General features: G+C 65.1%; 51 protein-coding genes, 1 tRNA gene and 1 riboswitch (1 of these 53 only partly in view). Of the genes, 20 read left to right on the top strand and 32 right to left on the bottom strand.

The window, feature by feature from the left end:
* Both yghU and dnaE read right to left on the bottom strand, forming a co-directional pair.
* Positions 1-154 carry the 5' end (the start) of a glutathione-dependent disulfide-bond oxidoreductase gene (yghU, locus tag PAF18_RS02200; protein ID WP_271117013.1) on the bottom strand. It extends 719 nt beyond the left edge of the window, so only the first 154 of its 873 coding nucleotides appear in the window; the start codon lies at positions 152-154; the stop codon falls past the left edge of the window.
* Between the two features lie 93 nt (positions 155-247).
* Complete coding sequence (gene dnaE / locus PAF18_RS02195; protein ID WP_271117012.1) at positions 248-3,712, bottom strand: DNA polymerase III subunit alpha; 3,465 nt, start codon at positions 3,710-3,712, stop codon at positions 248-250.
* Between the two features lie 91 nt (positions 3,713-3,803).
* Here dnaE and PAF18_RS02190 point away from each other — a divergent pair, with 91 nt between their 5' ends.
* From PAF18_RS02190 to PAF18_RS02170, 5 genes are read left to right on the top strand one after another with little or no spacing between them, the layout of a single operon-like run.
* Positions 3,804-5,330: an ABC transporter ATP-binding protein gene (locus PAF18_RS02190; RefSeq protein WP_271117011.1), complete on the top strand. Its 1,527-nt coding sequence runs from the start codon at positions 3,804-3,806 to the stop codon at positions 5,328-5,330.
* The gene (locus PAF18_RS02185) at positions 5,317-6,393 is read left to right on the top strand and encodes an ABC transporter permease (protein ID WP_271117010.1); all 1,077 of its coding nucleotides are present in this window, start codon (positions 5,317-5,319) and stop codon (positions 6,391-6,393) included. Before PAF18_RS02190 ends, PAF18_RS02185 begins: the two co-directional genes overlap by 14 nt.
* Positions 6,390-6,785, top strand: a complete 396-nt coding sequence (locus PAF18_RS02180; protein ID WP_271117009.1) for a hypothetical protein — start codon at positions 6,390-6,392, stop codon at positions 6,783-6,785. Before PAF18_RS02185 ends, PAF18_RS02180 begins: the two co-directional genes overlap by 4 nt.
* On the top strand, positions 6,782-7,654 hold the full coding sequence (locus PAF18_RS02175) for an ABC transporter permease (protein ID WP_271117008.1): 873 nt from the start codon (positions 6,782-6,784) through the stop codon (positions 7,652-7,654). The genes PAF18_RS02180 and PAF18_RS02175 overlap by 4 nt, the downstream gene beginning before the upstream one ends.
* Before the next feature lie 38 nt (positions 7,655-7,692).
* Positions 7,693-8,772, top strand: coding sequence for a BMP family ABC transporter substrate-binding protein (locus PAF18_RS02170; protein ID WP_271117007.1), 1,080 nt, complete (start codon positions 7,693-7,695; stop codon positions 8,770-8,772).
* Positions 8,773-8,844: 72 nt separating this feature from the next.
* On the opposite strand, the gene betI is transcribed toward PAF18_RS02170, so the two are convergent.
* Entirely contained in the window at positions 8,845-9,423 is a 579-nt protein-coding gene (gene betI, locus PAF18_RS02165) for a transcriptional regulator BetI (protein ID WP_271117006.1), read from the bottom strand.
* Positions 9,424-9,504: 81 nt separating this feature from the next.
* Here betI and choX point away from each other — a divergent pair, with 81 nt between their 5' ends.
* Genes choX through choV form a run of 3 tightly spaced genes read left to right on the top strand, consistent with a single transcriptional unit; the run spans position 9,505 to position 12,300 of the window.
* Positions 9,505-10,449: a choline ABC transporter substrate-binding protein gene (choX, locus tag PAF18_RS02160; RefSeq protein ID WP_271117005.1), complete on the top strand. Its 945-nt coding sequence runs from the start codon at positions 9,505-9,507 to the stop codon at positions 10,447-10,449.
* Between the two features lie 7 nt (positions 10,450-10,456).
* On the top strand, positions 10,457-11,305 hold the full coding sequence (gene choW, locus PAF18_RS02155) for a choline ABC transporter permease subunit (protein ID WP_271117004.1): 849 nt from the start codon (positions 10,457-10,459) through the stop codon (positions 11,303-11,305).
* Positions 11,302-12,300 (top strand): choline ABC transporter ATP-binding protein, encoded by a 999-nt coding sequence (choV, locus tag PAF18_RS02150; protein WP_271117003.1) that lies wholly within the window; start codon positions 11,302-11,304, stop codon positions 12,298-12,300. The genes choW and choV overlap by 4 nt, the downstream gene beginning before the upstream one ends.
* Positions 12,301-12,304: 4 nt before the next feature.
* On the opposite strand, the gene PAF18_RS02145 is transcribed toward choV, so the two are convergent.
* Both PAF18_RS02145 and PAF18_RS02140 read right to left on the bottom strand, forming a co-directional pair.
* Positions 12,305-13,201 carry a DMT family transporter gene (locus PAF18_RS02145; protein ID WP_271117002.1) on the bottom strand — a complete coding sequence of 299 codons (897 nt, stop codon included), beginning with the start codon at positions 13,199-13,201 and terminating at the stop codon, positions 12,305-12,307.
* 3 nt (positions 13,202-13,204) lie between these two features.
* Positions 13,205-13,801 (bottom strand): LysE/ArgO family amino acid transporter, encoded by a 597-nt coding sequence (locus tag PAF18_RS02140; protein ID WP_271117001.1) that lies wholly within the window; start codon positions 13,799-13,801, stop codon positions 13,205-13,207.
* An 86-nt stretch (positions 13,802-13,887) separates the two neighbouring features.
* Between PAF18_RS02140 and PAF18_RS02135 the strand changes: the two genes are divergently transcribed.
* On the top strand, positions 13,888-14,766 hold the full coding sequence (locus tag PAF18_RS02135; protein WP_271118033.1) for a LysR family transcriptional regulator ArgP: 879 nt from the start codon (positions 13,888-13,890) through the stop codon (positions 14,764-14,766).
* Here PAF18_RS02135 and PAF18_RS02130 read toward each other — a convergent pair whose 3' ends face one another.
* Positions 14,767-15,510 (bottom strand): YebC/PmpR family DNA-binding transcriptional regulator, encoded by a 744-nt coding sequence (locus tag PAF18_RS02130; RefSeq protein WP_271117000.1) that lies wholly within the window; start codon positions 15,508-15,510, stop codon positions 14,767-14,769.
* Between the two features lie 154 nt (positions 15,511-15,664).
* On the opposite strand from PAF18_RS02130, the gene PAF18_RS02125 reads away from it, so the two are divergent.
* Positions 15,665-17,449: an SLC13 family permease gene (locus PAF18_RS02125; protein WP_271116999.1), complete on the top strand. Its 1,785-nt coding sequence runs from the start codon at positions 15,665-15,667 to the stop codon at positions 17,447-17,449.
* Positions 17,450-17,470: 21 nt separating this feature from the next.
* Here the strand turns inward: PAF18_RS02125 and PAF18_RS02120 are convergent, their stop codons facing one another.
* The 3 genes from PAF18_RS02120 to PAF18_RS02110 form a co-directional block, all read right to left on the bottom strand.
* Positions 17,471-17,845, bottom strand: a complete 375-nt coding sequence (locus PAF18_RS02120) for a hypothetical protein (RefSeq protein ID WP_271116998.1) — start codon at positions 17,843-17,845, stop codon at positions 17,471-17,473.
* An 11-nt stretch (positions 17,846-17,856) separates the two neighbouring features.
* Positions 17,857-19,635, bottom strand: coding sequence for an SLC13 family permease (locus PAF18_RS02115; protein ID WP_271116997.1), 1,779 nt, complete (start codon positions 19,633-19,635; stop codon positions 17,857-17,859).
* Between the two features lie 96 nt (positions 19,636-19,731).
* Positions 19,732-20,553 (bottom strand): TIGR00282 family metallophosphoesterase, encoded by an 822-nt coding sequence (locus PAF18_RS02110; RefSeq protein ID WP_271116996.1) that lies wholly within the window; start codon positions 20,551-20,553, stop codon positions 19,732-19,734.
* 161 nt (positions 20,554-20,714) lie between these two features.
* On the opposite strand from PAF18_RS02110, the gene PAF18_RS02105 reads away from it, so the two are divergent.
* On the top strand, positions 20,715-22,031 hold the full coding sequence (locus tag PAF18_RS02105; RefSeq protein ID WP_271116995.1) for a methyl-accepting chemotaxis protein: 1,317 nt from the start codon (positions 20,715-20,717) through the stop codon (positions 22,029-22,031).
* 123 nt (positions 22,032-22,154) lie between these two features.
* Here PAF18_RS02105 and PAF18_RS02100 read toward each other — a convergent pair whose 3' ends face one another.
* Genes PAF18_RS02100 through PAF18_RS02090 form a run of 3 tightly spaced genes read right to left on the bottom strand, consistent with a single transcriptional unit; the run spans position 22,155 to position 26,987 of the window.
* Positions 22,155-24,275, bottom strand: coding sequence for a S8/S53 family peptidase (locus PAF18_RS02100; RefSeq protein WP_271116994.1), 2,121 nt, complete (start codon positions 24,273-24,275; stop codon positions 22,155-22,157).
* Positions 24,272-25,381: a phosphatase PAP2 family protein gene (locus PAF18_RS02095; RefSeq protein ID WP_271116993.1), complete on the bottom strand. Its 1,110-nt coding sequence runs from the start codon at positions 25,379-25,381 to the stop codon at positions 24,272-24,274. Before PAF18_RS02095 ends, PAF18_RS02100 begins: the two co-directional genes overlap by 4 nt.
* Positions 25,382-25,400: 19 nt before the next feature.
* The gene (locus tag PAF18_RS02090; protein WP_271116992.1) at positions 25,401-26,987 is read right to left on the bottom strand and encodes a hypothetical protein; all 1,587 of its coding nucleotides are present in this window, start codon (positions 26,985-26,987) and stop codon (positions 25,401-25,403) included.
* 190 nt (positions 26,988-27,177) lie between these two features.
* On the opposite strand from PAF18_RS02090, the gene PAF18_RS02085 reads away from it, so the two are divergent.
* On the top strand, positions 27,178-27,402 hold the full coding sequence (locus PAF18_RS02085) for a hypothetical protein (protein ID WP_271116991.1): 225 nt from the start codon (positions 27,178-27,180) through the stop codon (positions 27,400-27,402).
* A gap of 477 nt (positions 27,403-27,879) precedes the next feature.
* Here PAF18_RS02085 and PAF18_RS02080 read toward each other — a convergent pair whose 3' ends face one another.
* From PAF18_RS02080 to PAF18_RS02050, 7 genes are all read right to left on the bottom strand, one after another.
* Positions 27,880-28,794, bottom strand: a complete 915-nt coding sequence (locus PAF18_RS02080; RefSeq protein ID WP_271116990.1) for a LysR substrate-binding domain-containing protein — start codon at positions 28,792-28,794, stop codon at positions 27,880-27,882.
* An 80-nt stretch (positions 28,795-28,874) separates the two neighbouring features.
* Entirely contained in the window at positions 28,875-30,080 is a 1,206-nt protein-coding gene (locus PAF18_RS02075; RefSeq protein ID WP_271116989.1) for an NAD(P)/FAD-dependent oxidoreductase, read from the bottom strand.
* A complete protein-coding gene (locus tag PAF18_RS02070; protein WP_271116988.1) occupies positions 30,080-30,898 on the bottom strand; it encodes an NAD-dependent epimerase/dehydratase family protein in 819 nt (272 codons plus the stop codon). The genes PAF18_RS02075 and PAF18_RS02070 overlap by 1 nt, the downstream gene beginning before the upstream one ends.
* Positions 30,899-31,016: 118 nt before the next feature.
* Positions 31,017-32,636, bottom strand: coding sequence for a hydantoinase B/oxoprolinase family protein (locus tag PAF18_RS02065; RefSeq protein ID WP_271116987.1), 1,620 nt, complete (start codon positions 32,634-32,636; stop codon positions 31,017-31,019).
* The gene (locus tag PAF18_RS02060) at positions 32,633-34,717 is read right to left on the bottom strand and encodes a hydantoinase/oxoprolinase family protein (protein WP_271116986.1); all 2,085 of its coding nucleotides are present in this window, start codon (positions 34,715-34,717) and stop codon (positions 32,633-32,635) included. The genes PAF18_RS02065 and PAF18_RS02060 overlap by 4 nt, the downstream gene beginning before the upstream one ends.
* On the bottom strand, positions 34,714-36,381 hold the full coding sequence (locus tag PAF18_RS02055) for a thiamine pyrophosphate-dependent enzyme (protein WP_271116985.1): 1,668 nt from the start codon (positions 36,379-36,381) through the stop codon (positions 34,714-34,716). Before PAF18_RS02055 ends, PAF18_RS02060 begins: the two co-directional genes overlap by 4 nt.
* Before the next feature lie 173 nt (positions 36,382-36,554).
* A tRNA-Ala gene (locus PAF18_RS02050) sits at positions 36,555-36,630 on the bottom strand.
* 111 nt (positions 36,631-36,741) lie between these two features.
* Between PAF18_RS02050 and PAF18_RS02045 the strand changes: the two genes are divergently transcribed.
* Positions 36,742-37,944: an NAD(P)/FAD-dependent oxidoreductase gene (locus PAF18_RS02045; RefSeq protein WP_271116984.1), complete on the top strand. Its 1,203-nt coding sequence runs from the start codon at positions 36,742-36,744 to the stop codon at positions 37,942-37,944.
* Complete coding sequence (gene rsmD, locus PAF18_RS02040; protein WP_271116983.1) at positions 37,941-38,501, top strand: 16S rRNA (guanine(966)-N(2))-methyltransferase RsmD; 561 nt, start codon at positions 37,941-37,943, stop codon at positions 38,499-38,501. Before PAF18_RS02045 ends, rsmD begins: the two co-directional genes overlap by 4 nt.
* Before the next feature lie 131 nt (positions 38,502-38,632).
* On the opposite strand, the gene dapD is transcribed toward rsmD, so the two are convergent.
* Positions 38,633-39,493, bottom strand: coding sequence for a 2,3,4,5-tetrahydropyridine-2,6-dicarboxylate N-succinyltransferase (dapD, locus tag PAF18_RS02035; protein ID WP_271116982.1), 861 nt, complete (start codon positions 39,491-39,493; stop codon positions 38,633-38,635).
* 95 nt (positions 39,494-39,588) lie between these two features.
* Here dapD and PAF18_RS02030 point away from each other — a divergent pair, with 95 nt between their 5' ends.
* On the top strand, positions 39,589-40,419 hold the full coding sequence (locus tag PAF18_RS02030) for an LOG family protein (protein WP_271116981.1): 831 nt from the start codon (positions 39,589-39,591) through the stop codon (positions 40,417-40,419).
* A 54-nt stretch (positions 40,420-40,473) separates the two neighbouring features.
* Here PAF18_RS02030 and PAF18_RS02025 read toward each other — a convergent pair whose 3' ends face one another.
* From PAF18_RS02025 to argC, 5 genes are read right to left on the bottom strand one after another with little or no spacing between them, the layout of a single operon-like run.
* A complete protein-coding gene (locus PAF18_RS02025) occupies positions 40,474-40,971 on the bottom strand; it encodes an RNA pyrophosphohydrolase (RefSeq protein ID WP_271116980.1) in 498 nt (165 codons plus the stop codon).
* On the bottom strand, positions 40,968-42,461 hold the full coding sequence (locus tag PAF18_RS02020) for a S41 family peptidase (protein WP_271116979.1): 1,494 nt from the start codon (positions 42,459-42,461) through the stop codon (positions 40,968-40,970). Before PAF18_RS02020 ends, PAF18_RS02025 begins: the two co-directional genes overlap by 4 nt.
* Positions 42,458-43,663, bottom strand: a complete 1,206-nt coding sequence (locus PAF18_RS02015) for a murein hydrolase activator EnvC family protein (protein ID WP_271116978.1) — start codon at positions 43,661-43,663, stop codon at positions 42,458-42,460. Before PAF18_RS02015 ends, PAF18_RS02020 begins: the two co-directional genes overlap by 4 nt.
* A complete protein-coding gene (gpmI, locus tag PAF18_RS02010; protein WP_271116977.1) occupies positions 43,663-45,186 on the bottom strand; it encodes a 2,3-bisphosphoglycerate-independent phosphoglycerate mutase in 1,524 nt (507 codons plus the stop codon). Before gpmI ends, PAF18_RS02015 begins: the two co-directional genes overlap by 1 nt.
* Positions 45,183-46,100: an N-acetyl-gamma-glutamyl-phosphate reductase gene (gene argC, locus PAF18_RS02005; RefSeq protein WP_271116976.1), complete on the bottom strand. Its 918-nt coding sequence runs from the start codon at positions 46,098-46,100 to the stop codon at positions 45,183-45,185. The genes gpmI and argC overlap by 4 nt, the downstream gene beginning before the upstream one ends.
* Before the next feature lie 128 nt (positions 46,101-46,228).
* On the opposite strand from argC, the gene fzlA reads away from it, so the two are divergent.
* A complete protein-coding gene (gene fzlA / locus PAF18_RS02000) occupies positions 46,229-46,951 on the top strand; it encodes an FtsZ-binding protein FzlA (RefSeq protein WP_271116975.1) in 723 nt (240 codons plus the stop codon).
* A gap of 43 nt (positions 46,952-46,994) precedes the next feature.
* On the opposite strand, the gene aroC is transcribed toward fzlA, so the two are convergent.
* Both aroC and PAF18_RS01990 read right to left on the bottom strand, forming a co-directional pair.
* On the bottom strand, positions 46,995-48,095 hold the full coding sequence (gene aroC / locus PAF18_RS01995; RefSeq protein ID WP_271116974.1) for a chorismate synthase: 1,101 nt from the start codon (positions 48,093-48,095) through the stop codon (positions 46,995-46,997).
* A gap of 68 nt (positions 48,096-48,163) precedes the next feature.
* Entirely contained in the window at positions 48,164-48,688 is a 525-nt protein-coding gene (locus PAF18_RS01990) for an inorganic diphosphatase (protein WP_271116973.1), read from the bottom strand.
* A gap of 80 nt (positions 48,689-48,768) precedes the next feature.
* Positions 48,769-48,866: riboswitch (TPP riboswitch) on the top strand.
* A 30-nt stretch (positions 48,867-48,896) separates the two neighbouring features.
* Here PAF18_RS01990 and PAF18_RS01985 point away from each other — a divergent pair.
* From PAF18_RS01985 to PAF18_RS01975, 3 genes are read left to right on the top strand one after another with little or no spacing between them, the layout of a single operon-like run.
* Positions 48,897-49,871 carry a thiamine ABC transporter substrate-binding protein gene (locus PAF18_RS01985; protein ID WP_434802235.1) on the top strand — a complete coding sequence of 325 codons (975 nt, stop codon included), beginning with the start codon at positions 48,897-48,899 and terminating at the stop codon, positions 49,869-49,871.
* Positions 49,847-51,394: a thiamine/thiamine pyrophosphate ABC transporter permease ThiP gene (locus tag PAF18_RS01980; RefSeq protein ID WP_271116972.1), complete on the top strand. Its 1,548-nt coding sequence runs from the start codon at positions 49,847-49,849 to the stop codon at positions 51,392-51,394. The genes PAF18_RS01985 and PAF18_RS01980 overlap by 25 nt, the downstream gene beginning before the upstream one ends.
* On the top strand, positions 51,381-52,073 hold the full coding sequence (locus PAF18_RS01975) for a thiamine ABC transporter ATP-binding protein (protein WP_271116971.1): 693 nt from the start codon (positions 51,381-51,383) through the stop codon (positions 52,071-52,073). The genes PAF18_RS01980 and PAF18_RS01975 overlap by 14 nt, the downstream gene beginning before the upstream one ends.
* On the opposite strand, the gene PAF18_RS01970 is transcribed toward PAF18_RS01975, so the two are convergent.
* The 4 genes from PAF18_RS01970 to PAF18_RS01955 all read right to left on the bottom strand — a co-directional run bounded on the left by PAF18_RS01970 (position 52,070) and on the right by PAF18_RS01955 (position 53,925).
* Entirely contained in the window at positions 52,070-52,405 is a 336-nt protein-coding gene (locus PAF18_RS01970; RefSeq protein ID WP_271118172.1) for a DUF2794 domain-containing protein, read from the bottom strand. The genes PAF18_RS01975 and PAF18_RS01970 overlap by 4 nt on opposite strands.
* Positions 52,406-52,498: 93 nt before the next feature.
* Positions 52,499-52,786 (bottom strand): I78 family peptidase inhibitor, encoded by a 288-nt coding sequence (locus PAF18_RS01965; protein ID WP_271116970.1) that lies wholly within the window; start codon positions 52,784-52,786, stop codon positions 52,499-52,501.
* Entirely contained in the window at positions 52,786-53,133 is a 348-nt protein-coding gene (locus PAF18_RS01960; RefSeq protein WP_271116969.1) for an I78 family peptidase inhibitor, read from the bottom strand. Before PAF18_RS01960 ends, PAF18_RS01965 begins: the two co-directional genes overlap by 1 nt.
* A gap of 141 nt (positions 53,134-53,274) precedes the next feature.
* Positions 53,275-53,925: a TetR/AcrR family transcriptional regulator gene (locus tag PAF18_RS01955; RefSeq protein WP_271116968.1), complete on the bottom strand. Its 651-nt coding sequence runs from the start codon at positions 53,923-53,925 to the stop codon at positions 53,275-53,277.
* A 148-nt stretch (positions 53,926-54,073) separates the two neighbouring features.
* On the opposite strand from PAF18_RS01955, the gene PAF18_RS01950 reads away from it, so the two are divergent.
* The gene (locus tag PAF18_RS01950; RefSeq protein WP_271116967.1) at positions 54,074-55,501 is read left to right on the top strand and encodes a Glu/Leu/Phe/Val family dehydrogenase; all 1,428 of its coding nucleotides are present in this window, start codon (positions 54,074-54,076) and stop codon (positions 55,499-55,501) included.
* Positions 55,502-55,686: 185 nt separating this feature from the next.
* On the opposite strand, the gene PAF18_RS01945 is transcribed toward PAF18_RS01950, so the two are convergent.
* Positions 55,687-56,421 (bottom strand): cytochrome c1, encoded by a 735-nt coding sequence (locus tag PAF18_RS01945; protein WP_434802268.1) that lies wholly within the window; start codon positions 56,419-56,421, stop codon positions 55,687-55,689.
* Positions 56,422-56,736: the final 315 nt, after the last annotated feature.

Genomic DNA, 56,736 nt, shown 5'->3' with positions numbered 1-56,736 from the left:
GCGTCGCCAGCGAGTAAAGCTGGATCGGGTGCTTGCCGACCGGGCTTTCCGCGTCATGGGTGGCACCGGCGGTGGGTCGGTTGGTGCTGGCAAATTTGCCGCCATTGCCGGGTTCCCATGTCCAGACTTTCGGAGGGGTATAATCGTCGCTCATTTCTGGTCCTGATGCTGAATTACGGTTCTGCCACGAAGCTGTGGCGTTGTGATCGGGAATTCAACCGGCAGCGCTGTGGAACGTTCCGCGCCGCTATTGTTCGATGACCTCCAGCACGCCCGGCACGACGCGCAGATGCTGGCGCGCCGCGGGGCTGACCGGCGCGCGGTCCGACAGCTGGATGTCGTATTCCTCATCGCCTTCATGCACGCGCAGGATCAGCTTGCCGCGACGCCCCCGCTCGCCGTCGAGATTGTCAAGAACGCCCTGTAGTCCCTTGAAGTCACAATCATTCGCAACCTCGATAACCAGCTCGGCGGGACCGACATTGGCAATCGCCTCTTCCAGCGGCACGACCGAACGCGCGAGCATCTTGACCTCTTCGCCCTGCGGCTCGACCTGCACCTGCATGACCACGTTCTTGCCGGGTTCGAGATGCGCGTGGCAGGCTTCGAGGACGTCCGAGAACACCACCGCCTCATAAAGACCCGTCGGGTCCGAGGCGCCGATGAAGGCGAAACGGTTTCCCTTGGCCGACTTCTTTTCCTGCCGCGAGGACACGGTTCCGGCGATATAGGTGACCAGCGGGCCGGATGCGGCCGCGGCGCGGATTTCGGCCAATGTGGACACCTCGATCCGGCGCAGTGCAGGCAGGTAATCGTCGATCGGGTGGCCCGACAGGTAGAAGCCGATGGCCTGATGTTCCTGCCCCAGCCTCTCGGAAGGAAGCCAGACCTGCGCCAGCACCGGACGCGGAGGCGGCAGATCCTCGCCCCCGCCGAACAGCGAGGACTGGCTGGAGGCGGCCTGATCGTGGCTGGCGCCCGAGAACGCCACCAGCCCGTCGAGACTGGCCATCATCCGGGCGCGGTTGTCGTCGAGCGTGTCGAAAGCCCCGGCCCGCGCCATCATCTCAAGAGCGCGCTTGCCGATGCGGCGCAGATCGACGCGGCGGGCGAAATCGACCATATCGGCGAAGGGTGTCTCGCCGCGCGTGGTCTCGATGGCCCGCATCGCCTCGACGCCGACGCCCTTCAGCGCGCCGAGCGCATAGTGGATACGGCCCTCTTTGACGGTGAAGGTCGCGCCGGACCGGTTCACGCAAGGCGGCACCACCTCGATCCCCATCCGGTCGAGCTCTCGCTTGTAGACGCTCAGCTTTTCCGTGAGATGGATGTCGCAATTCATCACCCCGGCCATGAACTCGACAGGGTGGTTCGCCTTCAGCCAGGCGGTCTGATAGCTGACCACGGCATAAGCTGCGGCGTGTGATTTGTTGAAGCCGTAATTTGCGAATTTTTCCAGAAGGTCAAAGACTTCGCCGGCCTTCTTCTCGTCGACGCCGTTTTCGACGCTGCCTTTGATGAATTTCGGGCGCTCCTTGGCCATTTCCTCGGCGATCTTCTTCCCCATGGCGCGACGCAGCAGGTCGGCTCCGCCAAGCGAATAGCCGGCCATGACCTGCGCGATCTGCATCACCTGTTCCTGATAGACGATGATGCCCTGCGTCTCTTCAAGGATGTGGTCGATCAGCGGGTGGATGGATTGCAGCTCACGCTGGCCGTTCTTCACCTCGCAATAGGTCGGGATATTCTCCATCGGGCCGGGACGATACAGCGCCACCAGCGCCACGATATCCTCGATACAGGTCGGTTTCATGCGCCGCAGCGCATCCATCATGCCCGAGCTTTCAACCTGGAACACGGCCACGGTGCGGGCGGATGCGAACAGATCATAGCTGGGTTTGTCGTCCAGCGGGATCGCGTTGATCTGGTTTTCCGCGCCTTCCGGCGGGTCGTATAGCTTACGACCGTCTGCGGCGACATGCAGGGGCCGCCCGCCGCCATTGATGAGGTCAACCGCGTTCTGAATGACGGTCAGGGTTTTCAGGCCCAGAAAGTCGAACTTCACCAGCCCGGCCTGTTCGACCCATTTCATGTTGAACTGCGTCGCAGGCATGTCCGAACCCGGATCGCGATAAAGCGGCACCAGCTGATCCAGCGGCCTGTCGCCGATCACGACGCCCGCCGCATGGGTCGAGGCGTTGCGATACAGACCCTCGACCTTCTCGGCATAGTCCAGAAGGCGGGCCACGACCTCCTCGCTGTCGCGGGCTTCGCGCAGGCGCGGCTCGTCGGTGATGGCCTTGGTGACAGAAACCGGCTTCACGCCCTCGACCGGGATCATCTTCGACAGCCTGTCCACCTGACCGAATGGCAGTTGCAGCACACGGCCGACATCGCGCACGGCGGCCTTGGACAGAAGCGCGCCGAAGGTGATGATCTGACCGACCTTCTCGTGGCCGTATTTTTCCTGCACATAGCGGATCACCTCTTCCCGCCGATCCATGCAGAAATCGATGTCGAAATCGGGCATCGAGACCCGTTCCGGGTTCAGGAAGCGTTCGAAGAGAAGCGAATAGCGCAGCGGGTCCAGATCGGTGATGGTCAGCGCATAGGCCACCAGCGACCCCGCACCGGAGCCCCGGCCCGGTCCGACCGGAATATCGTGATCCTTGGCCCATTTGATGAAGTCGGCGACAATCAGGAAATAGCCCGGAAAGCCCATCTGCTCGATGATGCCCAGTTCGAAGTCGAGCCGCTCGTGATATTTCTCGACGCTGACCGCATGGGGGATGAGCTGCAGCCGCTCCTCCAGCCCTTTCTTTGCCTGACGGCGCAGCTCTTCGACCTCGTCATCGGCGAAACGTGGCAGGATCGGTGCGTGGCGGCTGACCGCAAATGCACAACGCCGGGCGATCTCGACGGTATTCTCGATCGCCTCGGGCAGATCGGCGAACAGCAGCGCCATTTCCTCGGCGCTCTTGAAATCATGATTTGGCGTAAGGCGGCGGCGCGGCTGGGACTGGTCGACATAGGCACGTTCTGAGATGCAGATCAGCGCGTCATGCGCCTCATACATATCGGGTTTCGGGAAATAGACGTCATTCGTCGCAACCAGAGGAATCTCCAGCATATAGGCGAGTTTGACGAAGCTGTCCTCGGTCGCGGTCTCGGCAGCCATCAGCCGGCCGGAGTCGTCCTTGTGGCGCGTTAGCTCGACATAAATCCGGTCGCCGAACGCATCCTTGAGACGGCGCATCAGCCCTTCGGCCCCGGCGGCGTCGCCCGACTGGATCAGCTTGCCCACGGCGCCCTCTGCCCCACCGGTCAGCAGGATCAGCCCTTCCGCATGCGCCGTCAGATCCTCTTCGGTGATGTGCCACGGGTCCGGCCCCTTTCGCAGATACATCGCCGAAGACAGCGTCATCAGATTCAGCCAGCCCTGCCGGTTCTGCGCCAGAGCCACCACCGCACCGTAATGCTCGCCGATCCGCATCGTCCACTGACAGCCGATGATCGGCTGGATGCCCTGCTCCATCGCCTTCACGCTGAATTCCAGCCCGGCGAACATGGCATTCGTGTCGGTCAGCGCCACCGCCGGCATGCCGGCTTTTTCGGCGAGGGCGATCAGCTTCTTGACCGGCACCGCGCCTTCCAGCAGCGAATGTTCGGAATGGGTGCGGAGATGGATGAATCGGGGCAGATTTTCGACCATATGTTGAAACTATTTCTCGTTTTGGCCAAGCGCAATCGTGGCGCCCTGTGATAACTGTGTTAATTGGACGGAGGAACGACAGGGAATAGAGTTGAGCGATAACGCCATTTTCCGCGCCGAGGGTCTGAGCAAGACATATCCCGGCGTGAAAGCCAATGACAACATCACATTCGCCGTGAGAGAGGGCGATATCCACGCGCTGCTCGGCGAAAACGGCGCCGGCAAATCCACGCTGGTCAAGACGATCTATGGGCTGGTGCGGGCGGATGAGGGCCGGATGTGGCTGGCCGGGACGCCCTTCGCCCCGGCTGATCCCAACGCGGCGCGGGCCGCCGGGGTGGGCATGGTGTTCCAGCATTTCAGCCTGTTCGACGCCATGAGCGTGGCCGAGAATATCGCGCTTGGGCTCGACGCTCCGCCGAAGCGCCGCGAACTGGCCGAACGGATTGCCTCGCTCAGCCAGGATTACGGCCTTCCGCTGAACCCGCATCGCCGCGTGGCGGATCTTTCGGCGGGAGAGCGGCAGCGGGTGGAGATCATCCGCGCCCTGCTCGGCCATCCCCGGCTTCTCATCATGGACGAACCCACCAGCGTGCTGACCCCGCAAGAGGCCGAAATCCTTTTTGCGACCTTGCGCAAGCTGGCCGATGGCGGCACCTCGATCCTCTATATCAGCCACAAGCTGGACGAAATCCGCAGCCATTGCGACCGGGCCACCATACTGCGCGGCGGGCGCGTGGTGGACAGCTGCAATCCCCGCGACCATTCCGCGCGCGAGCTGGCGGCGATGATGGTCGGCGGCGAGATGCGCGAGATCGACCGCAGCGGGCGTAACCCCGGCGCGCTGCTGCTACGGGTCAGCGATCTCAGCCTGGCGCCGCTCTCGATCGACGGGGCTTCGCTGAAATCCGTGTCGCTGGAACTGCATGAGGGCGAGGTTCTCGCCGTGGGCGGCGTGGCCGGGAACGGTCAGGAAGAGCTGCTTTCAGCGCTGTCGGGCGAGATCCGGACACCCGCCGGCACGGTCTCGCTCAAGGGCGACGACATGTCGGCGCTCGGCCCCGTGGCACGGCGCCGCGCCGGGCTGCTCGCGGCACCCGAGGATCGGCTTGGCCATGCGGCGGTGCCGGGGTTTTCGCTGACAGAGAACGCGCTGCTGACCGCCGCCCCGCGGCAGGATCTGGCGCCGGGTGGGATGATCCGGCGCGGCGCCGCGCGCGGCTTCACCGAAGCGGTGATCGCTGAATTCGACGTGCGCACGCCGGGGCCGGACACCGCGGCCTCGGCACTGTCGGGCGGCAATCTTCAGAAATTCGTCATCGGGCGCGAGGTGATGCAGAACCCGAGTGTTCTCGTGGTCAATCAGCCGACATGGGGTGTCGATGCGGGCGCGGCCTCGTCGATTCGCCAGGCGCTGCTGAACCTCGCCGCGGGTGGCGCGGGCGTGATCGTCATCAGCCAGGATCTCGACGAGTTGCTGGAACTTGGCGACCGCTTCTGTGCACTGAACGAGGGGCGGCTGTCCGATCCGCGCCCGACGGAGGGGCTCAGCCTCGAGGAAATCGGGCTGATGCTGGGCGGCGCGCACGGGATGGAGGCCGCGCATGTGGCAGCTTGAACCGCGCAGCAACCCGCCGCTGGCCTGGCAATTCGCCACCCCGGTGCTGGCCGTTCTGGCGACAATGATCACCGGCGGGATCCTGTTCGGCTTCATGGGCTATGACCCGTTCGGCGCGATCAGGACCATCTTCTGGGACCCGCTTTTCGGCGCTTCGGCCAGCTATTCGCGCCCGCAACTTCTGGTCAAGGCCGGACCGCTGATCCTGATCGCGGCCGGGCTCGCCGTCGGGTTCCGCGCCGGGATCTGGAATATCGGCGCCGAGGGGCAATACATCATCGGCGGCATCACCGGCGCCGCGGTAGCGCTGGCGACCTATCCGTCAGACGGGTGGTGGATCTTCCCCGTCATGATCCTTGCAGGCGCCGCCGGAGGCTGGGCCTGGGGAATGATCCCGGCTCTGTTGCGCAACTGGTTCGGCGCTTCCGAGATCCTCGTCTCGCTGATGCTAGTCTATGTCGCCGAGAAAACAGCCGCATGGATGGCCTTCGGCCCGATGCGCAACCCGGAAGGTTTCGGCATGCCCGGATCGCGCAATCTCGCGCAGTATCCCGCCGCCTCCAACCCCGAACTCATTCCCGGCACCGGCATCCACTGGGGCGTCATCACTGCGATGCTGGCCGTGCTGGCGGTCTGGGTGCTGATGTCGCGCCATCTTCGCGGCCTCCAGATTCGCGCCGCCGGAGAGGCACCGCGCGCGGCCCGGTTCGGCGGGGTCCGTCCCGGCGCGCTTGTGGCGTTCTGCCTTGGCTTGTCGGGCGCGTTCGCCGGAATGGCCGGGCTGTTCGAGGCGGCCGGACCGGCGGGCCAGATCACCGACGGGTTCGGATCGGGCTATGGGTTCACCGCGATCATCGTGGCGTTTCTGGGCCGGCTGCACCCGGTGGGCATCGTGCTGGCCGGGCTATTGATGGCGCTGACCTATATCGGCGGCGACATCGCGCAGATGGTGATGCAGCTGCCCTTCGCGACGGTGCAGGTCTTCCAGGGAATGCTGCTGTTCTACCTGCTGGGCTTCGACCTGCTGACCCGCTATCGCATCCGTCGGAGGATCACTGCATGACCGAGCCGACACCGCCCGCCGGACCGCCCTCGCCGCTGAGCTTCATCGGCGCGGTTCTCCAGGGTATGTTCATCGGGGTTTTGCCTGGTTTCCTTGTCATGTTCGTCGTCACGCTTTCCTGGGGTGGGGCCCTAATAATGCTGGGCTTCATTCTGGTCGGCTCGGCGATCCAGTTCCTGTTCCAGGAATTGGTCATCGTCTGGCCGTTCCGCGGCCTCCGCGCGATATGGCGGCGATTCAGCCCGCGGGAGGACAGGCCCGAGCCACCGCCACCGCCGCCGCCGAGCACGCCGCGTCATCCGATCCTGACCATCGGGTTTATCTGCGGGGTGGTGCTGATGACGTTGATAATGCTCTACGGATCGCTTGACTACGCCGGGGGTGCGGCATGATCGACCTTACCGTACTTGTCGTGATGATCCTCTCTGCCGCGACGCCGCTTCTGTTCGCGGCACTTGGCGAGCTGATCGTCGAGCGCTCGGGCGTGCTGAATCTCGGTGTCGAGGGTATGATGATCGCCGGCGCGCTTGCCGGTTTCGCCGCTGCGGATGCCACCGGCAACCCCTTGCTGGGCTTTGCCGTGGCAGCACTTGGCGGGGCGGCGCTGTCGCTGATCTTCGGCGTGCTGACCCAGTTCCTTCTGACCAACCATGTCGCCACCGGGCTGGCGCTGACCCTGTTCGGGCTGGGGCTGACGGCGCTGTTCGGCAAGCCATACGAAGGGGTCAAGGCGCCCTCGATGGCAATGGGCCCGTTCGGGCTGCACTGGATTGCCTGGGCGGGGATCGTTGCCGTACCGCTGATCTGGTGGTTCCTGAACCGCTCGCGCGCGGGGCTGATCCTGCGCGGTGTGGGCGAGAACCATCATGCAGCCCATGCGCTCGGCCACAAGGTGCGGCTGGTGCGGCTGGCGGCGATCAGCTTTGGCGGGGCTATGGCCGGGATCGGCGGGGCCTATATTTCCATCGCCACGGTGCTGCAATGGACCGAGGGCATGACGGCGGGCGCGGGCTGGATCGCGCTGGCGCTGGTGGTGTTCTCGGGCTGGCGGGCCTTCGGCGTCCTGGCCGGGGCCTGGCTGTTCGGCGGCGTCACTGTCTCGCAGCTGCGCATGCAGGCGGCGGGGATCGACGTGCCGGTGCAGCTTCTGGCCATGGCGCCCTACATCGCCACCATCGTCGCGCTCGTCGTGATTTCAGCCCGGCGCAAGGGCAGCGCCGCGCCGGGCTCGCTTGGAAAGATATTCCATGCAACAAGCTGAACCATAACCAAGACTGCCAAACCAACAGGAGACTTCACATGCTGCGCAGAACCTTTCTTGCCACCACCGTCGCGCTCACCGCGCTTGCCGCCGCACCGGCATTTGCCCAGGATGACGAGCCGCTGAAGGTCGGCTTTATCTATGTCGGCCCGGTCGGCGATGGCGGCTGGACCTATCAGCACGATCAAGGCCGCCTTGCTCTGGAAGAGGAATATGGCGACCGGATCGAGACCACCTATATCGAAAGCGTCCCGGAAGGTGCCGATGCCGAGCGCGCCATCACACAGCTTGCCCTCGCCGGAAATGACATCATCTTCACCACCAGCTTCGGCTTCATGGATGCGACCATCGCCGTCGCCGAGAAGTTCCCCGACATCAAGTTCGAGCACGCCACCGGCTATAAGCGCGCCGAGAACGTCGCCACCTATGACGCGCGCTTCTATGAAGGCCGGGCGGTGATGGGGACCATTGCCGGGATGATGACCGAATCGAACACCATCGGCTATATCGGGTCATTCCCGATCCCCGAGGTGATTCAGGGCATCAACTCCAGCTTCATCCACGCCCGCAAGGTGAACCCCGATGTCGAAATGAAGGTGGTCTGGGCCTATAGCTGGTTCGATCCCGCCAAAGAGGCCGACGCCGCCGCGGCGCTTCTGGCCGAGGGCGTGGACGTGATCCTTCAACATACCGATTCGACCGCTCCGCTTGCCAAGGCGCAAGAGGCGGGGGCCATCGGCTTTGGCCAGGCCAGCGATATGTCCGCCTTCAAGCCCTCGCCGCGGGTGTCTTCGATCATCGACAACTGGGCGCCCTATTATATCGAGCGGGTCGGCCAGGTGATGGACGGCACCTGGGAATCGAAAGGCACCTGGGCGGGGATTGCCGGCGGCGAGGTCGAGATCGGCGAGATCACCGAGGCCGTTCCGGACGAGGTCCGCGAGGCGGCTCTGGCCATGAAGGACAGTATCGCCTCGGGCGAATACCATCCGTTCACCGGGCCGCTGAACAAGGCCGATGGCAGCGAATGGCTGGCCGAGGGTGAGACCGCGAGTGACGAAGAGCTGTCGCAGATGAATTTCTACGTCGAAGGCATCGACGCGGAAATTCCGCAGTAATCCGGACCAGACAAGCAAAGCCGGGGCGCTTCCCAGCCCCGGCTTTTTCATGCGCAAGCGTCGCAGGCCGCTTCAGATTTCAGCGGCGTCCAGCACTGAAAGAAGATGGCGACGCGGCAGTTCCAGAAGATCGCGCGGCGCCAGATCGGACAGCGCCTGCCTGAGATAAACGCCGTCGATCAGCGCGCCCAACGTCTCTGCTTCCGCTTGCGCCTGCGCGCCGATCAGCGGTCGCAGATCCGCCAGCAGATTCGAGCGGAGCCGCCGGTGATAGACCCTCAGCAGCCGGGCCGCCGGGCCGCCCTGTTGCGCGAGAACATAGAAATTCAGCCATGCGGCAACGGTGGCGCTGTCGAAATGCTCGGGCCCGAGGCTCGCATCCAAAAGCGCCAGCAGCCGCGCGCGCGGGCCCTCCGCCTTCTTCCTCGCCTCGCGCACCGCCTGTGCATAGCGGCGCAGAACCTCGCGCATGGCCGACAGGAACATCTGGTCTTTCGACCCAAAATAGTGATGGGCGAGCGCCGGGGACATGCCCGCCTCGCGGGCGATATCCGCGACGGTCACATCAAGCGTGCCGGATCGCGCAATCGTTTCGATTGCGGCGTTGATTAATTCGGTCTTTCGGGTAGTCTGCCGGGCACGCCTACGCATCCGCGCACCTCGCGGTCGGTTTGCACCTTCCTAACCCGGCTTGATTGACTGGTCAATCAATAAAATTTTCGAGGAGATAACATGACCCGTTTCGCCGCCCTGACCCTCAGCGCCGCCTTCGCCCTGCCGCTCGCCCTTCCGGCTGCCGCGCAGGAACCCGATTCCTGTCAGCAGGTCTCTTTTTCCGATGTGGGCTGGACCGACATCACCGCCACCACCGCGGTCGCCACGACGATTCTCGACGCGCTCGGCTATGAAACCGAAACCAAGGTCTTGTCCCTGCCGGTGACCTTCACCGCGCTTTCCACCGACGATGTGGACGTGTTCCTCGGGCTGTGGATGCCGACGATGGAGGCGGATATCGCCCCCTACCGCGAATCAGAGACGGTGGACATCGTGCGGACCAACCTCACCGGCGCGAAATACACCCTCGCCACCAACGCCGCCGGGGCCGAGCTGGGGATCACCGATTTCGCCAGCATCGCAGAGCATCAGAACGCGCTCGACGGTAAAATCTACGGGATCGAGCCAGGCAATGACGGCAACCGACTGCTGATCGAGATGGTGGCCGAGGACGAATTCGGGCTCGGCACCTTCGAAATCGTGGAATCCTCGGAACAGGGTATGCTGGCACAGGTCTCACGCGAGACGAAGGCGGGCAACCCGGTCGTGTTCCTCGGCTGGGAGCCGCATCCGATGAACAGCGAATACGAGCTGACCTATCTCGAGGGCGGCGACGATATTTTCGGGCCGAATCTGGGTGGCGCCGAGGTGCGGACCACCACCCGCGCGGGATTCGTCGAGGAATGCGCGAATCTCGGTCAGTTCCTCAACAATCTCGAATTCACCCTCGGGATGGAGAACGAGATCATGGGAGCGATCCTCAACGATGGTGCGCAGCCGCGCGATGCGGCGATGGAATGGCTGAAGGCCAATCCCGATGCGGCAACTATCTGGCTGGACGGCGTGACCGCACAGGATGGGCGCGATGCCGTCGAGGTGCTGACGGCGGCTCTGGAAGGCTGATCCGGACTTGGAACGGCTGACCGAGCTTGTCACCGGGCGCAAGATTCCCATCGGCGACGGCGCCGAATGGGTCTTCGACTGGCTGACCACCCATGCGGGCGCGTTCTTCAACGCGCTCGCCACGGCAATGCAGGCAATGATCGACGCGATCCTGTTCGTGCTGACGGCGCCGCATCCTTTTGCCGTGATCGCGGTGTTCATGGCTCTGGCCTATGCGCTGCAACGCCGGGTGCTGATCTCGGTCGGGATCGGGGCGGGGTTCCTGTTCATTCTCAATCAGGGCTATTGGGAAGAAACCATGCAATCCCTGACACTGGTCCTGGCCGCCTGCGTGGTCTGCATGGGGCTCGGCGTGCCCGCTGGCATCGCGCTGGCCCACCGGCCCCGGCTTTACGCCTGGGTCAGGCCATTGCTGGATCTGATGCAGACCCTGCCCACCTTCGTCTATCTGATCCCGGCCATCGTGTTTTTCGGAATCGGCATGGTGCCCGGCCTGATCGCGACGGTGATTTTCGTGCTGCCCGCCCCGATCCGCTTGACCCAGCTTGGCATCTCTTCGACCCCGGCGGCGCTGCGCGAGGCTGCGGTCGCCTTTGGCGCCACGCCGCGCCAGCTTCTCTGGAAGGTCGAGATGCCCAGCGCCCTGCCCCAGATCATGACCGGGCTGAACCAGACCATCATGCTGTCCCTGTCGATGGTGGTGATCGCGGCGCTCGTCGGCGCCTCGGGGCTTGGCGTGCCGGTGGTCCGGGCGCTGAACAGCGTGAACACCGCGCTCGGCTTCGAATCGGGACTGGTAATCGTGGTGGTGGCGATCATGCTGGACCGGCTGCTGCGCTTCCGGAGGAAATCGTGAACGCCATAGAATTCGAAAATTGCTCGGTAATCTTCGGCGACCGACCCGCACGCGCGCTGGAACTGGCCGATGACGCAAGAGACCGCGCCGAGATCGAGGCGGAAACCGGCCATGTGCTTGGCGTGCATGACGCGACGCTCTCGGTCGATGAGGGCGAGATCGTCGTGCTGATGGGGCTGTCCGGGTCGGGAAAGTCCACCCTGCTGCGCGCGGTGAACGGGCTGAACCCGGTGGCGCGCGGCGATGTCCGGGTGCGGATGGGCGATGCGATGGTGTCCGTCCCGCAGGCCTCGCGCAACACATTGCGCAAGCTGCGGCTGAACCATGTCTCGATGGTGTTCCAGCAATTCGGCCTGCTGCCCTGGCGCAGCGTGGCGCATAATGTCGGGCTGGGAATGGAGCTGGCCGGCACCGCGCGGGCCGAGCGCGAGCGCCGTGTTTCGGCTCAGCTTGTCAATGTGGGGCTGGACGGCTGGGCCGACCGCCCGGTCGGAGAGCTGTCCGGCGGCATGCAGCAGCGCGTCGGGCTGGCCCGCGCCTTTGCCACCGAGGCACCGATCCTGCTCATGGACGAGCCCTTCAGCGCGCTCGACCCGCTGATCCGCACGCGGCTTCAGGATGAGCTGCTGGCGCTGCAGCGCCAGACTGGCCGTAGCATTCTCTTTGTCAGCCACGACCTCGACGAGGCGTTCAAGCTCGGCAACCGCATCGCGCTGATGGAGGGCGGGCGGATCGTGCAGACCGGCACCGCGCGAGAGATCATCGCCAGCCCGGCCAGTGATTATGTCGCGGATTTCGTCGCGCATATGAACCCGCTGGATGTGCTGACCGCCGGCGACCTGGCGACGGACGGCACGGCAGAGGGCAGCGCCCTGCCCGCCGACCTGCCGTTGAAGCAGGTGCTCGCGGCGCTTGCGGACAGCGCGGCGCGGCCGGTCTCTGGGGGCGGGGTGGTCCAACGCGCGGATGTGCTGAGACGGCTTTCCGGGTCCTGAGGGATCAGTGGTGACCGTCGGGCAGATGATGCGTTCTGCTCCGCAGCCGCGCCTCGCGCCAGGTGATATAGCTGATCGCCGCAATCATCATGGCGCCACCAAGGATCACCATCGGGTCCAGAGGCTCGGCGAACAGCACCACGCCGACGACGCTTGCCCAGATCAGCTGCAGAAAGGTAACCGGCTGCGTCACCGCCATCGGCGCCACGGCAAAGGCCCGGGTCATCGTGTAATGACCCGCAGTCGCAAAGACGGCGACGAGTGCCAGCCCGCCGATCTGCGCCAGGCTCGGCGGGACCCAGACGGCAATGGCCACCGGCGCGAGCATGACGGCAACCGTCACCGACATCATGACGACCACCAGCTCGGCCGAGACGCCCTGCGCCAGCCGCCGCGCCACCAGATAGGATGATCCCAGCGCCACGGCGGCAGAAACCTGGGCAAGATGGCCGAGTTCAAGCGCCCGCATTCCCGGGCGCAGCACCACGAGCGCGCCGACCAGCGCGGCGGCAATGGCCAGCCCGCGCCGCCACGAGATCCTCTCGCCCAGCAAAAGCGCCGCGCCAAGCGTGGCGACGATGGGGTTGAGAAAGCCGATCGCTGTGACCTCCGCAATCGGGATCCGCGTCATGGCGAAGAACCACAGCACCACGCCGATCGTGTGCAGCGCGCCGCGCAGCACAAAGAGCTTGTAGAGCGGTCGCGGGATGCTGGTCCGCAGGATGCGTGGCAGCAGCGGCGACAGCAGGATCAGTCCGAAGAGAAAGCGGAGAAATGCCGACTGCGCCGGAGGCAGTCCCTGACCGAAATATTTGACGAGGACATTGACCCCGACGAACAGGACCCCGGTCAGCACCATCCAGCCGACCCCGATCAGGTCGCTCCGCTGTTCGTCGTCCACGCATCATCCCCATATCAGCCTTAAGGCGATAGACCACATCACCGAGGCGATTGCCAGATCAAGGACTTGCCAGGCACGCGGCCTCGCGAAGATAGGCCCGAGCAATCTTGCACCATAGCCAAGCGCGAAAAAGAACAGGATCGAGCCGGTGATCGCGCCCGCGGCAAAGCTCTGCTTGTCGGTGAAATCCGCCGAGATCGCACCGAGCAGAACCACCGTGTCCAGATAGACATGCGGATTGGCCCAGGTGATCGCGGCGACGGTCGCCATGGTGGGCCAGAAGCGCTGCGCCGCGCCGGCCGCCCGCAGCGCGTCGCCGCCGCGCCAGGCCGAAAGCAGCGCCCGCGCGCCATAGACCAACAGGAATGCCGCCCCGCCCCAGCGCATCACCTCGTTGAACCACGGCGCCAGCCGGGTCAGCCGGGCCGCACCATAGACGCCGAGCGTGACAAGGATCGCATCCGAAACCGCGCAGAACAGGCAGACCGCGAAGACATGGCTGCGCAGCAGACCCTGGCGCAGCACAAAGGCGTTCTGCGCACCGATGGCCACGATCAGCGACAGCCCTGTACCCATTCCGGCGAAATAAGTGTTCAGCATCGTTTTGCTCCGTCTTGCCGCGCTGTCTTGCCATCACGCCGCGAATAACGGAAATTGATTATCTCGATATGGGATTAGTATTGCTTATGATCGACTATCCTGCCCTTGCCGCACTGGCCGAAGTCACGCGGCGCGGTTCCTTCGAGGCCGCCGCCCACGCGCTCGGCATCACCCAGCCGGCGGTGTCGCAGCGTATCAAGACGCTCGAGGCAAGGGTCGGTCAGGTTCTGCTGGATCGCGGACCTCCGATCACTCCGACTTCCGCGGGGCAGCGGCTGGTGGCGCATCTCGATCAGGTGCGACTGCTGGAAACCGGGCTTGGTGACGGCATTGGCGGGGCCAGCAAGCAGGCGGTTCTGCGCATCGCCGTCAATGCGGACAGCCTGGCGACATGGGCCGTCGCAGCACTGCCCGAGGCGCCGGGCCTGCTCGATCTGGTGATCGACGATCAGGATCATGCCGAAACCTGGCTGCGCTCCGGTCAGGTGAGCGCGGCCATCACCGCGCAGCGCGGCCCGGTCGCCGGCTGCGACAGCCATGGGCTGGGCGCGATGGATTATATCGCCGTTGCCACGCCAGAGTTTTTCGCACGGCATTTCAGAGAGGGTGTCACGCCCGACACGCTGCGGCGCGCACCGGCGATCACGTTCAACAGCAAGGATGGATTGCAGGATTTATGGGTTCGGCGGCATATCGGCGGCAGGATCGCGCTGCCGACCCATCTGATACCGAGTTCCGAGGCCTTCGCACAGGCGGCGAGATTGGGCATGGGCTGGGGAATGAACCCCGAAACCCTCATCCGCGACGATCTGCGCGCCGGGCGGCTGATCCCGCTTCTGCCAGATGCGGCGCTGCCTGTCGCGCTTTACTGGCAGGTGGCGCGGATCATGGCGCCGTCGCTGTCCCCGCTGACCCAGGCGATCCGGCGAAAGGCGGCGGCGGCGCTGCGGCCGCTGCCGCGCTGATCAGAGCTGCGCGGCGATCTCGTCCGAGAGGTCGAAATTGCCGGTGACGTTCTGCACGTCGTCATCGTCTTCCAGCGTCTCAATCAGCTTCATCAGCTTCTGCGCGGTCTCCATGTCGGTGACCTCGGTCGGCGCCTGCGGCTTCCAGATCAGCTTGGCGGTCTCGGATTCGCCCAGTGCTGCTTCAAGTGCGGTCGAGACATCATTCAGATCGGTGTCGGCGCAATAGATCCAGTGGCCTTCCTCGTCGGATTCGACATCATCGGCCCCGGCCTCGATCGCGGCCATCATCACCGTGTCGGCATCGCCTGCCTCGGCGGAATACTTGATCTCACCCACCCGGTCGAACATGAAGCTGACGCTGCCGCTCTGGCCCAGATCGCCGCCATTCTTGCTGAAGGTCGAGCGCACATTGGAGGCGGTGCGGTTGCGGTTGTCGGTCATCGCCTCGACGATGATGGCGACGCCGTTCGGGCCATAGCCTTCGTAGCGGATTTCATCGTAATTCTCGGCGTCGCCGCCCTGGGATTTCTTGATGGCGCGGTCGATCACATCCTTGGGGACCGAGTTCGACTTGGCCTCTTTCACCGCCAGCCGCAGCCGCGGGTTCTTTTCGGGATCGGGATCGCCCATCTTCGCGGCGACGGTGATTTCCTTCGCCAGCTTGGAAAACAGTTTCGAGCGGATGGCGTCCTGGCGACCCTTGCGGTGCTGGATATTCGCCCATTTTGAATGGCCTGCCATGATCGGTCGTCCTTCGAGGTCAGCAATAATCGGGTATCGCGCGCTTGTAATCCAGCAAGGGTGCGGATCGCAAGAGAGCCGGGCGCAGCGATGGGTTTTACCATTGCCGGGCCAATCGGTAAGCTGAGCGCGGCAACGAGGGGGCAACCGCGCCATGACCTTCCCGCAGATCACGCTGTTCTCGATTTTCGGCGCCGTCATGGTGCTGATGTTTATCGGCAAGTGGCGTCATGACCTCGTCGCCTTTGCCGGGCTGATGGCCGGGGTGATTCTGGGCGTCGTGCCCGGAGATCAGGCCTTCAGCGGCTTCGGGCACCCGGCCACGATGGTCGTCGCGCTGATCCTGATCGCCACGGCGGGGCTGATGCGGTCGGGCGCGGTGGCGGCTCTGACCCGGCTGGTTGTGGCCGAGAACCGCCCGGTCAGCCTGCATATCGCGATCATGTCGGGGATTGGCGGGTTCCTGTCGGGCTTCATGAACAATATCGCCGCGCTGGCAATCCTGATGCCCATCGACATGCAGGTGGCGCGGCGCGCCGGACGGGCGGTCGGACTGACGCTGATGCCGCTTGCCTTTGCAACCATTCTCGGCGGCATGCTGACGCTGATCGGCACGCCACCCAATCTGATCGTGTCGGGCTTCCGCCAGGACGTGCTGGGCGAGCCTTATCGCATGTTCCAGTTCATGCCCGTCGGCGGCGCGGTGGCCCTGGCCGGGATCGCCTTCATCGCGCTGATCGGCTGGCGCCTGATCCCCCTGCGCGCCGATGCCAGCGCCGAGAGCAGCCAGCGGCTGCGTCATCGCCGCTATCAGGTCGAGCTGGTCGTCACGGAGGAAAGCAGCCTCGCGGGGCACAGCCTTGCCGAGCTGGAAGAGGCCGCCGCCAAGGTCGAGATCCGGATCACCGGGCTGAGCCAGCATCATCACGCGGTCGAACTCGACGACAAGACGACCCTGCTCGCCGCCGGTGACGTCATCACCATGCGCGCCCCGGCCGAGGTGCTGGACGAATTCCGCTCGGGCCAGAAACTCGCCTATCCCGACGGCCGGTCCGAGGCGCGCGCCCGTCCGCGCCGGGACGAGCATGAGACGCTGGTCGAATGTCTCGTGCCGGTCGGCGCCAGCATCGTTGGCAAGACCGTGCAAAGCGTCGGGCTCATAAACCGTCACGACACCGTTTTGATGGGGCTGCGTCGGCGCGGGCGGATCATCTCGGCAAGCCTGCGCAACGCGCCGATCGAGGCCGGGGATCTGATGCTGCTGCTTGTCCCGGACAGCCAGCTGGAGATCGTGACCGACACGCTCGGCGTGCTGCCGCTTGAGGGCGGCGGGCGCATGGTGATGCGCGAATGGCAGATGGCGCTGACGCTCGGGCTGTTTATCGGTGCCGTGCTTCTGACCAGTCTCGGGCTGGTAACGATGCCCATCGCGCTCGGCTGCGTCGTGGTCGCCTATGTGCTGTTCGGGGTGCTGTCGATCAACGAGATCTACGACCATATCGACTGGTCGGTGGTCGTGCTTCTGGGGTCGATGATCCCGCTCGGGCTGGCTCTGGACGAAACCGGGGGAACGGCGCTGATCGCGGGCGGGCTGGCAAGCCTCACCGCCGGCTTTCCGGCCTGGGTGGCGCTGGCGCTCTTGATGATCACCACGATGTTCATGTCGGATATCCTGAACAATAACGCCACCACGATCATCGCCGCCCCGGTCGGGATCCGTCTGGCCGAACAGCTCGGCGTGAACCCGGACGCCTTCCTGATGGGCGTTGCCGTGTCCGCCGCCTGCGCTTTCCTGACGCCCATCGGGCATCAGAACAACACGCTCATCATGGGGCCGGGCGATTACCGCTTCGGAGATTACTGGCGGATGGGGCTGCCGCTCGAAATCATCGTGATGCTCGTCTCGGTGCCGATGCTGCTGATCGTCTGGCCGCTGTGATCGGGGTCGCCGGGGGGATACTCAGTCGGCGTCGACCTCGGCATCGCTGTTCAGACGCGCCGGCCAGTCCCGCGATTCCGGCGTCTTGATCGCCGTCACGCGCCCATCCGCCGTGGTGATCGCCACATCGGCGTAAGGCTCGGTGATGCGGTTGCCGAAATAGGAATCCCGCGCGCCGCGCAGGTCATAGCTTGCCGCCACCGGGCAGTCGGGCAGCGCGCCAGACATTCGCTGCGACACGTTCTCGACATGGCATTGCACGCCATTCGAGAAAGTCACCGAGAGCCGGTCATTGAGCAGACGCACATCGTCCGGCACGGCCCGCGCATTCGGGATTGCGCAGCCCGTCAGGGCGGCGGCGGCCAGAGCAGCCGTCAGGATCGATTTCAGAGCCATGAGCGTTCCTCCTACAGGGGCCAGAAGATGGGGATGGTCAGCGAAGCCGTCAACGCCATGAGCAAATTGAGCGGCAGGCCGACACGGATGAAGTCGGTGAACCGATAGCCGCCCGGGCCATAGACCAGCGTGTTGGTCTGATAGCCGATGGGGGTGGCGAAACTGGCCGAAGCGCCCATCATCACCGCGATGATGAGCGGTCGCGGATCGACACCCAACGACCCTGCCAGGCTGATCGCCACCGGGGTGACGATCACCGCCACCGCGTTATTGGTGACCGTCTCGGTCAGTGCCATCGCCAGCAGATACACGGCAAGCACGAGCGCCCAGCTCGGCAGGCTCGACAGAAGCGGCGCGACCCAGGACACGATCAGCTCGACCGCGCCAGAACTGTCCAGCCCCACCCCGACGGCGAGCATGGCAAAGATCAGCGCCAGAAGCCGCCCGTCGACAAAGCTCAGCGCCTCATCGGCATCGATGCAGCGCGTGCCGAGAACGACGGCCACGCCGATGAACGCCAGCAGCAGGATCGGTGCGATTTCCAGCGCCGAGAGGATCACCACCCCGGCCAGCACCGCCACCACGATCGGAGCGTGCTTGCGGCGGAAAGCGCGATCCGACGGGGCGGTGACCTCGACCATCTCCATATCCGAGGACAGGCGCTGAATATCGGCGGGCGCACCCTCTAGCAGCAGCGTGTCTCCGACACGCACCACCAGATCATCGAGCTGCCGGCCGATATTCTGGTTCTTGCGATGTGCGGCCAGCACATAGACGCCATATCGGCGCCGGAGCCGCATAGAGCCCAGCGAACGCCCGACCATGTGACAGCCTGGCGTGATCAGCACCTCGACGGTCGAGGTCTGGACCGAGCTCAGCTTGTCGACCATGCGCAGATCCTTGTTGCCCTGCAGGCCCAGAACCTCTGACATGGGCGTGCGCAACACCACCCGATCGCCGGCTTCCAGCGTCACCGCGGCCAGGTCGCGGCGCAGCGAGGCGTCTCCGCGCAGCACGTCGATGACGCGGGCGTTCTCTCGGGTGAAGATGTCGATCTCTTCAAGCTTGCGCCCGACCAGCGTGCTGCCCTCGGGGATGGCGACCTCGGTGAAGAATTTCATCTTTGAGCGGGTCGAGACCAGCGACGACATCGAGCTGCGCTCGGGCAGCAGGCGCGGGGCCACGAAAAGCAGATAGCACAGCCCGACAATGGCCATCGCCAGGCCGACCGGGGTGATCTCGAAAATCCCGAAAGCGGGCTGTCCCGCCTGCCGTGCCACACCGTCGACCAGCAGGTTGGTCGAGGTGCCGATCATGGTTACCGTCCCGCCGAGGATCGACAGATAGGACAGCGGCATGAGCAGCTTCGACGGCGCCTGTTCCAGCTCGCGTGCGAGCTGGATGAAGATCGGCATCATCACCACGACGAGCGGTGTGTTGTTCACGAAAGCCGACATTGCCAGCACCGTCGCAGACAGCCCGGCCAGGGTCAGGAAGGGCCGGCTTTTCGCGTGGCGCGCGGCGTGCTGACCGATCCAGTCAAGCGCGCCGGTGCGCACCAGCCCGCCGACGATGATGAACATGAAAGCGATGGTCCAGGGTGCCGGATTGGCGAGGATATCCGCCATCCGGTCCGTTGGCAGGATTCCCAGCGCCAGCAGGACGGTCGCGCCGAGGATCGCCGTCACCTCTGGGGGGTAGGTCTCACGAACGAAAAGCGTCAGCATTCCGACGATGATGAAGATCGTGGAAATGGCAGAGGCGGTTTCGGAGAGTTCGAAGCCGAACATTCAGTCCTCAAGCTCGCAACCGGCAGCGCCGGCCAATCGGCGCATCATTGGCCGATCCGCCCAGCCTGTGCAAGGGACCGCGAGGCTTACGAAGGATCAGGCGGGCAGGCTGTGTTGCAGCCGCCCGCCCAGCCGAACCGGCCAGATCTCGCGGGCAAGCCCCGTGCGGTCGTCTGTCTCGACCAGCACACCGCTCAGCGTGACATCGCCCATGGCGGGGCTGAAGCGTTCACGGTTCATGCCGGTGACGAAGCGGCGCAGCGGTTCGGACTTGTCCATGCCGATGACGCTGTCGTAATCGCCGCACATCCCGGCATCGGTCAGATACCCGGTCCCGCGCGACATTATCTGCGCGTCTCCGGTGGGCACATGGGTATGCGTTCCGACGACGAGGCTGGCCCGCCCGTCGCAGAAATGGCCGGCGGCCATTTTTTCCGAGGTGGCTTCGGCGTGAAAATCGACCAGCACCGCCTGCACCCCGGCCATCGGACCCATCGCATGCGCGCGCAGCACTGTATCCAGCGCCGAAAAAGGGTCGTCATAGGCGCGTTTCATGAACACATTCCCAAGCACCTGCGCGACCAGCACCTTGCGTCCGCGCGACGCCTCGAACACGCCGGCGCCGCGCCCCGGCGCATCCTTGGCGAAGTTCAGCGGACGAAGCACGCGCGGCTCTTTCTCGATGAAACCCAGCATGTCACGCTGATCGAAAGCGTGGTCGCCCAGCGTCACAACATCCGCCCCCGCCTCCAGGAAAAGCTGTGCGTGACCCCCGGTCAGCCCCATCCCGCCCGAGGCGTTCTCGCCATTGACCACGCAGAAATCCGCGCGCAGATCGGCCTTCAGCCCCGCCAGCCGCTCGGCGACCGCAGCACGTCCGGCCCGGCCCATCACATCGCCCAGAAACAGAATCCGCATCGCTATTCCCCTGTCACGGCCTTCTCTTAGCCACCAGCGCCGCGCAAAGTCCATGCCGCGAGACGCGGCCCGGCGCAGCTCTCGGAGAAAACAGCGCATCTCAAACAGTTCTTAATCATTTGCGCCTATCCCTCGGATCAGGATGAGCAACGAGGACGGCGATGACCGAATCGAAGAAGATCGACGACCATGACCGCGTCAAGGCGCTGAGCCTTGCGCAAGCCATGATCGAATTCACCCCTGACGGCACGATTGTCGATGCCAATGACAATTTCCTGCAACTCATGGGCTATCGCCGTGACGAAATCATCGGCAAGCACCACCGGAAATTCGCGACGCCCGATTTCGCGACCAGTCTGGAATATGCCGATTTCTGGCGGCAGCTTGGCTCGGGAGCGGCTTTTACCGGCGAATTCGAGCGGGTGACGCGCGGCGGGCAAACCGTCTGGATCAACGGCAGCTATGTGCCACTGGTCGACCAGGACGGGAAAGTGACGGCAGTTCTCAAGATGGCCAATGACATCACCGAGAAAAAGGCCGCGGTCGCCAGCATCATCGACGGGTTGCGCAGGCTTGCGGATGGAAAGCTGAACCATAGGCTCGAGGGCGAGATGCCAACCGAGTTCCGCGAGGTTCGCGACAGCTTCAACCGCACGGTCGAGAATTTCTCGATCATGGTGAACGACATCCGCGAACGCGCCGCGCTGATCCACAAGGAAACCTCGCAGATCGCACAGGGCGCCGACGATCTGGCCCGTCGCGGCGAAAGCCAGGCTGCCTCGCTGGAACAGACCGCGGCCGCGGTCGAACAGATCTCGGGCAACACCTCGATGACCAGCAACGCGGCGCAGGATATGAACAACGCTGCCCAGGATGCCGAGAAGGTGGTCAAGCGCGGCAATGACGTCGTCGCCGACGCGGTCGCCGCCATCGAACGCATCGAGCAGCACACCAAAAGCATGGGCGAATTCACCAGCGTGATCGAGAATTTCGCCTTCCAGACAAACCTGCTCTCGATCAACGCCGCCGTCGAAGCGGCCCGCGCGGGAGAGGTCGGGCGCGGCTTTGCCGTTGTCGCGCAAGAGGTTCGCAATCTCGCCCAGCAATCGGGCAAGGCTTCGCAAAGCATCGCCGAGCTGATCGGCAAGAGCGAAGCCGAAGTGCAGTCCGGTGCCAATCTGGTCCGTGAAACCGGCAGCGCGCTGACCGATATCCAGAACGCCGTGCGTGGCGTGGTCGACAATATCGCCGGCATCGCCCACGCCACTGCCGAACAGTCTACCGGCGTGCAAGAGGTCTCGTCTGCGCTCTCGCATCTGGACAGCGTGAACCAGGCGAACCTGTCCATGTCGGAAAGCTATGCTTCGGCGGCGACATCGCTCTCGGCACAGGTGAATGACCTGACCCGGCTGCTCGAGAAATTCGAGACAAGCCCGACTGCCACGGGGCTTTCTGCCGCCATCCGCAACGTGGCCTGAGTCACTCTCGCGGCCTCGCTGCTTCGCAGTCTAGACAGGCCCGCCGCGCATAAAATTGCGGCGGGTCTTCGGTTGATGTCGTTTCGAAGCTGCCGCTTCCGCTGGCCCCTCGCGATCCATGGCTCAGGGATGGGGAAAAGGGATCAGCCCATCACCCAGACGCGCCGCCCGGATCGCATCGCTGTCTGAGCGATCTGTTTCGCCGCTGCGAAGGGCCGGGGCGGGATCGCGCCCGTGGTCATCCCCTCGAAAGAAGCATCTGAGCCCTGCATGGATGTCGTGCCCTGCCGCGATGTTCAGGGCCATCCAGCGTGTGGCGAGCGCGCAGGCGGCGCTGGTGCCTTGAAGCTGCGCGGCGCTGCCGCTCAGCACACCGATGGATTGCAGCCCGGCGCGGTGCAGCCCGCGATCGGCAGGCGCGGCGAAGGCCGGGCGGACACCGATCACCTTCAGCGCGCCGTCCGTGAATGTCAGCGCGGCGGCTCCGCTATAGAGGCTCGGCGCATCCGACCCCATCACATAGCCTGAAACGCGCGTCACCGACGGCGCCGAGCCGATGCCGTTGAACGTGCCATAGCCCCGCACCTTCCCGCTTGGTAACGCCGGTTCAAGCGGGCCGGGATTCGCCCCGGATACGTCGGGATTGACCAGACGGCTCTGCCGGCCGAAGCTGCGCAGCGCTTCGGGATCGTCATCGCGCTGCAACCAGACCCCGATCCGCTCATCGTGGCCAAGACCGGGTCCGCGCAGCGCGATCTTCCAGAGTCCCGAGGGCGCGCGGCGACCCTCACCACGACTATCGACTGTCGGGATCAGCGCCAGCGTCACCCGCCAGCGCTCGCCCAGATGCAGATCGGCCGAGAGCATCCCCACGACCTTCCCGCCGATCCGCAGCGGCATGTGATGAAACACGTCCCCGCCTTCGGGAGCCTCTTCACCGTCAAGAGAAATCTCCGCCGGGCTGTCGAGCGTCGTTCCTGGGGGCGGCGTCAGCCGCACACCGGACCCCGGACCACCCTGCCCTTCCGGAAACCAGATTTCGAGATAGCTCGAGGTGCGGTCATCCGGGAATACCTGCCAGCCAATCCGCGCCTCGCCACCCGTCATGTCCGCGGGTCCGATGCTCGCATGCATCGACTTGGCGAAATTATTCCCCATCGGCATGTTCAGCGAGCTCAGCGGCTGCATCGCCCGACGGCGCGAGATCAGCTGTTCCATCGCCCGCTCCATCGTGGCACCGCCGTCATGGCGGTTGGCGCTCCAGCCATAGCTGAAATTCACGATCAGCGGCAGCTCTTCTGGGCCGCCGGGGAAAGCGGCGGCGATCCTGCGGGCGCGGTCGAAAACGTAATGCAGCGCGCTGAGCATATACATCTCCTTGCCGAAACCCGACGTGTCCCAGGCAATGGTGTTGGGCAGCTGCACGACAACGATCTGCACCTCGTCACCCAGGGGCGCGGCGCGCAGCACGGGATCATCCGCGCCGCAGAGTCCGGCGATATGGGCACCGTGAGTCGCCCGGCGGCGCAGATGCAGTCCCAGTTCAGGAAGCCTGGCGTCTATCGCACCCGCTTCGCGATAAAGCCGCATCTCATCGGTGCCGCTGGCGCGCAGGGCATCGATGCGGGCATTGGTCCATTCGCGCCCGAAGGGCACAGCGGCGGGACCCGTGGGCGCGGCGGCGGGCTGGAGCCAGCAATGGCTGATCCGCGAGCGCCCGTCGTTTTCCACGAAGCCACGATGCAGGAACGGAATCCCGTCATCGATTACGCCAATGATCACGCGCGGGCGGGTCGCGGGTCTCTGCCAGCTTTCCATTGCGCGCGACGGGTCGTAATCCGTGACCCAGCTTTGCGCCGAGATCGGATAATTCACCCGATAGCGCGGCGCGGCCCCCTCACCGGCAGCAGATGCCGCCAGGCGCAGCCGGTCGAAGTCCTGCTCTCGCAGATCCCGGTAACGGCCCCGCTCGTCGGGGCGCGACATCGCAAAGGGGATCGCGGCGAGCGACTTTGCACCCGGATTCCACAGCGGCGGCAAGCGCAGAACAACCGGAGGCTGCGCCTTCAATGCCGCCGGCTCGGCCCCGCCCTCGACCAGCGCCGCGTAATGCTGCGCCGCATCTTCGGCCAAAGCGGGGAAAGAGAATGCGCGGCCCAGCGCGGCGCCGAATGACCATGTCTCATAGGGGCCGTCATAGCGGAAGAGGCGACGACTCTGGCCACCATCCGCCATGCGGTTCATGACACCGCCCCGCCGCTTCCCTGCCGCTCCTTGCAGGCGCTCGCCCATAGCCAGGAGAAACACTGTCCCGCCCCGGCCCGTGATCCGGTCGCTGCGCGGCTGAGACCGGCGCGGGCGGCGGCTTGCTCGTCGTGGAAATCGTGATCGAAGAAATCGGCATCGACGGGCTCGTAGCGGGCCGGGCGGATCGGCATGTCCTGCCCGCAGCGCCCAAGCACGGCGCGGCCCACCGCGACGCCCAGCGCGGCGCCGGCCCAGCTGTCGATCGGATAATGCACCCCGGCGACCGTGCGATTGACCGCCACACGCTCAGCCAGCCCGTAAAGCATCCGCAGACGCGGCCCCGCATCGCCCAGCGAGCCCCACGCGCCGACCAGAGACTCCAGCACGGTGGCCACTGCGTAAGCCTCGGTCGCATGGGCCGACGGAAAGCTGCCGTGACCCGGTGTCGGGATCATCGGCGCGATGCGCCCGTCGATCTGGTCGGGGCGGCGCACGGCAAGCGCGTGTTTCACCACCATCGCAACATGGGCGGCCATGACCTGCGTTGCGGTAATCAGTTCGAAGCTGCGCCCGTGCTGGCCGCTATGCAAACCCAGCAGCATCGCAAAATAAGGGGTCGGAAAGCCGAGCTGCGAGGTGATTTCGGTCCCCCGCTCTTCGCGCAAGGCGGCATAGTCGCGCACATGGCGGCACTGATCGACCAACAGCGCGGAGGAAGGCCGCTGCACGCGAAACATCTCTGCCCCGTCGAAGGACAGCGTGACTGGGCCGCCGCCATCCATGCCCCAGTCGAGCCCCTTCAAGAATTCGGCGACGTAAAGCGATCCGCGCACCCAGACCGCCCAACGCGCGAGATTGCCGGGATCATTGGCGGGCAGGTCTTGGCCCTGCGGTGCGGGATCAGCCCCGGCCAGATGGTTCAGCGCCTCGGATGTGGTCAGCAAACCCATTGTCGTCGCAGGATCATAGGCGCCGGTGTCACCCTGCCCCAGAAACCCGCCGAGCCCTGTAAAGCCGCCGAAGCCCCCGAAGCCGCCAAATCCTCCGAACCCGCCAAATCCTCCGAAGCCGCCGAACCCTCCGAACCCGCCTGAAGCCGACATGATGTATCTCCTGTCTGAGTTACCTGATCCCCGAGGCGCGCAAGGCTTCGAGCACGCGCTGCCCCGTCTTCGATCCCGCGCCCGGATGGTCACGGCCATAGCTGTCCAGCCGAAACTCGGGGAAGCGCCGCCTCAGCGTTTCGGCCGCCTGCCGGCAGCCCTCGATATCGTCCAGAAAATACATCGCCGCGATCTGGGTGCGCAGCGTCGAAAGATGTCGGTCATTGACCTGCAATGATTGGTCGGCCAGCGCCAGCGCGCGTGGATAATCCTCGGCAGCGAGATGCGCCGAGGCCGAGAGGCTGTCATAATAATACCCGAACGGATCGATGGGCGAGAGCCGCCGCGCCGTGTCCGTAGCCTCTATCGCGGCTTGGCCGTTGTCGCGAAACGCCAGCAGCGTTCCGCGCAGCAGCCAGGAGAGGCTTTCATTCGGATTGACCTCGAGCGCTGCGCAATAGCGCGCCTCAGCGACATCCAGCCGCTTCAGCAGATTGCCATGGACGAAGCCGTTGATGGTCAGCCCAAAGCTGGAGGTCGGGTCGAGATCCAGAGCACGCTCGGTGCAGTCGAGCGCGAGCTGCGTGTCGCGCTTTCGGTTTGTCGTGTAGTTCTTGAAGACGTTCAGCACATACCATTTGCCCAGCCAGGCATGGACCTCCGGCGCTTGCGGCATACGCTCGGCGGCCTCGATCAGCAGCTCTTGCGAGCGGAGAAAATCGCGCAGCGCCGGGCGGTGCATCAGCGAAACGCCGCCCAGCACCAGCTGATGATCGGCAATGTCGCCCAGCCTTTTGTCGCGAATATGGCCGATCGCCGCGTCGGCAATGGTCCGCCCCGCCGAAACGACGACATTGATGAGCCGTTCGGGCAGTTCGTCGGTGAAGCTGTCCTCGGGACATGAGAAATGCCGGTTCCAGACGATGACCCCGCTGCGGGCATCGAGAAAGTCGAAATCGAGCACGCAGTCGCCGCGATAGCGCCGGATCGTGCCGGTAATCATGTAATCGACATCCAGCGTGTCGCGCACATCGGCGAGGTCGATCATGCGCTGCACCATCGCGCGCGCCGAGAGATGCGAGATCACCGAATACAGCGAGGATCGCGACAAAACCCGGCAGATCTCTTCGGCCACCCAGTCGCCGAAGGCGCGCAGCTGCGGATCCTCTCCCAGCACGCTCAGCGGCAGCGCGGTGATGCGCGGCTTCGGCGATTGCGTGATCGCGCCCCGCGCGCAGAGCGTCGCGGCGCCTGCCGGATTGTCGCGCAGCTTCTGACGCCATGCGGCGAAGGCCGGGGTCTGGACGTTCAGATCCTCGAGAAACGCGCCGCGATGCGGGTCGCCGGTAAAGCGCAGCGCATCGAGGTCGATCTCGACATCGGTGCTGGTGATGTGCAGAATCCTGTCGAAATCCTCGCCGAGGATCTTGCGCAGATCCGACAGGGCACGACGCAGGTTCTGGTGGCCGCTATCATAGCCCGCATCGCCCCAGAGCGTGTGCTGAAGAAAGGAGCGCGTGCGACGCCCCAGAGGCGCCGTCGCCAGAAGCGAGATCAGCGCGCGATGCTTGGCCCCGCGTATCTCCACCCCGTCCGCGCCGGCCATTTTAACGGCGCAGGTTCCGAACAGTGAGATTTGCAGAGGCTCACCCATGGCAGACCAATCTAATCAAACATAAATTAACTCTACTTTACAGTTTGCTCGATCGCCAAGCCGCTCACACTATATTCACGCCCCAAGGCGCGATCCGCTGATCCAAACTGCCCTCATGGGAGCCCCGTGGAGGAGGACGATCATGGCAGAACAGCAATCGCGGCTCGGGATCGACTCGATTTCAGAATTCTACCACGCTTGGCCCGGATTGCGCGCGCATGCGGTGAAGCTCGTGGGCGATGAACGGTTGAGCCCGGCGCAGCGCGAGACGCTGGCCTGGCTGGTGGTGATCGCCGACCGGGTCGGTCCCGCCGATCTGGACGATGCGGGTGCAGGCGACGGCGACACTCGCGACCGGCGTCCGTAGCTTCGATATCTGATGAACTCTCTGTCTGGAACATGATGGCGCCTGTGTGCCGCCATGTCGAAGCTGATCGGGCTTGGCCGGCAGCTGGTGATCCGGCGCCTCGTGCCAGCGCCGCACCGGAGCGGCCGACTGCGGCGGTCTTCCCTCGTTGACCGCCACGGCCGTCCGATCCGGTGCCTGCGCCCGGCCCCCAAAACCTGGGCAACTCGTGATATGCGGCGCGCGCTGCGGCCGCCTCACTGGTTACTTTGCGCCGTGATTGGCCGCGGGATTCGTGGAAATTTACCAGACGGTCTTGGCACGAATTGCGATGACCATTCCCACGGATCCCGCGAACCTTAACGACGTGGTACTCGAAAATTCGGGGTTTACACTGCCGTCCCCGATGAAATCATCCTATCGGCACATCTCTTGAAACGTGTGTGAATTGCCTGTGAAAACTTCATTAAATCATCTGCACGCCAGCCATCGGGGCCGTCAGATGAGCGCATCCCAGTTCTCTGCGCTGATCCAGTCGCAGAAGCGGCGAATGATCTCGATACGCCGATGCGCGCGCGGCAGCAGCAGATAGAAGCCCGGCACATCCTTGGGCGCCATCCCGGCCAGCACATCCGCACCCAGAGGTGCCACCAGACGGCCCGCCGCCAAATCCTCCGCTGCGTCGCGACGCGAGATCAGCCCGACCCCCATGCCCGATATGGTCGCGCGGCGCATGGTTGCCGCATCCTGCAACTGGAGCGCGCCGGTGATCCCGTCGCTGTCCAGCCCGAGATGCGCGAAAACCCGATCCCAGAGGCTGAGGGCGCGCACCGGGTGCAGGAGGGTCTGGGCGGAAAGATCCTCGGGGCCGGTCAGCTCCGGGGCGAGATCCGGCGCGCAACAGATGATCTTGGGATCGCGGACCAGCAATTGCGCGTCGAGCCCGGCCCAGTCGCCGAACCCCCATTGGATCGCCACGTCGATGTCGTCGCGGTCGAAATCGGGCAGTTCGACCATCGTGGTCAGCCGCAGATCGGCGCCGGGCATCTGGCGGCGGAAAGATTCCAGCCGTTCGAGCAGGAAGCGTGTCGCGAAATAAGGGCTGACATTGATGTTGATCCGGCTGCGCTGCGCGGTCTGCGTGACGCGGCGAATGCCTTCGGAGAACTCGTCAAATCCGGCGGCGACGAAACGCGACAGGATCTGTGCCTCCTCGGTCGGCTCGATCGCGCGCCCACGCCGGGTGAAGAGACGCAGATTGAGCGTTTCCTCCAGCAGTCGGATCTGCTGGCTGATCGCCTGAGGTGTGACCAAAAGCTCGTCGGCGGCGGCGCGGAAGCTGCCGCGCCGCATGACCGCCCAGAAGGCCCGCAGCGCGTTCAGCGGCGGCAGGCGCGGCGCGCGCCCGTTCATCGCGCCGCTCCGTGCAGGCTGTATCGGAGTCCGGTGCGTGTCATGACCCCCGCGACCCGCCGGTGCCGGGCGGGATTATTTCAGATGATCGCCTTTTCCAGGAAAGGGCGCGACAGGAGCACACGTTCGAATCCCACCTCGGAAAGGTCAAGCGTCCGGTATCCGCCATAGATCACCAGCTCGGACACGCCGCGCCCCGTGGCCGGTCCCTGTTGCAGCCCGTGCCCGGAAAAACCGTTGGCGAAGATGAAGTTCCCAAGCTCGGGATGGGCGCCGAGGATCATGTTGTGATCCAGCGTATTATACGCATAGTGCCCGGCCCACTGGTTCATCACCTTGATCGCCTCGAATCCCTCGGAGCGGGCGGCGAGCATCGGCCAGATCTTCTCTTCGAACTCCGAATGCCGTGGCTCGAAATCGTCCCAGTCCACCACCGGATCCTCATCCGGGCGGCAACCGGCCAGGAAATAGCGTCCCTCGGGGCGGCAGAACACGCCGGAAGGGTCGATCATCAGCGGCAGCCGGCCCTGATTGATCGCCGCCGAGCCTTCGGGCGAGCGCGCGCAGTCAAAGACGAAGAGCGTTCGCTTGCGCGGCTCGACCGGCAGATCCAGCCCGGCCATCCGCGCCGTCAGCGCGGCGCGCGGACCCGAGGCATTGACGACCCATCCCGCCCGAACCGTCGCGCCGGAGGCAAGCGTGACGCTGTCGACACGGCCCCTGCCCCGCCCGATCGCCACCACCTCATCGGTGACGAAATCCGCCCCCTGCGCGCGGGCTTTGGCGCGAAATCCGGCCATCATGCCGGTATTGTCGAACCAGCCCTCGCCGGAGCGGCCATAGGACGCCAGGCGGATATCGTCCACGCGCAGATGCGGGAAAGCCGCGGCCAGCTCGTCACGGTTCCACAGCACCACATCGGCACCGCAGCGCCGCTGCACCTCATGATTTTCGCGCAGGACCCGTTCCTGTTCCGGCGAGGCGGCGAGGAACAGATAGCCGCCTTGATGGAACTGAAGGTCGGGCCGGTCCTCGCCCAGCGCGGCCATCTCGGCGAAGTCGCGGATCACCTCGGCGCCATATTGGCTGATCCGAACATTCACCGCGTTGGAAAACTGCGTGCGGATTCCCGAACAGGACAGCGCGGTCGAGGCCCGGCCGAAGCTGGGGTCGCGTTCGACCACCAGCACCGACCCGTCGAAATCGGGATTGGCGGTCAGGTAATAGGCGACAGCACAACCGATGACCGCGCCGCCGACGACCACGACATCATAGCTGTCCCGCATCACTCCTCCTGTTCGTCGTCCGGGTGGCCGAGATTGACGAACCAGCCGCCGATGCACTGGGTGGAGAGGTCCTGCGGATCGGCAGGCGGGTTGGCGGCCTCGACCTTGTCGCGATATGGCTCGGCGCTGTCCTGCGGCCTGAAGCCAAGATGCCCGGCAGGACCGTTATCGACCGGCTTGACCTTGTTGTCGGACATGCCCGCGATGATCGAAAACCCCAGATGCGGAGCGGTCAGCGCCGAAGACACCAACCGCACGCAATCGTCGAAGCTCAGCCAGGACCACAGCATGCGGCGGTCGGCGGGCTCGGGGAACGAGGAAAAGATGCGCAGGCAGCCGCTCTCGATGCCGAACTTGTCCCAGTACATCGAGGCCAGCGCCTCGACGAAGCATTTCGATACGCCGTAAAGGCTGTCCGGGCGGCCAACCGCGTCGCAGGGAACATGGTCGGCCAGCCGGTGATAACCGATGGCATGGACCGACGAGGCATAGATCACCCGCCGCACCCCATGCGCCCGCGCCGCCTCGTAAATATGGTAGCTGCCGCGGATATTGCTGTTCAGCACATCGTCCCAGGGCCGCTCATGCGGGGCGCCGCCGAAATGCACGATGGCATCGACGTCGCGCACGGCTTCCATCACCGCGGCCTCGTCGGACAGATCGAACGCCACCGATTCTTCATTCTCCCTGAGATCGTCGCAGGGCTCGCGATCGGCCAGGCGCAGATGCGCGGCCAGTGGTGCGAGCCCACGGCGCAGCTCGGTGCCCAGGCGTCCGGCAGCGCCGGTGATCAGGATGCGGTTGAAGGGTTTCGACATGACATTTCCTTTTTTTCTGTTGCGGCGCAGATCTGCACGCTGAGATGTGCGAATAACCCGCGCGCGTCACGGGCAAAGTCGCGCGGGTCCGATGCCGGTACAAGGGGCGAGCGGCGGCTCATGCGTCGTCAGCCGTCACATAGCCCTTGACCCGATCATCCTCGCGCGCCGACGCGCTGCGCCCCGCCGGATCTCCGAACCCGCCGCCGCCGGGCAGGCGCAGCACCAGCCGGCGGCCTTCGGGGACATGCTGCCAGCCCTTGGGTCGCAGCACGGTGCCGTCATCGAGCTCGACCGCGCCAGCCGCGCCGGGCTGACCGCCATCGCGGCCCCGCGCCGGTTCGGTGACGCGGTCGAACATGGCCGAGAAATCGAATTCGTGCCCCTCGGCGGGCGCGATCTCGATGATCTGGCCCAGACCGCCGCGTTGCGTGCCGGCCCCGCCGGAATCCGGACGCAGCTCTTTGCGCCAGACGACGATCGGGCCGGTATGCTCGGTCGCCTCGATGGGCATGGTGTGCACGCCGGACGGAAAAGCTGTCGCGGACAGCCCGTCGAGCCCCGGCCTTGCCCCGGTTCCGCCCGAGTTAAACATCAGAACCTCGGCGCGCCGTCCCTCCTGACCGGCGACCGGGCGGGCCGAGATATGCACGTTCCACAGCGAGGCCGCCCCTTCGGCCTGGATCTGACCGGGCAGCGCCTGCGCCATCGCGCCAAGCACCAGATCCGGCACCATATGACCCAGCACATGTCGCACCGAGACCGGTGCCGGTCGCGGCGCGTTCAGAATATTTTCGGGCGAGCTTACGTCGAACACCGCGAGCGAGGCCGCATTGTTCGGGATATCCGGCGCGATTACGCATTTCAGCGCATAGCAGGCATAGGCTTTCGCGTAGATCAGCGGGCAGTTGATCCCCCAGCGGCTGACGGGCGCGGAACCCGCGAAATCGACCTGCACCCGCTCTCCCGCAATGTCCAGCCGCGCCTTCAGCAGGATCTGGTCGTCATAACCGTCCGTCACCATTTCGTTCGACCACGACCCGTCGGGCAGCGCCGCGATGCGTTCGCGGATCGCCTTGCCGGTCCGCGAGAGGATGAAATCCCCGAGCGCCTCGAGATCGGTCATGCCGGTTTCGTCCAGCATCTCGATCAGCCGCGCATGGCCCACATCGTTGCAGGCCGCGAGCGAGTAGAAATCCCCGATCACCTGGCTTGCCTCGCGGACATTCGCGCGCAGCAGCCTGACCAGATCGCGGTTCACCTCGCCACGCTCGGCGAATTTCATGATCGGGATCTGGATCCCTTCTTCATAGACGGATTTGCCGTCCGCCCCGAAGCCGCGCCCGCCAATATCCACGACATGCGCGGTGCAGGCGAAGAACCCGATCAGCCTGTCTCCCTTGAATGACGGTGAGACCATGGTGATGTCGTGAAGATGCCCGGTCCCCAGCCATGGGTCGTTGGTGACATAGGTGTCGCCGGGAAACATCTGCTGCCGCGGGATCTCGTCGATGAAGTTCTTCACCGCCTGCGCCATCGTATTCACATGCCCGGGCGTCCCCGTGACGGCCTGCGCCAGCATGGCGCCTTCCGCATCATAGACCCCCGCCGAGAGATCGCCCGCCTCGCGCACCGAGGTCGAAAAAGCCGTGCGCAGCAGCGTCATCGCCTGTTCCTCGACAACCGAGACCAGCCGGTTCCACATTACCTGCATGCGGATTTCCTCGAGCTGGCTCATGATGCGGCCTCCTTGCGCAGCAGCAGGATCGCGCGGTCCGGCTGGATGACGGCGTCGAATAAAGAGGTGACGACGGTCGAGGTCTCGGCCTCTGCGATCACTGCCGGACCCGGGATACGCTCGCCGGGCGAAAGCGCGTCGCGGGCAAAGATCGCCGTGTCGAGCGCCCGGCCCGCGGCAGGGTCGAACACCTTGCGCGTCGTCGCGGGCGCGCGTGTGGTGCCGGTCTCGGCAAGCTGGATGCGCGCGGCCTCGGGACGCCGGTCCTGCGCCTTGACCGAGAAGGTCACGAATTCGATCTCGGGCCCATCGACGGCACGGCCGAAGAACCCGGCATAACGGTCGCGGAAGGCATCGCGGATCATCGCACGGTCCTCTGACGTAAAGGCGCGGTCGGGAAGCTCGACCGGGATTTCCCAGCCCTGACCGCGATAGCGCATGAAGGCCACGATCTCGCGCTCGATCTCGCCGGAACTGCCGCCACGGACGAAATGCTCGGCCGTGTCCTTCAGCCCGTCGAGCAGGGCGTTCAGCCGCGCCGGGTCGAAATCAGACAGCGCCGATATCTGCGAGGCCACCGCCTCATAGCCGAATGGCGCGCGCAGAAACCCGATCGCCGAGCCGACCCCCGCACCTTCAGGGATAATGCAGCGGCCAATATTCAGCTTTTCGCAGAGCCGCGCCGCATGCAGCGGGGCCGCGCCGCCAAAGGCGATCATCCCGTGATCCGAGATATTCTTGCCATTCTCGACCGCGTGGACCCGCGCCGCATTGGCCATGTTCTCATCGACCACCTCGACGATGCCGAAAGCCGCTTCCGGCGTGTCGAGGGACAGCTTCGCGCCGATCTCGACGTCAACGGCGCTCGCGGCGTCATCGGTCGAAAGGGTGATCTTGCCGCCAGCGAAATTATCGGGATCGAGCTTGCCCAGAAGCAGGTCGGCATCGGTGATCGCGGGCCGCGTGCCGCCGCGCTGATAACAGGCCGGGCCGGGCTCTGATCCCGCGGATTCCGGGCCGGTCTGGATGCGGCTCATATCGTCAACCCAGGCCAGCGAGCCGCCCCCTGCCCCGATCTCGATCATCTCGATCACCGGGATCGAGATCGGCATCCCCGAGCCCTTGGCGAAGCGATAGCTGCGCGCCACCTCGAAGCTGCGTGCGGTCTGCGGCTGGAAATCGTCGATCAGGCAGATCTTGGCCGTGGTCCCGCCCATGTCATAGCTGACCACACGGCCCAGATCGAAGCGCCGCGCGATGTCGGCGGCAAAGATCGCGCCGCCTGCCGGGCCGGATTCGACCAGCCGGACCGGAAACTCTGCCGCCGTTTCGACCGAGACCAGACCGCCGCCGGAATGGATCATGAAGACCGGGCAATCTGCGCCCATCTCGCCCAGCCGTGCCTGGAGACGCATGAGATAGCTGGCCATTTGCGGCCGCACATAGGCATTGGCGCAGACCGTGTTGAAACGCTCGAACTCGCGCATTTGCGGCGAGACCTCGGCAGAGATCGAGATCGGCAGGTCAAGCGTTTCGGCCAGAATCTCACGCGCGCGGCGTTCATGAGAGTCGTTCATGTAGGAATGAATGAAGCCAATGGCCACGGAACCGAAATCCGCATCGGCGATCCGGCGGGCGATATCGCGCAGCGCCGCCTCGTCCAGCGGAGCCAGCTCATCCCCGGTGGCGCTGATCCGGCCGCCGACCGGAAAGCGGTCCTGACGCGGGATCAGTGGCTTGGGCAGTTCAATCGACAGGTCATATTGCGCAAAGCGGTTCTCGGTCCGCATCTCGATCACATCGCGGAAACCTTCGGTGGTGATGAAGGCGGTGCGCGCACCGCGCCGCTCGATCAGCGCATTGGTGGCGAGAGTGGTGCCGTGAATCACCAGCCCGATCTCGGCGGCGCTGATTCCGGCTTCGGCGGTGACGATGCCGATGCCGTCCAGAATTGCCTGTTCGGGCGCGGTGTAATCGGTCAGCACCTTGGTCGAGTGGATCGTGCCGCGCAGATCCAGCACGATGTCGGTGAAGGTGCCGCCTATATCGGCCCCGAGCCTGATGTCCTGCCCGGCGCTCATCTGCTCCGCTTCCCGGCCAGGGCGGCGTCGCGCATCTGGCTGAGCGTCTGGCGCGGGGTGATCGCCTCGGGGGCGATGTTCAGATCCAGTACCGCCCCGGTCGGCGACGCAAGCGCGCGCTCGAACGCGGCGTCGAAATCTGCCGTCGTCTCGACCCGCTCGCCATGAAAGCCATAGGCACGGGCGAGTGCGGCGAAATCGGGATTGGTCATGTCCGTCCCCGAGACGCGTTCGGGATAATTCCGTTCCTGATGGGCGCGGATGGTGCCGTAGATCCCGTTATTCAGCACAAGCACAATCGGCTGGGCGTAATGTTGCAGCGCGGTCGCCAGCTCGGTGCAGGTCATCTGGAAATCGCCGTCACCGGCGAAACAGACGACGCGCCGATCGGGATAGGCGATCCGGGCGGCGATGGCGGCGGGCAGACCATAGCCCATCGCGCCGGATTGCGGGGCGAGCAACCGCGCCCGGCTGCCGAAGGGAAAGAACTTGTTGGGCCAGACGGAAAAATTGCCTGCCCCGTTGGTCAGGATCACATCCCCGGGAAGGATCTCGCGCAGCCGTGCCGTGACCACCCCCATATCCACCGGCGATGGTTGCGGCGGCGGCTCGAGCGATTCCTCGTAATCGGCCCGCCCCGCCTCGCGCCACGCCGCCCAGTCTCCGCGCACCGGCTCGATGATGCGGGCGAATTCATCCGGCCCCGACTGGATGCCGAGAGCGGGCTGGTAGATCTTGCCGATCTCGCGATCCGAGCCGTGCACATGGATCACCTTCTGAGCCGGCTCGGGCACGTTCAGAAGCGTATAAGCGTCGGTGGTCATCTCGCCAAAGCGGATATTCACCGCAAGAATGACATCGGCCTCCGAAATCAGCCGCCGCACATGGGGCGGCATCCCGACCCCGGCCTCGCCGCAGAACACGGGCGAGAAATTGTCGAACTGGTCCTGATAGCGGAAGGCCGCGACCACCGGAATATCCGAGGCTTCGGCGAAATCCTTCATCGCCTGGCGTCCGGATTCGGTCCAGTTGCAGCCGCCGATCAGGATCAGCGGGCGACTTGCGGCTTCCAGCAGGCCGCGCGCCTTGTCCAGCGCCGCGGGCGGCGGGGCGGGTGCGGCAATCTCGGCCGGGCCGCGCAGCGGAGCGGCATCGGTCGGCGCGCTGATGATGTCCTCGGGAAGCGCGATCACCACCGGGCCGGGCCGGCCGGTCGTCGCCGTGGTCCAGGCGCGGGCGACGATCTCGGGCAGCCGCGCCACATCGTCAATCTCTACCGCCCATTTCGCCATGGTGCCGAAAACGGCGCGGTAATCAATCTCCTGAAAGGCTTCGCGGCCTTTCATGTCGGTGCCGACCTGACCCACGAAAAGCAGCATCGGCGCGCTGTCCTGCATCGCCGTATGCACACCGATCGACGCATTGGTAACGCCCGGACCCCGCGTGACGAAACAGATACCGGGAGATCCGGTCAGCTTGCCATAGGCGGCCGCCATCAATGCCGCGCCGCCCTCGTTCCGGCACAGCACGAAATCCAGTCGTCCCGCCGTATCATGCAGCGCATCCAGCACCGCCAGATAGCTTTCCCCCGGAATTCCGAAACTTTTCGTCGCGCCGAGCGCCTCCAGGCAATCGACCAAAAGCTGTCCGCCATGCCGTGTCATTCCAAGCCTCCTCTTGCCGCGCCAGCTTGCGCGTTTTTCCGAGGGTGAGGAAACAATTAAAGCGGGCTAAATGACAAGTAATTCTTGCTTTTGCCAAGCGGCTGAGCGCGCATCAAAATAGCACAAGAGGGCCGGAGATCCGGCTTGTGGCGAACAGGCAACAGGCGGGATGATGGTGGAGCCAAGGGGAGTCGAACCCCTGACCTCATCATTGCGAACGATGCGCTCTACCAACTGAGCTATGGCCCCATCAGGCGCGCTGTGTGGCGCGGGACCGGAATTTTGTCAAGCGCGGAAATCCGCGGGGCTTGCACCGATGCGCCGCGCGGGCCATGACAGGCGGCGAAAGGATGAATGGCGATGGATATTCTCATCATTGGCGGCGGACAGGCCGCGGCCTCGATGGCGGCCAAGCTGCGCGCGCTCGGTCATGACGGCGCGATTACCGTCATCGGCGACGAGCCCGTCGCGCCCTATCAGCGCCCACCCCTTTCGAAAGCCTATCTGCTGGGCGACATGCCGGTCGAGCGGCTGACGCTGCGCGGCCCGGAATGGTGGGACGAACAGAAAATCCGCCTGATGACAGGCGTCCGCGCCATGCGCATCGACCGCGCGACCAGACAGATCGAGACGACGGATGGCCGCTTTGCCTACGACCAGCTTGCCCTGACACTCGGCGCGGCGCCGAAACGTCTGCCCGCCGGGCTTGGCGGAGATCTGGCGGGGGTGCACACGGTCCGAAATCTCGGCGATATCGACCGGTTGCAACCTCAGCTTGTCACGGGCCGCAGGCTGGTGGTGATCGGGGGCGGCTATATCGGGCTGGAGGCGGCCGCGGTGGCGCGAAAGCTGGGGCTCGACGTGACGGTGATCGAGGCCGGCGCGCGCATTCTCGGCCGTGTCGCGTCGTCCGAAACCGCAGAGATGATCCGCGCGCTGCATCGCGATCACGATGTGCATATTCTCGAGAACAGGACCCTGGCGCGGCTGAAGGGTGACGCGCGGATCGAAACTGTGCAGCTTTCCGACGGGCAGGAGATCCCCGCCGATCTGGTGGTGCTCGGGATCGGCATCGCGCCCGAGACCGCATTGGCCGCCGATGCCGGACTGGCGTTGGACAACGGCATCGCCTGCGATGCGCAGGGACGCTCTTCGGACCCGGCGATCTGGGCGGCGGGGGATTGCGCCTCTTTTCCGTGGCAGGGCGAGCGCGTCCGGCTGGAAAGCGTCGGCAATGCCATCGACATGGCCGAGCTGGTCGCCGCGAACATGCTCGGCGCGGGTCAGGACTATGCGCCGAAGCCGTGGTTCTGGTCGGATCAATATGACGCCAAGCTTCAGATCGCCGGCCTGAACGCCGGGCATGATCGGGTGGTCAAACGCGCCGGATCTGATGCGCTTGGCGGCTCGGTCTGGTATTATCGCGGCGACCGGCTGATCGCGGTGGATGCGCTGAACGAAGCGCGCGCCTATATGGTCGGCAAGCGGCTGATCGAGGCGGGCCGATCCCCCGATCCGGCGCTCGTCGCCGATCCGGACACAGCGGTGAAAGAGCTGCTGTGAGGATCGTCGGCGGCAGGCTGCGCGGGCTGAAACTGGCCGAGATCGGCGCCGGAGACATATCGGCGCATCTGCGCCCGACCACAGACCGGGTCCGAGAGACGATGTTCAATCTGATCGTCAACAGCCTCGGGATCGGTCTGGAGGGCGTGCGCGTTCTCGATCTTTTCGCCGGGTCCGGCGCCCTCGGGCTGGAAGCGTTGTCACGCGGCGCGGCGCGGGTGGCCTTCGTGGATGACGGTGCCACGGCGCGCGACTTGTTGCGGGCCAATGTGGAAAAGGCGCGCGCCATGGGGGTCACCGATATCTGGCGTCGCGACGCGACCCGGCTCGGCCCCAATCGCGGCGCGGGCTATGGGCTGGTCTTCATGGACCCGCCCTATGGGCAGGGTCTCGGCGAGGCGGCGCTGCAATCGGCGCTGAGCGGCGGCTGGCTGAGCGATGACGCGCTGATCGTCTGGGAAGATAATCTTCCGCCGCAGCTTCCCGAGGGTTTCGCCATGCTGGACCAGCGGCGTTACGGCGAAACCATCGTGACAATCCTCCGGCGCGCCGCGTGATCCCAGGGGGCGCTCGCGCCCCCTCTGGCCTGTCGGCCATTCACCCCCGAGGATATTTGAATCAGGACGAAAACCGCCTTCATCCTGACAGAAATATCCCGCGGGGCCCGGGGGCGCGAAGCCCCCGGTCCTCAGTCGCGCAGAAGCTCGTTCACCGAGGTCTTGGCGCGGGTGCGTTCATCCACACGTTTCACGATCACCGCGCAATACAGGTTCACCCCGTTCTTCGACGGCATCGACCCCGAGACGACGACCGAGCCCGACGGGATTTCGCCATAGGTGACATTGCCGGTCTCGCGATCCACGATCTTGGTGGACTGGCCCAGGAACACGCCCATGCCGATCACCGAGCCTTCGCGCACGATGACGCCTTCGACCACCTCGGAGCGGGCGCCGATGAAGCAATTATCCTCGATGATGGTCGGGCCGGCCTGCATGGGTTCGAGCACGCCGCCAATGCCGACGCCGCCCGAGAGATGGACATTCTTGCCGATCTGCGCGCAGGAGCCGACCGTGGCCCAGGTGTCGACCATCGTGCCCTCGTCGACATAGGCGCCGAGATTGACGAAGCTGGGCATCAGCACCACGCCCTTGGCGATAAAGGCGGATTTGCGGACGACGCAATTCGGCACCGCTCGGAACCCCGCCGCGCGCCACTGATTATCGCCCCATCCGGCGAATTTGCTGTCGACCTTGTCCCACCAGCCGCCGCCCTGCGGCCCGCCCGGCTGCATCTCCATGTCCTTGATGCGAAAGCCGAGCAGCACCGCCTTCTTGGCCCATTGATTGACATGCCAGTCATTGCCGCGCTTCTCGGCCACGCGAAGCTGCCCGCTGTCGAGCGCGTTCAGCGTGTCCTCGATCGCCTCGCGGGTTTCGCCGCCAGTGGCGGGCGTGATCTCGGAACGGTTCTCCCAGGCGGCCTCGATCGCGGCTTCGAGCGCGTCATTCGACGGGATCTGCGATTGCGGGTTCGACGGCGCGTCGGTCATGCGGGTTCTCCTCGGCTCAGGGTAGAAACTCTTGCCCAAGGGCTATAAGCGGGGATCTGACCCGGCGCAATGCGCCCGACCGATCAGAGGCCCCCATGAACGACGAAGACTCCCGCGCCCACCCCTTCCCGCATAGCCGCGAAGATGCCGAGGCGGCGCAGGACATGCCCGACACGCCGCAGACCCGCGCGCCCGCCTTCAAGCTTGCCTTTGCGGATACCGATTTCCTGCTGCGCGAAGAGCTGCGCCCGGTGCGGCTGCAACTGGAACTGCTGAAGCCGCAGATGATCCTGGACGAGCGCGGGGTCGAATCCACCGTGGTGATGTTCGGCGGCGCCCGCATCCCCGCCCCCGAGAACAAGGACAGCGCGCGGACCGAGACGCTGGCCGATCTGTCGAAATATTACGAACAAGCCTATCGCTTCGCCCGCATCATGACCGAGCGGAGCCTGGAAACCTATGGCCGCGAATATGTCATCTGCACCGGCGGCGGGCCGGGGGTGATGGAAGCGGGAAACAAGGGCGCGCATGATGTCGGCGGCCAATCCGTCGGGCTGGGCATCGTTCTGCCGCATGAGCAGGCGCCGAACGAATATGTAACGCCGGATCTCTGCTTCAACTTTCATTATTTCGCCATCCGCAAGATGCATTTCCTGATGCGCGCGCGGGCGGTGACGGTGTTCCCCGGCGGGTTCGGGACGCTGGACGAGCTGTTCGAGACGCTCACCCTGATCCAGACCGGGCGGATGCGGCCGGTGCCGATCCTGCTGTTCGGGCAGGAGTTCTGGGACGGAATCATCGACTGGCAGGCATTGGCCGAAGCCGGCACGATCGGCGCGGGCGATCTGGAACTGTTCCGCTATGTCGAGACAGCAGACGAGGCTGTGAAGATCATCGACGAATTCGAGCCGGCGCGGCCGGGCTGAGCGGCGCCTCGGCGGGGGCCATGCCGGTCAGCGCGGTCGGCCCCGACCGGCCTGTCAGGCGAGATGATCGCGGAACCGCGCGATGACCTGTTCATAGACGCCGCGCTTGAAAGGCACGATCTTTCCGATCAGCTCATCGGCCCGCAGCCAGCCCCAGTCATCGAATTCGGTATGTTCAGTCGCAATATCGACCTGCGCATCATCCCCGGTGAAGCGCATCAGCACCCATTTCTGGCGCTGGCCGCCGAACCGGCCCTTCCACATCTTCCCGACCAGCTCGTCGGGGAGATCGTAATAGACCCAATCCTCCGCCTCTGACAGGATCTCGACGGCGCTTGGCGGCAGGCCGGTTTCCTCGCCGAGTTCGCGCAAGGCGGCGTCTCGCGGGGTTTCCCCCTCGTCGATCCCGCCCTGAGGCATCTGCCAGGCCCCGGGCGTGTCGATGCGCTGGCCGGCAAAGACCAGCCCGGCGTCATTCACCAGCACCACCCCGGCGCAGGGGCGATAGGGCAGCCCGGAAGGGCCGCGCCGCCCGTCATCCGCGCCGCTCATTCCTGCGCGTCCTCCTCGGCGTCGGTCTGGGCGTCGCCGTCAGCTGCGCCCTCATCTGTGGCCTCGTCGCTTTCGGTGACGGCGGGGGCGTCCTCGGTGCCGGAATCCTCGCCGGTCACGGCGGGGGTTTCAGCCGCGGCGATTTCATCCGCGTCGAAATCCACCGCCGCAAGCCCCTTGAGGATGTCGATCGCATAGGCGAGCTGGTAATCCTCTTCGCGCAGCTCTGCCGTGGCCTGAACCTCGGCGGCTTCCTCTTCCAGTTGACGGCGTTCTTCCTCGGAATAGCTGTCATTATTCAGCGCACCGCGCAGATCGGCTTCCGAGCTGATGAAGCTGGAATTGGTCCGCGGCTCTTCCTCATCCTCCTCGGTCGGCGCGGCGGCGGGCTGGGCCACGATGATGTCGGGATTGATCCCGAGCGCCTGGATCGAGCGGCCCGAAGGCGTATAATACCGGGCCGTGGTCAGCCGCATGGCGCTGTCCGACGTGACCGGCAGCACCGTCTGGACCGAGCCCTTGCCGAAGGATTTTTCGCCAACCACGATGGCGCGGCGATGATCCTGCAAGGCACCGGTCACGATCTCGGAGGCCGAGGCGGAGCCGCGATTGATCAGCACCACCATGGGCTTGCCTTCGGCCAGATCGCCCTGCTCGGCGTTCCAGCGCTCGCTTTCCTCGGGGGTGCGGCCACGCGTCGAGACGATCTCGCCGCGATCGAGGAAGGCGTCCGACACATAGATCGCCTGATCCAGCAACCCGCCCGGATTGTTGCGCAGGTCCAGCATGATGCCGGTGATCTGATCAATCCCGCCCAGCTCCTCGACGGCTTTCGCAAGCTCTTCCTCAAGGCTGCGCATGGTTTCGTCGTTGAAGGTGGCGACGCGCAGCACGACGGCATGGCCCTCGACACGTCCTTTCACGGCGGTCAGCTTGATCGTGTCACGGGTGATGTCGATGTCGAACGGTTCCTGCTCGCCCTCGCGCAGCACGGTGATCGTCACCTCCGAGCCGACCGGGCCGCGCATCAGATCCACTGCCTGATCGAGCGTCAGCCCCATCAGCGACTCGCCATCCACATGGGTGATGTAATCCCCGGCTTCGACCCCGGCCTCGTCTGCGGGGGTGTCGTCCATCGGCGAGATGACCTTGACGACGCCGTCCTCCTGCCCGACCTCGATGCCGAGGCCGCCGAAGCTGCCGCGGGTCTGGGTCTGCATGTCCTCGTAATCCTCTGCGGGGAGGAACGAGCTGTGCGGGTCCAGCGATTGCAGCATCCCGTTGATCGCGGCCTCGATCAGATCCTGCGCCTCGGTTTCCTCGACATATTGATTGCGGACCTGTTCGAACACATTCCCGAACATGTCGAGCTGTTCGTAAACCGAATTATTGCCGCCAGAGCTCTGCGCCGCGATCGGCCCGGCAAACTGCGTGGTCAGCAGGACCCCGGCAAGAGTGCCGCCAATGCCTGCGATGAGATAATGCTTCATTGCGTCTCCGCCTGTTCTTGCGTCTCGCCCTGCTCGTCTTCGACGATATGGTTCAGCACGAACCATTCCGCCGGATCGAGCGTTTCCTTGTCCCGCCTCAGTTCCAGATACAGTGTTTCGCTGCGATCCGCATCCCTGCCTGTCGCCGCATTCACGACGAATTCAATCCCGAACTCTTGCGCAGGCGGTTCCGTGCCGCCCATCAGCCCCACAGGCTCACCGGCGGCAAGCACGTCGCCGACCTCGCCGAAGACCTGCGACATGCCAGCGAGAATCAGCAGATAATCCTGTGCCGGTTCAAGAATTGTGACATTTCCGTAATCCAGCAGCGGTCCGCGATAGCGGATCGTTGCCGGCCAAGGTGCCGTGACCAGAGATGCGGGTGCCGTGGCGATCACCAGCCCCGGACGCTCGATTCCGGCCGCGTCGGCTTCGTTGAAACGGCGCAGCACCTTGCCGCGCACGGGCAGCGGCAGCGACCCCTGCGCGCCCTCGAAATCGGCCAGAGGCGGGCCGACATCGGATTCCATGTCCGCAATGCCCTCTGCAAAGGCATCAAGCGTCGCGGCAGAGCGTTCCAGCACCTGCAATTCCTCGGGGTTCTCTGCAAAGCGCTTTGGCATGGTCGACCGGTCGGTCACCGCGCTCGCCAGCAGGCGGCGGGCGTCCTGGACCCGGCCCAGCCCCTCGGCCAGCGTGTTCGCGGCATCTTCCTGAAGTTCGCGCAGCTCGGCGATTTCGTCGAGACTGGCCTTCAGCGCATCGGCTTGCTCGCGCAGTCCGGGGGCCACGCTGGACAGGATCATGCCCGAGCGCGCCGTGGCCTCGGGACCGTCGGGATGCAGCAGCATCAGCGTCTCGGGCGAGCGTTCCATCGACATCATCACCCCGATGATAGAAGAGAGCTGCTCGCGGCGCGATTCCCACTCGGCCCGGATCTCCTGTTCGCGGATGCCTGCCTGCCGCAGCCCTGCCCGCAGCGACGACAACCCGGATTCGTAAGCCTGGATCATCTCGGTCAATGCGGTGACCTGATCTTCCTTGCTGAGCGCCTCTTCCAGCCGGCCGGTGGCCTCGCGCAGCTGGAACGCGGCGCGGGCGGCGCCCTCTCCGGCGCTTTCCTGCGCATGTGCCGCGTTGACGGGAAGGCACAGCGCGAGCGCGGTCAGCGGGCCGGTGAGTTTGCGGAACATACCTGTCATCAGCGTTCGATCAGGCTCTGGCCAGTCATCTCAGGTGGCTGCGGCAGCCCCATCAGATCAAGCACCGTCGGCGCCACATCGGCCAGCCGCCCGCCGCTGCGCAGTCCGGCGACCGACGGATCGCCGGTCACGATGACCGGCACCGGATTGGTGGTGTGGGCAGTATGCGGTCCGCCCGTCTCTGGATCGATCATCGTCTCGCAATTGCCGTGATCGGCGATGATGACCGCCGCGCCGCCAACCTCTTCCAGCGCAGTCAGCGCACGGCCGAGATTGCGGTCCACCGCCTCGCAGGCTCTGACCGCCGCTTCTAGGCTGCCGGTATGGCCGACCATGTCGGGGTTGGCGAAATTCACCACGATCAGCTCATAGCCCTCCCGGATGGCACGGACCAGATATTCGCCCACCTCGTCAGCCGCCATTTCCGGCTGGAGATCATAGGTCGCCACATTCGGGCTTGACGGCATATGCCGGTCCTCGCCCGGTTCGGGCGTCTCCTTGCCGCCATTCAAGAAAAAAGTGACATGCGGGTATTTCTCGGTTTCGGCCAGCCTGAACTGGCGCAGCCCCCGCGACGCCACCCAGGCGCCGAGAGTGTTCGCCACATGCTGCTTGGGATAGGCGGTGGACATGAAATCATTATGCTGTTCGGAATAATCGACCATCCCCAGCAGCGCCGCCCAATCCGGGCGCGGGCCGGTGTCGAACGCATCGAAATCCGGCCTCCCGATGGCCGAAAGGATCTCTCGCGCGCGGTCTGCACGGAAATTCAGGCAGAAGAACCCATCCCCGTCGCGCGCGCCTTGATAGCCGTCCATCACCGTGGGCTGGATGAATTCGTCCGTCTCGTCGCGCTGATAGGCGGCCTCGACGGCCTGATCCGCATGCGGCGCGGCCTCGCCCCGCCCGCCAATCATCGCCGCATAGGCGCGGCTGACCCGGTCCCAGCGATTGTCGCGATCCATAGCGAAATAGCGCCCGATCACCGTGCCGATACTTGCATTCTCCGGCAGGCTGCCCTGCAATTCCGTGACGAACCCCATCGCCGATTTCGGCGCCACGTCGCGCCCGTCCGTGATCGCATGGACCACAACCGGCACACCCTGCCGCGCCACCGCGTTCACCGCCGCAATGACGTGCTGGATATGACCATGCACCCCGCCATCCGAGACGACGCCCATCAGATGCGCCGTTCCGCCGGTCTGCTTCAGCTTGTCGATAAAGGCACCGAGACCGGTATTGTCGTAAAAGCTGCCATCCTCGATGGCGAGATCGATCTGACCCAGATCCATCGCCACAACCCGGCCCGCGCCGATATTGGTGTGGCCGACCTCGGAATTGCCCATCTGGCCCTTCGGCAGGCCGACATCCGGCCCATAGGTGATCAGCGTGTCATGCGGCGCATGCGCGATCAGCCGATCAAAGGTCGGGGTCTGCGCCTGATCGGGCGCGCTCTGCTCCGGCCGGTCCGAGATTCCCCAGCCATCGAGGATGCAAAGCACGACCGGTTTCTTGCCGCTCATAGCCCGGCCCCCTCGTCAATCCCGAGCATGATATTGAGATTCTGCACCGCCGCGCCCGAGGCACCCTTGCCGAGATTGTCGAGCACGGCGACCACCACCGCGCAGCCCGAGGCATCATCGCCATGCACCGAAATATCGAGCATGTTGGTGCCGTTCAGCGCCGTCGGATCGACCCGCGCCCCGACCTCTTCCGCCTCGCGGACCCGGACGAATTGCGCCCCGGCATAGCGTTCCGCCAGCGCCGCATGGAGAGAGGACAGGCTGCGCGCCCCACCCAGATGCAGCGGCAGCGACACCGCCATGCCTTGCGCGAAACTCCCGACCGATGGCGCGAAGACCGGCTGCACGCCAAGCCCGCTCAGCGCCATGATCTCGGGGATGTGCTTATGGCTTTGCGCGAGCGCATACAGAAAAGCGGGCGGTGCATCGCCTGACTCATATTCGGCGATCAACGCGTTGCCGCCACCGGTGTAACCTGAGACCGCGTTGACCGAAACGGCCTCTTCCGGGCCGATCAGCCCGGCCTCGACCAGGGGCCGGATCATGGCGATGGCGCCGGTTGCGTAGCAGCCCGGATTGGCCACATGCCGCGCATCCGCGACCTGCGCGCGGGCATCCCGGGTCAATTCGGGGAAACCATAGGCCCAGCCAGGGCTGATGCGATGCGCGGTCGAGGCGTCGATCAGCCGAACCGGCAGATCCGCGGACAGCGCCACCGCCTCGCGCGCGGCATCGTCGGGCAGGCAGAGGATCGCAAGGTCCGCCGCGGCAAAGCAATCGCGGCGCGCCTCGGCATCCTTGCGCAGCGCATGGTCGATCCGGATCAGCTCGATATCGTCGCGCCGGGCCAGACGGTCGCGGATCTGGAGCCCCGTCGTGCCGGCCTCGCCATCGATGAAGACCTGATATGCCATCGCTGCCCTTTCCTGCTTGCGTGCCAGACATAACGCCGCCGCCGCGCGGGGGCAATGCGGGCAAAGCCCCGCCGAGCGATGCGCGGATGGTGTTGAAAGGCGCGGCGCGCTTCGCGTATCACCGCCCCATGACCGACCGTTACGCATCGTCCGCCGCCGCCACCCCGCGCCCCACGGCCAGCCAGCCCGCGCGGCTATATCACTCGCCGCTGTCGCCCTTCTCGCGAAAGGTGCGGCTGGTGCTGGCCGAGAAGCGGATCGAGGTGGAACTCGCCGAAGAGCGCTACTGGGAGCAAGACCCCGAACTCTATCGCCGCAACCCTGCCGGCAAGATCCCGGTGCTGCGGCTCGACGGGATGCTGCTGGCGGAAAGCCAGGCCATTTGCGAATATCTCGACGAAACTGTCCCGGTCCCGCCGCTGATGCCGGACGGCGCCGCCGGACGTTATGAGGTTCGCCGGCTATGTGCCTGGTTCGACGACAAATTCAATGCCGAGGTTACCCGCCCGGTGCTGAATGAGCGGGTCTGGAAGAAGGTGCAGAAAACCGGCTATCCCGACAGCCGCGTGGTCAAGGCCGGGCTGGGCGCGATCAAGGTGCATATCGATTACATGCACCGCCTTCTGGAAGAGCGCCGCTGGCTGGCTGGCCCGACGCTGAGCATCGCCGACTTCGCAGCGGCGGCGCATTTCTCCTGTCTCGATTATATTTCGGATGTGGATTGGGACCGCTCGGATCTGGTGCGGCAGTGGTATGCGACGATCAAGTCGCGCCCGGCCTTCCGCAACGTGCTGGCCGATCAGGTCCCCGGCATTCACCCGGCGGCGCATTACGCGTTGCTGGATTTCTGATCCGCGACATTTCGCCGCCGAAGCGGGGTCACGCCCCTGCCTCTCAGCCGATCCGGCCTCGTTGACCGCCGGTCTGGGCGCGATCGAGCAAAAGATGATCGAGCACGACGCAAGCCGCCATCGCCTCGGCCACCGGCACGGCGCGAATGCCGACGCAAGGGTCGTGACGGCCCTTGGTTATCAGCTCGATCTCTTCCCCCGCCTGATTGATGGTGCGGCGTGGGGTGAGGATGGATGAGGTCGGCTTGACTGCGAAGCGGATGGTGATGTCCTGCCCGGTCGAGATCCCGCCGAGGATTCCTCCGGCGTGGTTCGACAGATATTCCGGGCCATCCGCACCCATGCGGATCTCGTCGGCATTGTCGGTGCCGGTCAGGCCCGCCGCTGCCATGCCCTCGCCGATCTCGACGCCCTTCACCGCATTGATCGACATCATTGCCGCGGCGAGATCGGTGTCGAGCTTGCCATAGACCGGCGCGCCGAGACCGGGCGGGCAACCGCGCACAAGCACCTCGATCGCGGCGCCGACGCTGTTCTGCGCCTTGCGGATACCGGTGAGGTAATCCTCCCACTCGACGGCCGCTGCCGCATCCGGCAGGAAGAACGGGTTCTGGCGGATCGCGCTTTCGTCGAAGCTGGACCGGTCGAGCCGCAGATCGCCCATCTGCACCATATATCCGATCACCGAGAGCTGCGGCACCAATTCACGCAGCACCGCCTGCGCGACCGCGCCCGCCGCGACCCGCGCGGCGGTTTCGCGCGCGCTCGAACGACCGCCGCCGCGGTAATCGCGAATGCCGTATTTCTGATGATATGCGATGTCGGCATGGCCCGGACGGAAGGCGGTCGCAATCTCGCCGTAATCCCTGGAGCGCTGATCGGTGTTTTCGATCATCAGCATGATCGGTGTGCCGGTGCTGCGGCCTTCGAACACGCCCGACAGAATGCGGACCCGGTCGGGCTCTTGCCGCTGGGTGGTATTCTTGGAACTGCCCGGGCGACGGCGATCCATGAAGGGCTGGATCCAGCCCTCGTCCAGAGCCACGCCGGGCGGGCAGCCGTCGATCACCGCCCCAAGCCCCGGCCCGTGGCTTTCGCCCCAGGTGGTAACGCGGAAGACATGGCCGAAGCTGTTGAGGCTCATCGCGGGATCTCCTTTGACGCCCTCGTTAGCCGCCCGCCCGGCCCGCGGCAAGGCGCCAGAGCCATATGCTATTGCTGCAACACCGACTCCTCGAACAGCGAGATCGCCTCGTTCCGGTCGCCCTGCCCCTTGAACTCATAGCCGCGCTCGATCATCCGGTTATAGGATTCGAAAAACAGCTGCATGTCCCAGACGAATTCTTTTCGCGCCTCGGCAAGGTCGGCGAGGTCGTTATAGATCCTGCTCATCGTGGCGATGGCGACGACGCGGTCATTGCGGACCAACGCGCCATCTTCCTCATTCTCCATTTTCAGCACGCCGATCAGCCGCGCCTCGATCAGAGACCCCGCGGGAAGCTCGCCGTCGCAAAGCAGCAAGATGTCGAGCGGGTCGCCATCCGGTGCACGGGTCTGCGGCACGAAGCCAAAGGCAAAGGGGAAGCGCATTCCCTCCGGCAGCTCCAGCCCAATCCGAAACAGCCCGCTCTCGTGCAGGTTCATCTTTTGCCGGCTGCCGCGAGGCGTCTCGATAAAGACGTTGACGGTATCCTCTCCCGCACGGGCGGGCACGTGCTTGACGGCTTCGTTGAACATGGTTGCGGTCCTTTCTGTCTAAAGCGTCGACCTGTCGTCGCGATGGGGGCCTTGCACAGCCAACCTCCGCTGCTATCTTCGGTTCCACCTCGGGGTGCCTTCGGGCTGAGACGCTTTCGCGGACCCGTTGAACCTGATCCGGTTCACGACCGGCGGAGGGAAGGTTTCGTCATCCTTTCTTTCCGACATTGAACAGAAGGAGGACGATATGCGTAATGCCCTGCTGGCATTGATGATCTCCGCCAGCCCGGCGCTGGCCGCCGATGAATTCACCGTCTATGCGCCCGACTACTTCGCCTCGGAATGGGGGCCGGGTCCGAAGATCGAGGAGGGCTTCGAGGCGGTCTGCGATTGCGACCTGAACTTCGTCACCGGCGATGTGCTGCCCCGGCTGTTGCTGGAGGGCAAGCAGACCGAGGCCGATGCGGTGATCGGGCTGAACAGCGACGTGACCATGCGCGCCCGCCAATCCGGGCTGTTCGCGCCGCATGGCCAGGACCTGTCCGGGCTGACCCTGCCCATCGAGTGGACTGATGAGGTGTTCCTGCCCTTCAACTGGGGCGAGACGGCCTTTGTCTATGACAAGACCCGAATGGACAACCCGCCCGAAAGTTTCGACGCGCTGCTCGATGCGCCCGATGACCTCAAGATCGTGATCCAGGATCCGCGCAGCTCGATCAGCGGGCTGGCGCTGCTGCTGTGGGTGAACAGCGTTTATGGCGACGACTCCCGCGCGGCTTGGGAAAAGCTGCGTCCGAAGGTGCTGACCGTGACCCAGGGCTGGTCCGAAAGCTATGGCATGTTCACCGATGGCGAGGCCGATATGGTGCTAAGCTATACAACCTCGCCCGCCTATCACATCGGCGCCGAGCAGGACACGACCAAGGCTGCCGCTATCTTTCCCGAGGGGCATTACTTCATGGTCGAGCTGGCCGCACAGCTTGCCGGGACCGATCAGCCCGCGCTGGCGCAGCAATTCATGGACTATGTTCTTTCCGAGGATTTCCAGAGCATGATCGCCGAGGCGAACTGGTCCTATCCGGCCAAGCTCAAGCGCGATTTGCTTCCGGCCTATTTCGCGGCGCTGCCCCGGCCCGGAAAGACCATCTTCCTGAACGAAGAGGAAGCCGAGGCGCTGCGCAAACCGGCGCTTGATGAATGGCTCAGCGTTTTCGCGCAATAGACCCCGCCGGTCCCGCCGTCGCGGCGGGGCTTGTCCTGCTGGTGATGGGCACGCTTGGCGCGGTGGCGTTGCAAGCGGGCGGCCTTTCGGGGCTCGGGACATGGGACTGGCGGGCGGTCTGGTTCACGATCTGGCAGGCGGTGGTCTCGGCCACGCTATCGGCCGGGCTGGCGATCCCGGTGTCCCGCGCGCTGGCCCGGCGGCGATTTTTCGGGCGCGCTGTGCTGATCACGCTGCTCGGGGCACCGTTCATCCTGCCGGTGATCGTGGCGATCATGGGGCTGGTCTCGGTCTTTGGTCGCTCGGGGCTGGTCAACCAGGCGCTTGCGCCGCTGGGGCTGGGCCCGGTGTCGATCTATGGCTGGCAGGGGGTGGTCCTCGCGCATGTGTTCTTCAACCTGCCGCTCTCGGTGCGGATGATCCTTCATGGCTGGCAGGCGATCCCGTCCGAGCGGTTCCGGCTGGCCCGTTCGCTGGGCTTTGCGCCGGCCGATATCGGGAGGCATCTGGAGCGGCCGATGCTGCGCGAGGTGCTGCCGGGCGCCTGGCTGGCGGTGTTTCTGGTCTGCCTGACCTCCTTTGCGGTGGCGCTGGCGCTCGGCGGCGGGCCGCGCGCGACCACGGTCGAGCTGGCCATCTATCAGGCGTTCCGCTTCGATTTCGATCTCGGCAAGGCGGCGACATTGGGGCTGGTGCAGGTGGCGCTGTGCCTTGTTGCGCTGGCGCTGTCCTCACGCGTGGCGATTCCCGCCGGGTTCGGCGCGGGGATGGATCGCGATTCCGGACTGCGCGGCCCGCCCGGCTGGCGTCGCGGGATGGATCTGGTGGCGATTGCCCTTGCCGCCGGCTTCCTGCTTGTGCCGATGCTTTCGGTGATCGCGCAGGGGCTGCCGCGGCTGACCGGGCTGCCCGCGCCGATCTGGGCGGCGGCGCTGCGTTCGGTGGTGATGGCGCTGATCTCGGCTTTTGCGACGCTCGTGCTGGCGCTGCCGCTCGCGCTTAGCGTCGCGCGGGGCAATCGCTGGGTCGAGGCGGCGGGGATGCTGCCCATCGTCGCCTCGCCGCTTGTGCTCGGCACGGGGCTTTACCTGCTGCTGCGCGGGCTGGCCTCGCCCACCGAGCTCGCGCTGCCCGTCACGGTCGGGATCAACGCGGCAATGGCGCTGCCGTTTGCGCTGCGCATCCTGATCCCGGCAGCGCGGAGCCTGCGCGCGGATTACGGAAGGCTGGCCGATTCGCTGGACATGCGCGGGCTGGCGCGGCTGCGGCTGCTGATCCTGCCGCGCCTGTCGCGCCCGCTGGGCTTTGCAGCAGGGCTGGCTGCGGCCCTGGCGATGGGCGATCTGGGCGTCATCACGCTCTTTGCCGACAGCGAGAACGCGACGCTGCCGCTGAAGCTCTATCAGCTGATGAACAGCTATCGCATGGCCGATGCCGCGGCCTGCGCGGTGCTGCTGATGGCGATCAGTTTTGCCCTGTTCTGGATCTTCGACCGCGGAGGACGTGTGAATGCTGCGATTTGAGGCTGCCGAGGCGAGGCTGGGCGATTTCCGTCTGCGCGCCGATTTCGGCATTGATGCAGGGGCGCGGGTCGCGGTGATCGGGCCCTCCGGCTCTGGCAAGTCCACGCTGCTTGGAACGGTGTCGGGCTTCGTGCCGCTGTCTTCGGGACGGGTGTGTTGGCAGGGGCGCGACATGGGGGTGCTGGCCCCCGGCGAGCGTCCGGTGTCGGTGCTGTTTCAGGACCAGAACCTGTTCCCCCATCTCAGCGTGGCGCAGAATGTCGGATTGGGTCTGCGGCCCGACCTCCGGCTCTCGGCGGATCAGGAACGGGCGGTGTCGCGGGCCCTCGACGAGGTCGGGCTGTCCGGCATGGCCGAGCGTCGCCCCGCCAATCTTTCCGGCGGCCAGCAAAGCCGCGTGGCATTGGCGCGCGTGGCGCTGCGCGCCCGGCCCGTACTGCTTCTCGATGAGGCGTTCTCGGCGCTCGGCCCGGCGCTCAAGTCGGAGATGCTCGAGCTTCTTGGCCGGATCGCGGAACGCAGCGGTGCGACGGTGCTGATGGTCACGCATGACCCGAAGGACGCCCGCGCCTTCGCGCCCCAGACGGTGGTAGTGATAGATGGGCTCGCGCAGCCCGCAGTCCCGACAGGCCCATTGCTGGACCATCCGCCCGCGCCGCTTGCCGCTTATCTTGGCTAGTCGACCGCCCGGATCATCTTGCGGTCGAACACGCGCAGCACCTGTTTCAGATCGTGACCGCGCTTGAGAATGCGTCCATCCATGCCGATCACCGCATACATGCCCTGCTGGTTGCGCAGCCGGGGCCGCTTTTCCACGCGATAGATCGGGGTCTCGGCGCTGTGGCGGAAAATCGAGAACACCGCCACGTCACGCAGAAACGCCATTGCGTAATCGCGCCACTCTCCTGCCGCGACCATGCGGCCATAGACCGACAGGATCACGCCAAGCTCGGCGCGGTCGAAGGCTATTCTGTCGGGCTGGGGGGTCAGAGGGTGATGCGGGTTCTGCATCTTGGGATCGTGGCACCGCTCGCCGCCACGATCAACGGCAAAAACATGCGATGCGCGGCCGGTCGCCATAAGCCAGGCCGCGCCCAGGGCCGGTCAGTAACAGGAAATCTTGGTGATGATCCCGTTCTCGTCATATTCGATATTCATCCGCTCGGGGCGATAATCCGACGTCACCGCCATGTCCGGCCCGATGCGCCGCGCCTCGCGAAGCGCGCCACCGGCGAGGATTGCGCTGCTCTGGCCAACCAGCCGCTGATGCTGCGAAGCACCGCAGGCATCCGAAGGCGGAGGCGGCTCTGCCGGGCCCGAGGGCTCGGCGGTCTCGATACAGCCCGCAAGCGCGCCAAGCGCTACGGCGCAGAATGTCAGACGCGCCCGCATCAGCCGCAATCCACGGCAGAGATGTTCCCGGCGCTGTCCAGCCGGAACACGATCCGGTTGGGATCATATTCCTGCGGCTCGATGCCGCGATACTCGACGACGCGATACTCGCGCGTGATCCCGAGCGTCGGCACGACGCTGCCCGGCTGGCCGATATAGCTGGTATAGGTGCTGGCCTTGCAGAGATCCGGCTTGCGCTCGACCAGACCGTCATCGGAAGCGGTGGGCAGCGGCGCGACCTGCGGGTTGACCACGGCCTGATCCACCGGAGCCTGCGGCGGCGCGGCCATGCAGCCGGCAAGCGCAAGCGCGGCGGCGAGCGGGGCGAAAAGGCGGGGCGTCTTCATCATCTCGTTCATCTGTCCCTGATGAGGTTTCGTATGGTCCTGCGTCACACGGCCCCGCTGAGCCGGGGGCCTTGCGAAAACCTATACGCTGTGGAGGCGCCGCTGTTAAGCCCGCAGCGCCCATGGCGGGTCACAACCCCATCAGCTTGCCAGCAATTGCCGTGCCGAATCCGTGCCATAAGCGCGCAGGAACGTGTCGACGGCGTTATCGACGGTCCGCCGGATCATCGCGTCATCGACCGAGGCCCGGCCCATCAGCATCACCCGATCCTTCACCCGCGCCATGCTGAGCTGCACGAAGCTGTCGGCGGCAAGACCCAGATCCGCAATGTCGTCGCGCAGCAGCCCGTCCTGCTGCCAGCGGCGAAGCTGCCGTTCCAGCTGGCGTCGCAGCGCCGCCGGGCCAAGTTCGTAATACTCCGCCGAAAGAGTCGGGAAACGCTCGGCCTCGGCAATGGCCAGCCGCAGGGTACGGGATCCGAACTCGGACACCGCATGGTTGGCGATCAGATGGCCGGTGAAGCGCAGAACCTGATCCACCGGCAGATCCAACCCGATCAGCGCGGTGCCATCCAGACGCTCGCGGTCCAGCTCGTCGCGGAACACCGCGTCGAACATCAGCTTCTTGTCGGGAAAATAGCTGTAGAGCGTTGCCTTGGACACAGATGCTTCTCGGGCGATATCGTCGACGCTCGCCCCTTCATAACCATCGCGCATGAAGACGCGTCGCGCGCCCTCCAGCACCTGACCGTATTTCCGGCCCCTGGTGATGGACCGTGCCTCGTTAACCATTGGACTGCCTAAACTGTGTCGTACCGGCGAAAGATAAATCCGCGAGCTTGTTAACCACAAGGCCAGAGCGATTTGGTGAAATGGCATTGCGAAAATCCGCCGTAGCAACGATGCTCTGCCAAAGGAATAGGCAAAGCGGAGAGTGCTCATGTCCAACGCCCACCCGTCGTTCCGCGACTCAGTCGATCGGATGTTCAGCCAGGCGGCTTCCCTGATGAAGCTGCCGCCGGGGCTGGAGGAAAAGATCCGGGTCTGTAACTCGACTTACACGGTGCGTTTCGGGGTGCGGCTGCGCGGCGCGATCCACACCTTCACCGGCTATCGCTCGGTCCATTCCGAACATATGGAGCCTGTGAAGGGCGGCATCCGCTATGCCATGTCGGTCAATCAGGACGAGGTCGAGGCGCTTGCCGCGCTGATGACGTATAAATGCGCGCTGGTCGAAGTGCCCTTCGGCGGCTCGAAAGGCGGTCTGCGGATCAATCCGCGCGACTGGGACGAGGACGAGCTGGAGCGAATCACGCGCCGCTTCACCTATGAGCTGTCGCGCCGCAGTCTGATTTCTCCGTCGCAGAACGTTCCTGCCCCCGATATGGGCACGGGCGAGCGCGAGATGGCCTGGATGGCCGATGCCTATAAGCGGCTGCACCCCGACGATATCAACGCCAAGGCCTGTGTGACCGGCAAGCCGGTCACCATTGGCGGGATTTCGGGCCGGGTCGAGGCGACCGGGCGCGGCGTCCAGTATGCGGTGCGCGAGTTCTTCCGCCACCCCGATGCGCTGAAGCGCGCCGGCATCGAGGGACCGCTGTCAAGCAAGCGCGTCGTCGTGCAGGGTCTCGGGAATGTGGGCTATCATGCCGCCAAGTTCCTCTCGGAAGAAGATGGCTGCGCGATCGTGACCGTGGTCGAATATAACGGCTCGGTCCACAATCCCGACGGGCTGGATATCGTCGCCCTGAAAAAGCACATCACCGAGACCGGCGGGGTCGAGAACTTCCCGGGTGCGAGCTTCCGCCCGGCCGGGCTCGACGCACTCGAAGACGAGTGCGACATTCTGATCCCCGCCGCGGTGGAAAGCGTCATTACCGCTGAAAACGCCCCGCGAATCCAGGCCAAGCTGATCATCGAGGCCGCGAACGGTCCGATCACCTCGGATGGCGACGAGGTGCTGAAAAAGCGCGGCGTGGTCGTCATCCCGGACATGTATGCCAATGCGGGCGGTGTGACCGTCTCCTATTTCGAATGGGTGAAGAACCTGTCGCAGATCAGCCTCGGCCGGATGGAGCGCCGCTATGAAGAGCATCGCAACCGGCTTCTGATCTCGGAGATCGAGCGGCTCTCATCCGATTCCGGACTGGCCTGGACCATGACCGAGGGCTTCAAGGAGGCCTATCTGCACGGTGCAGACGAGATCGAGCTGGTGCGCTCGGGTCTCGACGACACGATGCGCGACAATTACCGCAAGATGCAGGAGGTCTGGTTCGACGATGAGCGGGTCACCGATCTGCGGACCGCCGCCTATGTCGTCGCGATCCGCCGTATCGCCAATGTCTACGGCTCGCTGGGTCTCTGATCCGCTTCGACAGCCCGCCCAAGCGGGACGGCAACAGGGCCGGGCGCGCCATCGCCCGGCCCTTCTTCCATCCGCCCGAAGATAGGGCGGCCCGCCGGCAAGCCGGTCAAGGAAAAGAAAAACGCGCCCCGAAGGGCGCGTTTCTGGGTGGTTCGGATATGGATGCGGTCGGCATGGCCGCCCGGTCAATCCTCGCGACGGCCGTGCTTCACGTCCCACCACAGTTTCTTGTTGGTGAAATAAAGCAGCGCCGCCAGCACGATGAGGAAGATCACCGCAACAAAGCCGTTCTGCTTGCGCGCCATCATCTTCGGCTCGGCAGTCCACATCAGGAAGGCCGACACGTCGCGCGACATCTGATCGACCGTCGCCTCGGTCCCGTCCTCATAGGTCACCAGCCCGTCCGACAACGGTGCGGGCATCGAAATCAGACCGCCCGCGAAAGCTTCGTTCCCATAGAGATAGGTCCCGGCCTGCTCGACCTCTTCGCCGGTATAGCCGGTCAGCACGGAATAGATATATTCCGGGCCGCCCATTCCGTTGATCAGCTGGCTGATGCCGGTGCCGTAAGGTCCGTGGAATCCGGCGCGGGCCTTAGCCATCAGCGACAGATCCGGCCCCATCCCCTCGCCGGTCACGGTCGGGAAATGGTCGGTCGGGACGCGCGGACGCTCTTCGCCGGTTTCTGCATCTATGACGAACATATTCGCCGCATAGGCGCGCACCTGATCGGCAGGCAGTTCCGGGCCATATTCGTCGCTAAGCGTGCGGATCGGCACCTGACGCAGACCGTGGCAGGCGGCGCAGACCTCGGTATAGACCTGCAGACCGCGCTGAAGCTGGAACTGGTCGAAGCTGCCGAACGGACCTTCGAAGCTGAAGTCGATATCGGTGACATGCGCGTATTCTTCGCTTTCCACCTCTTCGGCGGCGCTTTCTTCGCCCCCGTCACCGGCTTCGCCCTCCGCCTCGGCGGGTTCGGGCGCCTCGCCCTCAGCCGTCGCGTCATCTGCGGCGCCGTCTTCCGCTGCGGGATCTGCCTCGGCAGCCTCGCCCTCCGCAGCTGCGGCGGGCTCATCTTCTGCGACTGCGGGGGCAGCTTCGCCGTCTTCGGCGGCGTCGTCTGCGGCAACTTCCTCATCACTCGCGGGCTGCGCCTCAGCCTCTGTGTCTGCGGCCTCAGCCTCGCCGGCCTCTAACTCGGCAGCGGCTTCTCCAGTAGCGGCCTCTTCGGT

Source organism: Paracoccus sediminicola (assembly GCF_027912835.1).
Lineage (GTDB): Bacteria > Pseudomonadota > Alphaproteobacteria > Rhodobacterales > Rhodobacteraceae > Paracoccus > Paracoccus sediminicola.
The sequence above is the reverse complement of the archived record's forward strand: the minus strand, read 5'-3'. Positions and strand labels throughout refer to the sequence as shown.

Coding starts and splice junctions, on each gene's coding strand:
- PAF18_RS02070 (WP_271116988.1), bottom strand. CDS start 30,898: ATGTCGAAACCCTTCAACCGCATCCTGATCACCGGCGCTGCCGGACGC.
- PAF18_RS01975 (WP_271116971.1), top strand. CDS start 51,381: ATGCTGCGATTTGAGGCTGCCGAGGCGAGGCTGGGCGATTTCCGTCTG.
- PAF18_RS01965 (WP_271116970.1), bottom strand. CDS start 52,786: ATGCGGGCGCGTCTGACATTCTGCGCCGTAGCGCTTGGCGCGCTTGCG.
- PAF18_RS01980 (WP_271116972.1), top strand. CDS start 49,847: ATGGCTCAGCGTTTTCGCGCAATAGACCCCGCCGGTCCCGCCGTCGCG.
- PAF18_RS02045 (WP_271116984.1), top strand. CDS start 36,742: ATGGATATTCTCATCATTGGCGGCGGACAGGCCGCGGCCTCGATGGCG.
- dnaE (WP_271117012.1), bottom strand. CDS start 3,712: ATGGTCGAAAATCTGCCCCGATTCATCCATCTCCGCACCCATTCCGAA.
- PAF18_RS02140 (WP_271117001.1), bottom strand. CDS start 13,801: ATGCTGAACACTTATTTCGCCGGAATGGGTACAGGGCTGTCGCTGATC.
- PAF18_RS02025 (WP_271116980.1), bottom strand. CDS start 40,971: ATGAGCGGCGCGGATGACGGGCGGCGCGGCCCTTCCGGGCTGCCCTAT.
- PAF18_RS02110 (WP_271116996.1), bottom strand. CDS start 20,553: ATGCGGATTCTGTTTCTGGGCGATGTGATGGGCCGGGCCGGACGTGCT.
- PAF18_RS02015 (WP_271116978.1), bottom strand. CDS start 43,663: ATGACAGGTATGTTCCGCAAACTCACCGGCCCGCTGACCGCGCTCGCG.
- PAF18_RS02085 (WP_271116991.1), top strand. CDS start 27,178: ATGGCAGAACAGCAATCGCGGCTCGGGATCGACTCGATTTCAGAATTC.
- PAF18_RS01950 (WP_271116967.1), top strand. CDS start 54,074: ATGTCCAACGCCCACCCGTCGTTCCGCGACTCAGTCGATCGGATGTTC.
- PAF18_RS02030 (WP_271116981.1), top strand. CDS start 39,589: ATGAACGACGAAGACTCCCGCGCCCACCCCTTCCCGCATAGCCGCGAA.
- gpmI (WP_271116977.1), bottom strand. CDS start 45,186: ATGAGCGGCAAGAAACCGGTCGTGCTTTGCATCCTCGATGGCTGGGGA.
- PAF18_RS01990 (WP_271116973.1), bottom strand. CDS start 48,688: ATGTTCAACGAAGCCGTCAAGCACGTGCCCGCCCGTGCGGGAGAGGAT.
- dapD (WP_271116982.1), bottom strand. CDS start 39,493: ATGACCGACGCGCCGTCGAACCCGCAATCGCAGATCCCGTCGAATGAC.
- PAF18_RS01970 (WP_271118172.1), bottom strand. CDS start 52,405: ATGCAGAACCCGCATCACCCTCTGACCCCCCAGCCCGACAGAATAGCC.
- PAF18_RS01955 (WP_271116968.1), bottom strand. CDS start 53,925: ATGGTTAACGAGGCACGGTCCATCACCAGGGGCCGGAAATACGGTCAG.
- PAF18_RS02185 (WP_271117010.1), top strand. CDS start 5,317: ATGTGGCAGCTTGAACCGCGCAGCAACCCGCCGCTGGCCTGGCAATTC.
- fzlA (WP_271116975.1), top strand. CDS start 46,229: ATGACCGACCGTTACGCATCGTCCGCCGCCGCCACCCCGCGCCCCACG.
- argC (WP_271116976.1), bottom strand. CDS start 46,100: ATGGCATATCAGGTCTTCATCGATGGCGAGGCCGGCACGACGGGGCTC.
- PAF18_RS02055 (WP_271116985.1), bottom strand. CDS start 36,381: ATGACACGGCATGGCGGACAGCTTTTGGTCGATTGCCTGGAGGCGCTC.
- PAF18_RS01960 (WP_271116969.1), bottom strand. CDS start 53,133: ATGAAGACGCCCCGCCTTTTCGCCCCGCTCGCCGCCGCGCTTGCGCTT.
- PAF18_RS02105 (WP_271116995.1), top strand. CDS start 20,715: ATGACCGAATCGAAGAAGATCGACGACCATGACCGCGTCAAGGCGCTG.
- choX (WP_271117005.1), top strand. CDS start 9,505: ATGACCCGTTTCGCCGCCCTGACCCTCAGCGCCGCCTTCGCCCTGCCG.
- PAF18_RS02125 (WP_271116999.1), top strand. CDS start 15,665: ATGACCTTCCCGCAGATCACGCTGTTCTCGATTTTCGGCGCCGTCATG.
- aroC (WP_271116974.1), bottom strand. CDS start 48,095: ATGAGCCTCAACAGCTTCGGCCATGTCTTCCGCGTTACCACCTGGGGC.
- betI (WP_271117006.1), bottom strand. CDS start 9,423: ATGCGTAGGCGTGCCCGGCAGACTACCCGAAAGACCGAATTAATCAAC.
- PAF18_RS02065 (WP_271116987.1), bottom strand. CDS start 32,636: ATGAGCCAGCTCGAGGAAATCCGCATGCAGGTAATGTGGAACCGGCTG.
- PAF18_RS02120 (WP_271116998.1), bottom strand. CDS start 17,845: ATGGCTCTGAAATCGATCCTGACGGCTGCTCTGGCCGCCGCCGCCCTG.
- PAF18_RS02090 (WP_271116992.1), bottom strand. CDS start 26,987: ATGGCCGGCGCGGACGGGGTGGAGATACGCGGGGCCAAGCATCGCGCG.
- PAF18_RS01985 (WP_434802235.1), top strand. CDS start 48,897: ATGCGTAATGCCCTGCTGGCATTGATGATCTCCGCCAGCCCGGCGCTG.
- PAF18_RS02175 (WP_271117008.1), top strand. CDS start 6,782: ATGATCGACCTTACCGTACTTGTCGTGATGATCCTCTCTGCCGCGACG.
- PAF18_RS02130 (WP_271117000.1), bottom strand. CDS start 15,510: ATGGCAGGCCATTCAAAATGGGCGAATATCCAGCACCGCAAGGGTCGC.
- PAF18_RS02075 (WP_271116989.1), bottom strand. CDS start 30,080: ATGCGGGACAGCTATGATGTCGTGGTCGTCGGCGGCGCGGTCATCGGT.
- PAF18_RS02135 (WP_271118033.1), top strand. CDS start 13,888: ATGATCGACTATCCTGCCCTTGCCGCACTGGCCGAAGTCACGCGGCGC.
- PAF18_RS02095 (WP_271116993.1), bottom strand. CDS start 25,381: ATGTCGGCTTCAGGCGGGTTCGGAGGGTTCGGCGGCTTCGGAGGATTT.
- PAF18_RS02060 (WP_271116986.1), bottom strand. CDS start 34,717: ATGAGCGCCGGGCAGGACATCAGGCTCGGGGCCGATATAGGCGGCACC.
- PAF18_RS02100 (WP_271116994.1), bottom strand. CDS start 24,275: ATGAACCGCATGGCGGATGGTGGCCAGAGTCGTCGCCTCTTCCGCTAT.
- PAF18_RS02180 (WP_271117009.1), top strand. CDS start 6,390: ATGACCGAGCCGACACCGCCCGCCGGACCGCCCTCGCCGCTGAGCTTC.
- PAF18_RS02080 (WP_271116990.1), bottom strand. CDS start 28,794: ATGAACGGGCGCGCGCCGCGCCTGCCGCCGCTGAACGCGCTGCGGGCC.
- PAF18_RS02170 (WP_271117007.1), top strand. CDS start 7,693: ATGCTGCGCAGAACCTTTCTTGCCACCACCGTCGCGCTCACCGCGCTT.
- PAF18_RS02115 (WP_271116997.1), bottom strand. CDS start 19,635: ATGTTCGGCTTCGAACTCTCCGAAACCGCCTCTGCCATTTCCACGATC.
- PAF18_RS02020 (WP_271116979.1), bottom strand. CDS start 42,461: ATGAAGCATTATCTCATCGCAGGCATTGGCGGCACTCTTGCCGGGGTC.